We start from the raw sequence: 56,287 nt of genomic DNA, 5'->3' as shown, positions 1-56,287 counted from the left end.
GTGCGGCAACCGGCTCTGGCTGGGATTGAACCTGTTCCGGTTCAGCCATTTGTGCCGCTGCGGAGTCCTGTGCAACTGCGGGCTGTTCTGCCGGAGCCTCTGCAACAGGGGCCGGAGCAGGTGTCGGTGCGGGCACGGCAACGTTGATTTCCGCTGCGCTTTGGGCCAGCGGTTCTTTGAGGGTGCGGCGTGGTACGGGGATGTCCCCTGCCCCAACAGCCGCGTCGATGCCTGTGGCAACCACGGAGACGCGCATGACGTCTTCCATGCTCGGGTCCATTGTGGAGCCGACGATGATATTTGCTTCCGGGTCCACTTCTTCGCGGATGCGGTTGGCAGCTTCGTCAAGTTCAAACAGTGTCAGGTCGTTACCACCCGTAATGTTGATCAGAACGCCGCGTGCACCCTGCAAGGAAATCTCGTCCAGCAGGGGGTTCGCTATAGCTTTTTCGGCAGCCTGAATTGCGCGATCTTCGCCAACAGCCTCACCTGTGCCCATCATCGCCTTGCCCATTTCGTCCATCACGGAACGGATGTCGGCAAAGTCGAGGTTGATGATACCCGGACGGACCATCAGATCGGTTACACCTTTCACGCCCTGATACAGAACATCGTCTGCAAGGCTGAAGGCTTCGGTGAAGGTGGTTTGCTCATTCGCAATCCGGAACAGGTTCTGGTTCGGAATGATGATCAGCGTATCCACAACCTTTTGCAGACATTCAACGCCTTCTTCGGCCTGACGCATGCGGCGGGTGCCTTCAAACTGGAACGGTTTGGTGACAACGCCAACGGTCAGGATGCCCAACTCGCGGGCGGCTTGTGCGACGATGGGTGCGCCACCTGTTCCGGTGCCACCGCCCATACCGGCCGTGATAAAGCACATGTGGCTGCCCACCAGATGATCGACGATCTGCTCGATGCTTTCCTCGGCAGCGGCCGCGCCCACGCTGGGACGGGCGCCGGCGCCCAGACCCTCGGTGATTTTCTCACCCAGCTGGATTTTACACGTCGCCTTGGTGGACTGTAGTGCCTGTGCATCCGTGTTCGCGACAACGAAATCAACACCGTCCAGTGCTTTGTCGATCATGTTGTTGACCGCGTTGCCACCGGCCCCACCAATACCGAATACTGTGATCCGTGGTTTCAAATCTACCATCTCTGGCATACGCAAATTCAATGTCATGTTCTATCCGCCTGTAGTTTTTTTGTTTCGCCGTCTGACCAACGGTCGTTTACGCCCTGATTCGGTATGCTAAACGACTGATTCGCTCAGGTCACGAAAAATCGTTGGAATTGCCGCCTATATTGTAACGGATATGGGGGATTCTGCAAGATTTTGCCGGATCAACCATAGCTTGTTTACCAGTTCTCCTTGAACCACCGCATAGCGCGTTTGAGGGGCTGTCTGCCCTGCCCTGCCATTGGCAGGTTAAAATCCCAGCATTCATCCTGAGGATGGGCTGCATGCAGCGCCAACCCGACACTCGCCGCGAAAGCCGGCCCTGTGGCAGCTTGCGGAAGCCCTTGAATCCGCAGCGGTTTCCCCAGACGCACCTGCTGGCCGAGAATGCGGCTTGCCAGTCCTTCGAGACCCGGAATCTGACTGCCTCCGCCGGTCAACACAATACGTTGACTCGGCAGATGGTCAAAACCGGCAGCATCCAGCCGAGCGCGCACCTCTTCGAGAATTTCTTCCACACGGGGCCGCATCACGCCGATTAACTCGGACCGGCTGATCCGGCGGCGGTCGTGGTCAAAATCGCCGGTATCCCCGCCAATTTCGATCATATCGCGGTCATCCATCCCCGTCGCGACAACGCCGCCGTGGAAGGTCTTGATCCGCTCTGCCGTAGGGGTCGCCACCTGTAGCCCCTGACCGATGTCAGAGGTCACAAGGTCACCGCCCATACGCACGGAATCCGCAAAAATCATATGCTTTTTAAGAAAAATCGATACGCTGGTCGCGCCACCGCCAAAGTCGATACAGGCGCCGCCGAGTTCCTGTTCGTCCTCTACCAGCGCCGAGACTCCGGCCACATAGGAAGAGGATGCAAAACCGGCCAGTTCCAGATCACAGCGTTTGATACATTTCAGCAGGTTCTCAATCGCGCCGGTATCAATGGTCAGCAGGTGCATATCCACAGACAGACGGTTGCCGATCTGACCGCGCGGGTCTGACAGGCCGGAGCGATGGTCGAGCGCAAAGTTCACAGGCATGGCGTGGATCGCCTCGCGTCCCATGCCATAATCCGGCACATCACATTCCGCCAGCACCCGCCCGATGTCGTAATCCATCACCGAGCCGTTTTCCAGTTGCACCGCCCCTGTCACCCCGTAGGACCGCGGCTCTGCGCCGGACATACAGGCAATGACATGATCAACGCGGGTGTTCGCCATCTTCTGTGCCGCCTGCACCGCCGTGCGGATTGCCCGCTCGGTCTCTTCCATCGTGCTGACTTCGCCAAAGCGCACACCGCGGGAACGGGTGGTGGCCACGCCAATCACACGGAACGCGCCGTGGTTGGCCATCGCGGTCATACCCTCTTGCGCATTCATCTGCACCGAAGGGTCGAATTGCAGGATCATGCAGGCGATTTTGGACGTCCCCACATCCAGAATAGCCACCACGCCCCGTTGCAGGGCCGCGCGGCGGCGTTGTCTCATAGCGCGTTGTGTTTCGTATAGTTGTGTCATCAGGTTTCACTTTCCCCATCGGCTATGGCCCGCAGCCGGTGCAGTTCTTCGACGGCCGCTGCGGTTAATCTCAGAACCGGGCGGCGCCCGTCTCTCATGTCTACAACTGTTACATCCCGCCCAAGCAGGTCACGCGCCCGTTGCAGCGCGACAACCCGCTCCAAGGCCGCGACCGGACGTTTGACCGGAAGCTGGATAATCTGCCCGCGGTCCAGCATCACATCCCAGCGGCGCTCTCCGACACGGCGCAGCCCGCGAATGCGATCCGATAGTGGGCCGGCCGCCGCGAAAAGCCGCAGCGCCTGCCCCGCGTATTCCTGCGCACCTTTGCCCAGAATTAACGGCAGTCCAAGATAGCCTTCACGGGTTTCAAGCACGCCAGCCCGCGCGCCCACCGCATCCACCAGTTCCAGATGATCGGCACCACGCCAGACCAATGCGGGGACACGCTCGACAATTTGCACATCCAGCACGCCGCTGCGCAAAAAGACATCGGCGCTTTTCACCGCATCAATTGCTTCGATCTTTTCCTTCAGCGCCGCCAGATCCAGTTGCAGGGAACTGACGGGAAACACCATCGGAATAGCCTCGCGCACCTGTTTTGAGACAACGGTGCTGCCCCCCTCGACCTGCATCAGGTTCACAGCAAATTCGGGGCGGTTTTCGATCATGGTGCGGGCGTTGGTCACGCTTTGGGCCAGCCGCGCCTGCACTTTGGGATCGGAGAAATGATTTGCCACCAGTCCGACCACAATCGCAATCGGCAAGCCGGTGCGGATCAGGGAGCGGTAGAGCGGTGTCAGCCAGATCCGCTCCAGCCGGTATTTGATCCGACTCGGGCTTGGATCGGGACGCGCGGCCGGTTGGTGCGCAGAGCGTTCGGTCCGCTCTGTATAGGAGGGTTGCGTGTCGGGATCACGGTAGACCAACCGCTGGCGCGGCATATCTATCGCTGACATGATGCATCCTCCACCAGCCAAGCCACCAGTTGCCCAAAGGAAATGCCGCATTCCGCAGCCTGCTCCGGCGCAAGGGATGTGGGGGTCATACCGGGTTGGGTGTTTGTTTCCAGCAGGATCAACCCGTCCAGACCACGGGACTCATCCCAGCGGAAATCCGTCCGGCTCAGCCCGCGACAGCCCAAGGCATCATGGGCGCGCAGGGCGTAATCGAGACAGGCGTCAAAAATCTCGGCAGGGACATTTGCCGGCACCTCGTGACGGGACCCGCCGGGTTTGTATTTGGCGTCATAGTCATACCAACCATCGGTCAGGATGTCGGTCACGGTCAGCGCCTTATCCCCCATCACCGCGGTCGTCAGCTCCCGGCCCGGAATAAATTTTTCCACCATCAGCACATCGGGCATGTCATCGCTGATCTGCGCCGGACCATTGGCCGCTTCGTTCACGAGGTAAACGCCGACGGAAGACCCTTCGTTGAACGGCTTAACCACATAAGGCGGCGCAATCGGGTGGCCTTTGCTCACGTCCTCGCGGGAGACAAGCCGGTGCTCGGCAACGGGCAGTCCGGCGGCGGCGAAAACCTCTTTGGATTTCTCCTTATCCATCGCAAGGGCAGAGGCAAACACGCCGGAATGGGTATAGGGAATCCGCATCCATTCAAGCACACCCTGAACGCAACCGTCCTCACCCCAGCGCCCGTGAAGCGCGTTGAACACAACATCAGGATTGGTTGCACGTAAATCCGCCATCAGATCCGGACCCGCGTCCAGTTCAGTGACTTCATAACCTTCCGTGCGCAACGCCTTTGCGACCTCGTGACCGGAGGATAGAGACACCTCACGTTCAGCCGAAGGGCCGCCTTTTAGAACTGTTACGCGGTGAAATGCCCTGCTCGACATGACCGCCTCGTCTTTTGCCCCGGCCTTTTTCGGCTCTCACGGGCTACCGCTTATTGTGCCGCCGGTTTGCCGACGCGCATGATTTCCCATACTAGGGTTATTCCACTGTTTTCGGAAACCCTTTTTCGCACCAATTCCCCTAAATTTTCCAAATCTGCGGCAGAAGCGCCACCTTTGTTGATCAGGAAATTGGAATGCATCTCGCTCATCTGGGCGCCGCCGATGCTGGCACCGCGCATTCCCGCGTCGTCAATGACCTTCCACGCCTTCAGATCATGGGTATCATCCGCCTGCCCTGTGGAAGAATAACCTGCGGGATTGCGAAAGGTCGACCCGCAGGAACGCTCCTTGGTGGGCTGGGTCGCTTCGCGCTTGGCAAGCGCCTCTGCCATTTTCGCTTCAATCGCCTCCGGCTCACCCGCACGCCCCTGCAATACAACAGATGTCAGGATCATCCCTTCGGGCAATGTGGTGGAACGATAGGCAAACCCCATATCCTCCGGTGTCAGCGTCACCACTTCACCTGTGCGGGTCAGCGCCTCTGCCTGCACAAATACATCCGCCAGATAGGTACCATAGCACCCCGCATTCATCTTTGCCGCCCCGCCGATTGCCCCCGGTATCGTGCGCAGAAAGGCCAGATCAATCCCCACCTGTGCGGCTTTGCGGGCGACGTGGGCGTCAAGCGCACCGACACCGGCACGGATGCGGTTGCCCTCCAGAACCTCTATCCCATTGAAACCACGACCAAAACGCACCACCACCCCGTCCAGACCACCATCGCGGATGATCAGATTGGAACAGACCCCAATGGGAAAGACCGGCACAGACGGATCAAGCGCGGCCAGAAAATCCTGCAAATCCGCCAGATCTGCCGGTTGGAAAAGAACCTCTGCAGGGCCACCCACCCTCAGCCAGCTTAGCGTGTCCATCGGACGGTTTGGCGTCAGCGTACCGCGTACCGGCGGCAGGGTCTCAATATTCAGGCTCATTCGGGTTTCTTTCGCCGTCTTCAAGTTTATGTTCCTCCAGCCAGGTGAACGGCTGTCCGGTGATCCGCGCCCATGTAAACCGCCCGATATAGTAAAGCGGCCAGCGCATGATCGAACCGACACCTGCCACAAACATCAGGGCGATGAAAGGGTTTCCGGCGATCCACAAGTAAGGGATCAACGGAACAAGAAGCAACAGAAGCAGGAATGCACCGGGGGGATGGTAGGGTCTGGGGCACAGGGCGACTACGGTTCCCATGCCGACCCAGCAGGCAGCAAAGACAATGGCCGAATTCAACCCGATTTCAATCACACGCTTTCCTGACCCCGCTAATAGAAATCAAACTTCGGGCCCTGAAAATCCTCTCCGGTGAACTTGGACCGGATATAGCGCCCCAGATAAACAATCGGCCAACGCAACAGCGACCCGACCGCCGCCAGAAACAGAACCGCCAGAAACGGATTTCCTGCAATCCACAAATAGGGCAATAACGGCACCAGCAACAGCATTAGCAAGAAGGCTCCGGGTGGAATGTAACGGGCGGGCAAAAGGGCCACAACGGTGCCAATCCCGACCCAAGCGGCCGCAAACACAATCGCGGAATGCAGCCCGACCCCGAACACTACCCCAAAGCTTTCGGCAGATTGTTGGCCCAAGCGCTGATCGTCCCTGCCCCGAGGCAGACCAGAAGATCCCCCTCTTCGCAATTTTCCGCCACAAAAGCCTGCAAAGCGGCCTCATCCGGTACAGCAACCGCCTTACGATGGCCGTGGGCGGTCAGCCCTGCCACCAACCCGTCCCGATCCGCCCCCGCAATCGGGTCTTCTCCGGCGGCGTAGACATCGGAAATGCCGACAACATCCGCATCGTTAAAACAGGAACAGAAATCCTCAAACAGATCGTTCAGACGGGAATAGCGGTGGGGTTGATGCACTGCCACAACCCGTCCTTTAGTGGCTTGTTTCGCCGCCGACAGAACGGCGGTGATCTCTACAGGATGGTGGGCGTAATCGTCGATCACGGTCACACCATTCACCACACCCACACGGGTAAAGCGGCGGTTAACGCCCTTGAAATTCTTCAGCGCCTCGCGGATTTCAGCCCGCTTCAGCCCCAGATGACGGGCAACCGCAATCGACGCCAGCGCGTTGGAAACGTTGTGATCGCCGGGCATCGGCAGAACCACATTCTGGATATAGGAATCCTCGGATTGCAGATACACGTCGAAATAGGCCTGCCCGTTTTCGTACCGCAGGTTATCGGCACGCACATCGGCCTGTTTGTTAAACCCGTAGGTCACAACGCGCCGGTCCCCGAGCCGCCCGACCAGCGCCTGAACCTCGGGATGGTCGGTGTTGCAAATGGCCACACCGTAAAACGGGATGTTTGAGACAAATGTATGGAACGCCTCGCGCAGATTTTCAAAGCTGCCGTAATGCTCCATATGTTCGGGGTCGATATTGGTGACAACCGCAATCGTTGCGGGCAGACGGTTAAAGGTGCCGTCACTTTCATCCGCTTCCACGACCATCCACTCTCCGTCGCCCATCCGCGCGTTGGAGCCATAGGCATGGATGATCCCGCCGTTAACCACCGTCGGATCAAGCCCACCGGCATCAAGCAGGGTCGCAACCATCGTCGTCGTGGTGGTTTTGCCATGTGTGCCCGCAATGGCCACGTTGGATTTGAGACGCATCAGCTCGGCCAGCATTTCCGCGCGGCGTACAACCGGCAAGCCGCGGGCGCGCGCACTGTCCAGTTCCGGATTGCCCGGTTTGATGGCGCTTGAAATCACAACAACTTCGGCATCTTCCAGATTTTCTGCCATCTGCGGAAAGCAGATCCGCGCCCCCATATCTGCCAGACGATCGGTGATTTTAGAGGGTCGTAAATCCGATCCTTGCACCGTGTAGCCGTGGTTGATCAAAACTTCGGCTATGCCTGACATGCCAATTCCGCCGATGCCGACGAAATGGATCGGCCCCAGCTTGGTTGGCAATTTGGTTGCTGCGTTCATACTATTCTCCTGCCAGTTGGGCCACCAGATCGCCAAGTTCTCTGGCGGCATCCGGTTTGCCCTGTGTCAAAGCGGCGTTTGCCATATGCAAGGCGCCCTCACCATCACTCAGGACGGTTTCAATGTTCTGTGCCAGAACTTCGGCTGAAAGCTGGGATTCCGGTATCACGATCGCAGCCCCTGCGCTGGCCAGTCCTCTGGCATTGGCGCTCTGCTCGTCCCGAATTGCTATGGCCAGCGGGATCAGGATAGAGGGACGCCCGATGATGGAAATATCCGCCACACTGGACGCACCGGACCGGCTGATCACCAATTGGCATTCGGACATCCGCGCCGGAATATCGTCAAAAAACGGGGATACATCGGCGTCCACGCCTGCTGCGGCATAAGCGGCAACCGTGTCGTCATGGTCCTCGGCGCGGGCCTGTTGGGAAATCCGCACGCGGCGCTTCAGATCCTCGGGCAGCAATGCAATCGCTGCGGGAACCGTTTGGGACAAGATGCGGCTGCCCTGACTGCCACCGATGGCCAGAACGGACATGGGCCAGTCGCCCGGTGCAATATAGCCTGCACCGGCCCGCTCCAAAACGGCACTGCGCACCGGATTGCCGGTAAAGACGCCGTCCACCCCATCGGGCAGCTCGGTCGGCCAGGTGCCACAAGCAACCGTGTTCACCCGTTTGGCAAAGGCCTGATTGACCCGCCCCAGCACGCCGTTCTGTTCGTGGATCAGTCGCGGCGTTTTGGTCAGGATCGCAGCAATCATCGCAGGCAGGGCCGGATAGCCGCCAAAGCCTGCCACCACCGCCGGAGGGTCCTGCCGCATCCGCCGCCACGCCGACAGCGCACCGCCCGCAATCCGCAGCGGCACGCCCAGTTTCGCCTTCAGACCACCCCGCGCAAAGGTGCCGGAATTCACGACTTCGACCTCTACCGCGTCGGGAAAGCCCCCTGTGTAGCGGGCGCCTCTTGGATCGGTGCTCAGCCGCACCCGCCAGCCGCGGGACAGCATTTCTTCTGCAAGCGCTTGGGCCGGAAACATATGTCCGCCAGTGCCGCCTGCTGCGATGACCAGTAATTTATCTGCCATGATACCCCTTATCCGCCACGGTTTTCATTCCCGAAAACGTCGCTGATATCCCCTTGGGGACGGGTGCGTGTAAAGGCCAAAAGGAAGCCGAGGCCAATTCCCGCCGCAACCAGCGAGGAACCGCCGTAAGAGACAAAAGGCAGGGTCATTCCCTTGGCGGGTAACAGCCGGACCGCAACCCCCATGTTGATCAGGGCTTGCATTCCAAACAGCGCCGCAAGGCCGGTTCCGGCAAAGCGGATGAAGGGGTCCCGCTCGTGGATCAGGCGCAGGAAAGAGCGCACGGTGATAATCATGAACAGGGCAATGATCGCCAGAACAAGGATCAGACCATATTCTTCTGCCGCCACTGCGATGATGAAATCCGTGTGGGCATCCGGCAGGGACCATTTCACGCGGCCCTCACCGACGCCAACCCCGAAAAAGCCGCCTTCCTGAATGGCATTGGTGGCATAGCCGATCTGGGTGCGCGGATCCACTTCGGGGTTGAGATAACCGTCGATCCGGCGGGCAAAGTGTTCAGAGGAATTATAGGCGATGAAACCGGCTCCGACCACTCCGCCAGCCAGTCCAGCCAGCAACAGCATCGGCGCACCGGCCACGAAATACATCAGCGTCCAGCTTGCAAGAACCAGACAGGCCTGTCCGAAATCCGGCTGCAGCGCCAGCAGAAAGGCAATCAGTACCGTCACCGCAAAGGACATACGCTTACCGGGCGGGCCACCGACCTCAAAGCTGGCGGCCATCAGCCATGCGGAAAACACCACAAAGCCGGGTTTAAGAAACTCGGACGGCTGCACAGAGGCAAAACCGAGCGAGATCCAGCGGGTTGCCCCCTTGCCGAAATCCGTACCGATAAACGGCAAGGCACAGATCGCCAACAGGCAGCACACAAAGCCGAAAACCCCGAGGCGACGGACGTGTTTGGGCGACAGCATTGACACAAGGATCATTGTAATCAGGGCGATAGAGCCGAAGAACAACTGCTTGTAGACATAGTAGAACTGCGTCAGCCCGTTCCGTTCGGCCAGCGGCACCGAGGCCGCAAGCCCCAGCAGAATACCGATAAGAAACAGCATCATGATCGCAGAAAGCGCCCATTTATCCACCGTCCGCCACCATTTGGGCAACACGGGTTCACCGGGCTTTGAAGCCACAGTGCCAAACACCATTTCCGTCATCGTAAACGCCTGTCCTTGCCTATGCTCTGCCAGATCCCGCCGCCTCTTTAACGGGCTGGCTGGGACATCTGCCAAGTTTAGTCACGATCCGCGCAAAAAGCTAGGGGTGATTCGGTGCTGTTTGAAAACCTGTTAAAGCCTGTGGCGCTGGCCGTGCCCACCGCCCGCTTGCACAACAAAAGGCCGCCGGTGTTTCCACCGACGGCCCTTTGATCCGACAGGATCACACCTTATGCAGCAGCAGCCGCACGGCTGGACAGAACCTCGTCAATGCGGGTCTGCGCCTTCATTTCGTCGTCACCGTCAACCGCGGCCACTTCACGGGTCAACCGCTCCAGCGCGGCTTCGTAAAGCTGACGCTCTGAATAGGACTGCTCGCGCTGGTCGTCGCTGCGGTGCAGGTCGCGCACCACTTCCGCGATAGAGATCAGATCACCGGAGTTGATCTTTTGCTCGTATTCCTGCGCGCGGCGGGACCACATGGCACGCTTCACACGGGCACGCCCCTTCAGCGTGGTCATGGCCTTGGCCACAACCTCGGGGCTGGACAGGCCGCGCATACCAACAGCGGTTGCCTTGGCGGTCGGAACCCGCAGGGTCATTTTGTCTTTTTCAAAGGCAATCACGAACAGTTCCATATGGATGCCGGCGATTTCCTGTTCTTCGATATTGACGATCTTGCCAACACCGTGGGAGGGATAGACGACAAAATCGTCCGGATTGAAGTCCAAATTCTTTTTCTTAGCCATAGAGTCCATGGTCCTTTTATAGCAGCCCTATCAAAGCACCCCGATCCGCGGGGGCCAGTTTTTGAAACAGCGAAAACCGCTACCTTGGCTGAACGGGATCGCCAAAGCACCGAGTTTCCAGAGTGGCAAAAAAACGGGAGCGAGCAGCCTCCGCCGATAGTCGGGCCTATTTCCAATCATCATCATACCACAAAACCGGCCCCTTTCCTAGAGGCCGGTAAAATTGCAGATATTGCGGTGGATTATTCGCCTTTGCCAGGGTTGGGCGAGAAGTATTTCTCCATCTTGCCCTCTTCCCCGTCGCGCTCCTCGGCGTTGGGCAATGCGTCGATCTTGGTGATCAGCACCGGCCATTTTTCCGAATACTCGCGGTTGAACTCGACCCATTTTTCCATATCCGGCTCGGTGTCCGGACGGATCGCATCTACAGGGCATTCCGGCTCGCATACACCGCAGTCGATACATTCATCGGGATGAATGACCAGCATGTTTTCACCCTCGTAGAAGCAATCTACGGGGCAGACTTCCACGCAATCGGTGTGTTTGCAGGCGATGCAGTTCTCGATAACCACATAAGTCATTAGTATACTCTCAAACTCTAGGTGTTATTCGCGTTATAGGCTTGTTTTACAGTCGCGGCCAGAGCGAATTTTGTCCTGCCAAATCACAGTTTCGCAGGTCAAACGCACCGGAGTTGCCGCCCTAATCCGCACTCTTGTCCTTGAACCGCTCCATCGCGGCCCGTTCCTGCCGGTTGGGACGGCCGCTGCGGTCGGCTTCGGGATTCGGTGGATGGTAGGGTCGGTCCTGTTTTTGGGGTGGCGACAGATCACTATAAAGCGACTGCGCCTCCGGTGCGGGGCCGCGCCGCTCCCCGAGCGCCACGACCTCTATCACCCGCACATAATCCCCCTGAGGAAAGGTCAGCACATCTCCGGCCCCCACGCCGAAACTGCCCTTGGAAACCCGTTCAGAGTTCACCCGCATATGACCGCCCGCAACCAGTTTGGCGCTCAGGCTGCGCGATTTGAAAAACCGCGCAAACCACAGCCATTTGTCGATCCGTATTGTCGGGCGGGCCGTATTCAACTCTGCCTGCTCAGGATTTGTTCTTAAGCGCCATCAGGGCTGCAAACGGGTTGTCAGGGTCAATCGGTTTGTCCCTGTTCGGGGCCGGTTTGCCGCTGCGTGGCTTGCCTTTATGCTCCGGCTTCTTAGCATTACCACGGGGCTGACCCTTGCCCTGCCCTTTGCCTTTGGGCCCGGCGTTACGCGCACGGCCCTGATCGGCGGGGCGTTTTTTGGGCACCCAGCGGAAGGTGTAGAACACCTCCATCTCTGCGGCTTCTGCCTCTGCACTAGCGTCCGCGCTGGCGTCAGTGCTGGTTTCAGGCTCAGCCTCAGCCGTTTCGCCCGACGCGGCAGGCGCGACCTCGGCCGCTGCTTCGGGGGCAACCTCTGTCGCTGTGGACTCTGCCACATCCGCAGGTGCAGTTTCCGGCGCTGCCTCCGCAGGTGCAGCGGCCTCTTGTGCTGCCTCCGCAGGTGCAGCAGCTTTTTGCGCCGGCTCGACAGCTTTCACCTTGGCCCGCTCGCCCCGCTCTCCTGCGTAGCCGAGACCACCCATAAGATCCGCGAATTGTTCCAGCGTCATGCCGGTGATCGACAACATATCCGCTGTCGCCTCAAACCCGCCACGGGTGTCCACAGCCCGCAGCATATCCGCCAGACGCTCCAGCATATCAATGCGAATCGCCCGTTCGCCCGCAAGACGATAGCCCGCACGGGGATAATAGCCCTTCGGCGCATCCGGAACGGCCGGAATTGTCACCAGACCGGGGGGCGGTGCCTCCGGAAATTCGGACAGGCCTTCCTGCAAGGACCACAACACCAGACGCAGACGGGTCGGCGCGGGTTTCAGCATCAGGTGCTGAAAGATGGTAAACTGGCCAAAACGGATACCGTGTTTGCGCAGCAGGCCCCGTGCGTCCTGATCCAGTGCCTTCACATCGTCCGCAATCACCGAACGGGGGATAACCCCGAGCGATTCCACCAGACGGAAGGCAACCCCGCGGGCCAGCCCTGTGACGGTCTCATCGTTCTTCAATGCGATCAGCGGCTCGAAAACCGCCTCGATCTTGCGGTTGATAAAGTGGCTCAACCGGCGGCGCAGCTTTTCTGCAACTTCCGCACCGGCTTCTTCATCTACAAAGGGTTCGACAATCGGGGACAGCGCATCGCCGCCGGCAACCAGTTTGCCCACCGCGTATTCGCCCCACATCAGGCCGCCTTGCTCGGTAAAGTCGAACTCTGTGTCCGGCGCATTGTAAAACCGGTCTGACATCAGCTTGAATTGTGGCTGCAATGCCTGCAATGCCGCAGAGCGCAGTGTCTTTGCCTCTTCACCGGTTGCTTTGGGGTCCAGTTGGAACCTGAAACCTGTCAATTTACCGGCAAACTGCCCCTCTACGGTCACTTCACCCTTGTCGTTCACTTCAGCCACAAGGCTCTCCTTCTGCTTCAACCGCCGCATCAAAACGCTGGTGCGCCGGTCGACAAATCTCTGTGTTAACGCGCCATGCAGCGCATCTGATAGGCGATCTTCTACTGCACGGGTTTCGCCGCGCCAATAGTTTTCATCCTGAACCCAGCCCTTTCGTTGGGCTACATAGGTCCATGTGCGGATATATGCCAGTCTTTTGGACAGGGCATCAATGTCTCCGGCGGGTTTGTCGATCCGAGCAACGCGGTCCTGCAACCACCCCTGGCTAATCTGCCCGTCCTGATGCAGGAACTCGAAAATCCGCTGCACGATGGCGTTGTGCTCGTTGAAAGAGACCTGCCGGAAGTCCGGTATCTGGCAGACATCCCACAACAGGCGCACAGCCGCAGGGGTACGCGCGCGTGCCGCCACCTCCGGTATCTGACTCAATGCCTGCAGGGTGCGGTGATCGTCCGCGTCCCGCGTGCGGGCCAGTTGCATTTCGCCCGACGGGGCAGATAGCGAGTTCAACAAGGCGTCAAGCGTACCGAACTCCAGCCGGTTGTTGCGCCATTGCAGCTTTTTGATCGGGGTAAAGCGGTGGCTTTCAATCGCTTCAACCACCTCGGGGTCCAGCGGCGGCGCCTCCCCTGTAACACCAAACGTCCCGTTGTTCGTGTGACGCCCTGCCCGTCCCGCGATCTGGCTTAACTCGTTTGGCATCAGGTGACGCATCTTGCGCCCGTCAAATTTGGTCAGGCTGGAAAACGCCACATGGTTCACATCCAGATTAAGCCCCATGCCAATAGCATCTGTGGCCACCAGATATTCAACGTCACCATTCTGGTACATCTCTACCTGTGCATTCCGCGTCCGTGGCGAAAGCGCCCCCATCACCACAGCCGCCCCCCCTTTCTGGCGGCGCAGCAGTTCGGCAATGGCATAGACATTGTCAACCGAAAACCCGACGATTGCAGAGCGTTCGGGCATCCGGCTTGTCTTTTTCGGACCTGTGTAGCTCAGCTGGGAAAACCGCTCACGACGCATGAACTCCGCTTTGGGCACCAGTTGCGCGATCACACCGCGCATGGTTTCCGCCCCCAGAAACAACGTCTCGCGACCGCCCCGCATATGCAGCAGGCGGTCGGTAAACACATGCCCCCGTTCCGGATCGGCACACAGTTGCACTTCGTCAATTGCAACGAAATCTGGACCGATCCCCTGCGGCATTGCCTCGACCGTGCAGACCCAATAGGCGGCACGGGGCGGCACGATCCGCTCTTCCCCTGTCACCAGCGCCACCACAGACGGACCGCGCAGCGCGACGATCTTGTCGTAAACCTCTCGCGCCAGCAGACGCAAAGGCAGGCCGATTACACCCGTTCGATGCGCCAGCATACGCTCGATCGCGTAATGGGTCTTTCCGGTGTTGGTGGGCCCCAGAACCGCACAAACGCGCGCAGGCAAATTGGTCATGATAAACGGCTTCCAGCTTCTCGAGAGGCACCTCTACACCGAAACACGCTCCCGCCTCAACCACAGAGCAATAGCGAGCCCAAACCGGCTTCAATGTTCCAAAAATACTCAGATGGCATTGCGGGCTACAGCGGCACCCCTTCCAACTCGGCGCTCAGCCGCTCGATGGCCAGCTTCACTTCGGGGCGGTGGGGGTGGATCTCTTCAACCTGCTGGTAAACCTGCAAAGCATCTTCGGGACGTTCCAGCCGCTCTAAGATCAGCGCGAGTCCGGTCAGGGCGCGAAAATGGCGGGGTTCAAGCAACAGGGTCTGGCGGATGTCCACAATCGACAGGCCGTAGCGGTCTTTGGCAAACCACGCCGTGGCCCGCGCATTCCAGCCCTCTGCGAAATCGGGCGCATGGTCAATCAGCGCCGAGAAATGCATGATCGCCGCATCAAAATTGCCCTCCCGGAGCTCTGACCGGCCCCGCTCCAGCAGCAGGTCCATCGCGGCGGAGCCTGATTTCGACCACGCCTGAAAGATCTGCCTCTCAATGGCAGGCACTTCCTCTGGCTCGGCGGTCTTTAGCTGTTGAAACAAACCGTCTAAAGTTTCGGTTTGCGCTATCGTTAAAGTTGCGGCAAATTGCAGTCCAAAGGCAATTGGGATCGCATAGATTAACGCCACGGCACGGTTTGCAGTTTTCATAAAAAGTCACCATGTTTGGTTCTGCAGATTAATCTAGGTCAAAACCTGAAAATTGGAACCCGAAAGGATCAAACATGAGCGATGTAATCAACCAGGCGGTCGAAGCGCTGAACGCGAAACTTGGCGATGACGGCTTTGACGGATCGGTCAAAGTGGAAATCACCGGCGAAGGCTCGCTGGTTGTGGACTCAAATGGCGCACGGGCCGGAGATGAAGAAACAGACTGCACCCTGACCGCTGACGCTGAAACCTTCGTCGGCATGATGGACGGTGATGTGAACCCGACCTCTGCTTTCATGACCGGCAAACTGGCGGTGGATGGAGACATGGGCGTTGCCATGAAACTGGGCGCTTTGCTGGCGTGATCCGGTAGGGTCGCCATCCCTGTGGCGACCCTTTCCAGCCGACCGGTACGCCGAATTGCCCCATGACGAGGATATTGCACCTATGGACACCGCAGAGCTGCACACCGATCTGGAGCGCATGCCCGAAGGCGGCAAAGCCTATTGGCGAAGCTGCGCGGACGGAACCCGCATCCGCGTCGCGGTCTGGCAGGGCAGCGGCGACAAAACGGTTCTGGTGTTTCCGGGCCGCACGGAATTTATCGAAAAATATGGCGATGTGACGGACCGCCTGCTGGATCGCGGCTATAGTGTGGCTGTGGTGGACTGGCGCGGTCAGGGCCTGTCGGACCGCCACCCCGTGCACCCGCCTATGGGTTGGGTGAAGGAATTCAGCGACTACCAGCTTGATGTGGCCGAAGTTCTCGCCACGGTGCGCGATACGGGCCTGCCCGATCCTTATGCGATGATTGCCCACTCTATGGGCGGGGCCATCGGCCTGCGTGCCCTGCTGGACGGACTGCCTGTCGAAAAGGCGATCTTCAGTGCGCCAATGTGGGACATTTATGTTGCCTCCCACATGCGGGTGCCGGCGTGGATCGTTTCCACCTTCGGGCCGGGCATTGGATTGGGACAGCGCTTTGTGCCCACAGGCGGGCCGACGAATTACGTGCAGGAGCAACCGTTTGAGGGCAACGCCCTGACCAATGACGAAGCCAGCTACAAAGTCATGCAAAGTCACATCGCGCAGCATCCCGAAATGGGTCTCGGGGGACCGTCCGTTCACTGGCTGAACCGCGCCAAACGGGAAACCCGCGCCCTGATCGCAGCCGCACCGCCCCCCCATGACTGTCTGTGTTTTCTGGGCAGCAAGGAATCCATCGTATCCAAAGACGCGATCCGCAAGGTCATGGGCAAATGGCCCAACGGCCAACTGGTGGAACTGGAAGGCGCACAACATGAAGTTCTGATGGAAGAACCCCATGTATTAAAGCAGGTCTGGCTGGAAATTGATGCCCATCTGGACGAATAACCCTTTCCAAGACGCCGGTTTCCCACTACAGCGGCGTCTTGAACTTTGCTGATCCAAGGAGCGATCTGTTATGCCTACTCTGAAACCCGGCGATTTGGCCGCACTTATTTCCGGCTCCCCCCGTATGGCGGTGGAAGCTGTGGACGGGGATGCCGTCTCACTCGTCTGGTGTAACGAAGGTGTGATCCATCGCGATACCTTTGACAACATCCTGCTGAAAAAATGGGAAACCCGCGAGGGCGACGACCGTGGCGGCAAACGTCCCTTCGACAAGGGTGGCCGCGGTGGTGATCGTGGTGGGGATCGTGGCGGCGACCGCGGTGGTGATCGGGGTGCTGATCGCGGGAAAACCGGCTGGCACGGCAAACCCCGTGAAAAATCCCACTTCCGCAAGGACTAAGACCTTAGATCCTCTGTCGGGGCGCTGTAAAAGTTTTACAGCCTCCGGCGGGGATATTTTACGCCAGAAGAAAGCCGGACTGTTCAAGGTCCGGCTTTTTGCGTTTCAGAGCACCGGTTTGCCGGTTTTATTGACCCTGTGGAACAGATGGGTAAAGGTGGCGACCCCCAGAACCGGAATGACCAGATTGACAATCGGCACGGTCAGGGGAATGGCCATCAGCGCTCCGGCCAGCCAGATCTGCCCGCGATGGCGCGCCCGCAGTTGTTTGGCCCCTGCCCGCCCGAGCCGTCGCATGGCGACCATCTGGAAATACTCCCGCCCCAGCATCACGCCGTTCACCGCCCAGAACACCAGCGGAGCGGCCAGCGTGGACAGCAGGTAAATGACCAGCGCCAGCAGGTTCACAACCACCAGCAAGCCGAAAAAGCCGAGCGCATCCATCAAAGTTTCCGTAAAAGAGACGGAACTGGCGGGTTCCAGTGCGGGAAAATGTTTAGCCTCCACGGCATCCATCACCTGATCGAGAAAGAAGCCGGTGAACAAAGAGGCGACCGGCACCATCAGGATGACCGACAGGCCGATCATTGCCACCAGCACAAAGCCGGACAGCAAGGTAGACAGCCAGCCGATTTCACCAAACCACGGCAGGCTGACGCTCTCTGGCAACAGGAATTGCACACCCGTTGTCACACCGGCCAGCAGCAAAACCGTCAGACCGATGCCGCGCAGCAGGACGCTGCGAAATTTCGGGTCCCCGATCTGCCCCAGCGCCTTGGCGAAATCGTCGAAAATCATGTCTCTACCCAAGTTGTGATCGCATCGAGATCCGGGCGTTTGCGGTCGCTTGGTTCGGATTTCGGTGTTCCGATGAAGATAAATCCGGCGACGTATTCTCCGGTGTCCAACCCCATGTTGGCCTGAAGGAACGGGTGATCGAACGCTGCCCAGCCGGTGATCCAGTTCGCGCCCCAACCGCTGGCAAGTGCTGCGTTCAGCACGCTGAGACAGCAGGCGCCGACGGCAAGGGTTTGCTCCACTTCGGGGATCGCTTCATTCGGCTTCAGGCTCGCCACCACCGCAATGCCAAAAGGCGCATTGGCAAAGTTGAACACGGCCTTGTCGATCTTGTCCTGAGGGATGCCTGTGGTTTCACCATACCCCTGCACTGCTGCTCCAAGACGGCTCAGGGCGGCATCCTGCAACACCACAAAGCGGAAAGGCTCCAGCATTTTGTGATCGGGCACGCGGGCGCCTGCGGTAAGGATGGTTTCCACCTCATCGCGGTCGGGTACCGGATGGGTCAGGGTTTTATGAGAGGTCGAGCGGCGCGACAGCATGAACTGCAACGCCTGTACATTTTTCTTAGGCATATTAAGGCTCCAGTGTTGGATCGGAGGCGACACGCACAAGGGCGGTAAGATTGCCGAGCGAGTCGATCTGCCGCCCCTCTGCGGTAAAATTGGACGGGTCGAGCCATGCCTGAAACGCCGCTTCCAGTGCGGGCCATTCCTTGTCAATGGCTGCGAACCATGCGGTGTCGCGGTTGCGGCCCTTATACATGGTGGCCTGACGGAACACACCTTCGTAGGACAGCCCCAGACGCTGGGCGGCGCGGCGGGAACCGCTGTTCAGCGCATCGCATTTCCATTCATAGCGGCGATACCCCGCTTCAAAGGCCCATTTCATCATCAGATACATCGCTTCGGTCGCAGCACGGGTCCGTTGCAGGGCGGGGGCAAAATTGATGTGGCCAACCTCGATCGAACCGGCCGTCGGGTCAATGCGCAGGTAAGAGGCTACACCGCAGAAACGGCCCAGTTCCTTATTCTTAATGGCAAAAAAACAGGGATCATCCTGTTGCGCCATGTCGCGCAGCCATTTGTGATAGGTGGCCTGCGCGTGATACGGACCATAGGGCAAATAATCCCAGATCCCGTCCGAAGCGTCTTCGGAATTGGCTTTGAACAGATCACCGCTATGGGCTTCGGCGTTGATACGTTCCAGACGGGCATAGCGCCCTTCCATCGGTGCATCCTGCGGACGGGGCGGCGCGACCCAGTCTTTGACCTCAAAACCCACAGGTTTGCCCATGCCCCGTCACCTTTTCCCAAGTAAATCCTGACAATTCACATAAACACGCCTGCGGAAATGTCCATATGGGCCGGTGATTTTGCTGGTTAGCGCAGGAAGCCGGGGTTCTGGAACATGTCCACGCCGGGGAAGACAGTGCTTTCGATTTGCGCCACAGAGAGGCCGAACAGGTCATGGGCAGCCCATCCGGCGTAGCGGCGCAGGTCGGCGGTGGGCATCAGGTCGCGCTGCTCGTACAGGGCGGCATCCTCCAGCCCCGGCCAGTCGCCGTAGACCTTGCGTCCCTTGATCGCGCCACCCGCCATAATCATCGCTCCGCCTGTGCCGTGATCGGTCCCGCCTGAGCCGTTTTCCCGCACGGTGCGGCCAAACTCAGTCAGGCACAGCACGCAGGTTTTGTCCCAAACCGGACCGAGCTGTTCATGCAGGGTCAGCAATGCGGCCTGTAACTCCTTGGACGCATTGCGGATCGAACGATCCTGCCGCAAATGGGTATCCCAGCCACCGATGGAAAACGTTGCAAAACGGGTGTCCTCTTTCAGACGTTCTGCTGCGAAGGCCGCGAGACCGCTGGCCTGTTGTGCCGCCTGTGAGGATTTCATGCTCTTGAGCATTTCGGCCATCATCTCGCCGTCCTCGTCCTCTGCATCGCCTTCCATCTGCGCCATCGACAATTGTGCCGCCAGTGTCAGCGCCGTCTGTCCGGCCTGTGCGAACAACGGGTCTTTGGCATAGATGGCATCAAGCAACAGCTGCCCGTGGGGGGACATATCCACACGGCTTTCCGGTGCCCAGCTTGTTACCGGAAAATCGCCCCGCAGGATCAGCATGCTTTCGCGCCCGACAGAAAAGGCGCTGTCCTGTTCCGCGCCCGGAATAAGCGAGAGCATCCGGTTGATCCAGCCACTTTCCCGCACATTGCCGCCTGTTTCCGCCAGTCCCGCCTCTAGCAGGTCCTGCCCGTCAAAATGGCTGCGCTTGTCGCGGTAAGGCGTTGACACGGCCTGCACAAAGCCCAGTTCCCCCGCTTTCCAAAGCGGCATCAGATCGGCAAGGTTTTCATTCAGCGCGAAATACCCGTCCAGATCGCGGAACTCTCGCTTGGTCAGGCCGGGGCGGTACTGTGTGAACAGGGGATCGCCAAGGGGCGCACAGATGTCGAGCCCGTCCATCGCCCCGCGCAGCACGATGACTACCAGTCGGTTGTCAGACGGAATCGAAGCGAAGGTCACAGGCGTAACCAGCGGGCTGGCCGCAGCCGAACACCCAAGGGCGAGGGTTTGTGCCAGAAACTTGCGTCTTGAAGCGTCCATCGGCCTATCTCCTGTTAAATTCGGGCGAGGCGAGCACAAGCGTCAGCCCCTCAACGCGCCGTTCCGCGCCGGCTACGGCAAATTTGAGCGTGCCACCGGGCAGTTCGCGCAGGGCGGTGTTGATAAATTCGCGCGGGTCCAGATCCTGCCCCCAGCGGGTGGTGGTGGACAAAGACCATTGCAGCCGCCCTGCCAGCCCTTGCGGGGTGATCCAGGCTTCGGCCTCTTCCGGCCAGCCGTTGGGACCGGGGGCTTTTCGCAGGGGTTGACCCATAAACTGCATCGGCAGCATCAGCCGTTTGTTGATCTGCCCATTAGAGGGTTTGTTGTAATCCTGCGGTGTGACGCCAAGCGCCCGATAGCTTGACACCATGAAATCAAACGGTTGCTTGGTTTTCTGGCCCAAGGGGGCCCATGCGGACGGATGGTCGAGCATGGCACCGTAAACGCTGGGCAGATCTCCGTCGGTTTGCAAGAAAGCCTGTTCGATATGGTCGATCAGCGATTGTTCCGGCGTGTCAGAGACAAAATGCACCGCCAGCTTGCGGGCAATATGGCGGGCTGTGTCGGGATGGCGGGCCACATCGCGCAAGAAGGCCTCGATGTGACTACGCTGCGCCGGATCGCCGCCATAGGTTTTGCCAAGCACGGTTTCCGCCCCCGGCTCTGCCTTGCGTTTGTTGAATTTCGCACCGTTCTTGTCAAAGTCGAGCCCCGTCAGCAGTTCGGCCAACTGGCGCACATCGCTTTGGGTATAGGCGCCGCCAACGCCCATTGTGTGCAGTTCCAGCACCTCACGGGCGAGGTTTTCATTCAACCCCTGTTTCTTGCGTTTGCCCACTGCGGAGTTCGGTCCGGTAGAGCGCACCTGATCAAGATAAATCAGCATCGAAGGATGGGTTACAGCGGACACCAGCAGATCCCCGAAACTGGCGGTGATATGGGGGCGCAATCCTTCTTCGATGTAATTCCCCCAAAGCGCATTGCCCGCACGCCCCTTGGGGATCACTGTAAAGTGGTCCATCCAGAAGAAGGCGATCCTCTCGCGAAAGCCCTGTCCGTCCATCATCGCGCGCTGGAACAAGTGGCGGGTGTCATCACCGCGCATCCGGTTGCGCAGGCGGGTGGCCTTTTTCAGTTCTGGTTTGACGGAGTCATCGCCTTTTTTCATCGTGTTGCGCAATTGCTGGTAGGCCCGTTGGATCGCCAGCCGTTCTTCCAGCATCGGTCCGGCAAACTGTGCCACGCCGAGATCAGGGCCGCGTAGTTGCGCCAGCAGGTCGTCAACGCCCGCGACATCCCGATCCGTTGGCGAAAACCCGTAGCCAAAGCGAAACGCCGACTTGGTAGCAAAGCTCTGTTCCATGAAAGACCCGTATCCTTACCCTGCACAGCGCGCGTTCGTGCACCCTGTGCCTGTCTGATATCTATGCTTATAATCCGGATATACAAACCTTTGATATTAATTCTCTGCCGCTCTGGTTTTTGCGCGAAAACCGACGCATGGTGCCGGAAAATGACTGAAGGATACCCGATGGAACTGTTCTATGCCCCCGGCACTGTTGCTCTCGCCAGCCTGATTGCCCTGCATGAAGCCGAGCTGCCCTTCACCGCGACTCTGGTGGATTTCGAAACGACGCAGCAGCGCTCCGCGGACTACCTGAAAACCAACCCCAAGGGCCGCGTGCCTGCGCTGGTGAGCGATGCGGGTATTCTGACCGAGACACCTGCCATTCTCGCCTATATCGCGGCTTTGGTGCCAGAGCGTGATCTTGCGCCGCGCGATCCATTTGCTTTTGCCAAATGGCAGGAGTTTAACAGCTATCTCGCCTCCACCGTGCACGTGAACCATGCCCACCGCAAACGGGGCCACCGCTGGGCAACACAGCCGTCCAGCCTAGAGGATATGGCCGCCCATGTGAAAACCACGATGTTTGAGAGTTTCGCGCTGATCGAGGACCATTACCTGCAAGGGCCTTGGGTGATGGGGGAACAATACACACTGGCGGACGGCTATCTGTTTAAAACCGCCAGTTGGTTGAAAGGGGACGGGGTGGACATCACCACCCTGCCCCGTGTTGCGACCCATTACGAGTCGATGAAACAGCGTCCGGCCGTGCAAAAGGCGCTGTCTTATTAAGGTGTGACACCGTGGACTAGCGCAGGGCGATCCCGTTCTGCGCCAACCACATCCGCCAGAGCGCAGGCGTCCCGTCAAACACGTTCAGATCAATGTCGCCGGGCGATCCGGGAACACGGCCTGTACCGCTGTACTGCCAGAAAACCCAGCGTTCTCCCGGATAGACTTTGGAGGGGTGATCCGCGACCGACCGCAGCCAGTAAGGATAGCCGTTCAACCGCCCCAGATCGTTTTCCTTGTAGAAATCCGGCGTGGTGTAGATCACCGGACGCTTGCCGTAATGGGCTTCAATGATCCGAAGGAAGGTCCGCATGTCATCGCGCACGGTTTCCCCGTCAGGACGCAAACGGCAGGTGCGCGACTGGTGGTTCCATTCGATATCGAGAACCGGCGGCAAGGCACCGGGATCTTTGGGCACATGCTGGATAAACCAGCGGGCCTGTTCTTCGGGTGTGCGGCAGAAATAATAGAAATGATATGCGCCGCGGGGAATGCCCACGCGGGCCGCCTCGCGCCAGTGGTGGTAGAACTGGGGATCAGTGTGATCGCCCCCTTCCGTCGCCTTGATAAAGCCAAAGGATATGTGGTTGGCCCGCAACTGGTCCCAGTCCAACCCGATCTGATAACGCGAGACATCCACCCCGTGCACCGGATAGTGCCACGGCTTTGATCCGGTCCACTCCACCGGATCGCTGTCGGCAAATTTGGGATTACCGGATACCATTTCGGGTGGCGGTTGAACCTTGGTTGTCTTTGGCACCTGTTGCTGTCGGTTGTTCCCGCAACTGACCAGTCCAATGACCATTAAACACAATATAAGATACCGCACGCTGCCCCCTACGTTTCCGGTTGGATTTTTCTGCTCGTTTTTCTTTTTCAATCTAGCGCATCGGGCGCAAAGACCACATGAAAATTCCGTTGAATTTACCGTATCGGCAAAAATCCCCCATAGGGTCGCTGCGCGCGGGGTTACGGTTCGTCGGGAACGGGTTTTGGCGGAGCCGAGGGTTTCTCGATGGCATCCTGCGCGGCGCCAGCCACAGCCTTTTGCGCCTCGGGATCAAGATGTTCGCCCCCTGCGATCTCGACCTTCACGTTACGCTCTGCCATGCGGATGCCATTGGCCTCGAATATGTCGCGCACCTTCTGATAGGCATCACGGCGCACCAGCCATTGTTCGCCCGGTTTGGTCATGAATTTGACGCCCACCACCATGTTGAACTCCTCCATGCGACGCACGCCTTGGGATTTCAGCGTGGACAGGATGCTTGGCCCGTAGTGTTCGTTTGCCTTCAGTTCTGCGCCCACCTTCTTAATCAGCTTTTTCACCAGCATCAGGTCGGTGTCAAAGGGCACGCGGAATTCCAGCTTCATGATCACCCAGTCGCGGGAATGGTTGGTCAGGGACTTCAGTTCGCCATAAGGCACGGTATGAACCTTGCCGCGATGGTGGCGGATGCGCATGGACCGGATCGAGATGCTCTCTACGGTTCCTACCAGATCCCCCACCTCGATATATTCCCCCAGACGGAAGGCATCGTCGATAAGAAAGAAAATTCCCGCCACAATATCGCGCACCAGCGACTGCGTGCCAAAACCGATGGCGATGCCAAGGATCCCCGCCCCCGCAAGGATCGGCGCAATGTTCACGCCCAGCGCGGTCAGCACGCTCAGGCTGACCATCGTCAGCAATGTCACCAGCAGGATCGTGCGGAGCAAAGGCAGCAACGTAATCATCCGCGCCTCCGGTCCGGGGGCCTGCCCGTCTACCGGAGGCTCGTAATCCGCGATCCGCTTGTCGATCAGGGTCTTGGCCCAAGTCCAGACCAGATCGGCAAAGAGCAAGGCCACAAAACTGTCCACCAATACCTCAAGCGCACGCCCCGCCACGCTGCGATCCTGCGAGAGTGCAAAGATATTAATGCCCCATGCAGACGCCAATGCGAAAACCGCTGCAATCAAAAGCACGAAACGGGCGGCCCGTTTCACGATAGGCCGCGTCGAAATATAGGGATCGTGAAATTCCGGCATGTCGGGCGGGGCCACGGGCGGTGCGGGGTCCGTTGTTTCCGTCGCGTCCTCTGCCCCTGCTGCTGCCTCTGGTGCCTCTGCCTGTCGCGCAGCCTCGGCAGCTTCAAAAGCGGCCAGTTCCGCCGCTGCTTCGGTCTTGTGCTCTTCATAAAGGGCGGCGGTGGACTGGTCAAAGAAATGGTCAATCCACGCTGCCAGCAGCTTTAGCGCCGGCACTACAAACCCGACAATCACCACGCTCCACATCAGTGCAAACGCCCCGACCAGCCAGCAGCCGAAGACAGCGCCAACCCAGACAATCGCGTAATTGCGCCAGAAACGGGTCACAGCAGGGTCGCAGGCCGCTGCCGTCAGTCGGGGCACACGGCGGAACCCGACCCAGATACAGCCCCAAGCCGCCAGCAACACCAGTCCGGCCAGTGCCACGCTCTGGGCGAGTACCACCGCCTGCAAATCCGCCGCATCGTCCTGAAACGCAGACATCCGCGCCAGCACAAGGCTCAGCACCACCGCCAGCCCCACCGTCACCGACAACACCCAAAGCAAACGGTGCAGATGTTTTGCAACCGGCGTGCCATAGGGCACCAGACGCAACTCCGGTGCGAAAGGTGCCTGAAAGAACAGCGACAGGGTCAGCGCAACCCGCACCACCAGCACCAGTGTCAGAAAATCCAGCACCACGGATTGCACCAGCGGATGCCAGTCGAACATCTCAAACGCGCCGATACTGCCAATGGCAAAGACCAGCAAACCGCCCGAAATGATCGCCGCACGCGACACAGCCCCTGCCAGCTTTTGCAGCGGTGCTTCTTTCGGGGCCAGTTCAATCCGCAGCAGCACCAAATTCATATAACGGCGGTAAAGCCATTCCAGTCCGAAACCAATCACAAGAAAGGTCAGGATATAGGTCAGCGAGCGCACCTTCTGGGCGTGGGACAGTTGCCGTTCCCATTGCGACGCAAGCACTTCGGGAATGCGCGGCACGATCTGCCATGCAAGCCCGAGCGCCTGCACGCGATCCCCGAAGGCCGCAAGCCGTGCTTCTATCTTCTGGCGCAGGCTTGTCCTGGCGGCCTGTGCCGCCGCTCCCTCTGCGGGGTTTGCCGCCTCTTGCAGCCAGTCCTGTATCTGCGGATCGGCCAGCAGACGCATCAACTCTCGTATGTCATTGGGAGAGGCTTGCGCCGGCGCCGCGGGTGTTTGCGCGTCCCCTTGCGTTGCGGGCAACATTTGCGCCAATGCAGGTGGCGCTAGCAGGCCCAAGCTTATCGCAACACCGAACAGCAGGACACGCAGCACCACTGGCAGCCCGCTCATGGGGTGTTACCTTGCGGCAGGGTGGATTTCGTGCGGGCTGCGGAATAATCCAGATCGGAGTAATCGGGCTGCACCACGCGCTCTACCTCCAGAAACCCGTGATCGGGCAAAAGCTGACAAGCCAGCCGCTCGTTCGGGGCGGCGTTCCAGTGGTCGAGCACCTTTTGCTCCCGCGCGTCCGGAGGAGGTAGCTGTTGCGCCCCTTGCAACACCCGCACACGGCAGGTGCCACAGCGCCCCCGCCCGCGACAGACATTGGCATGGGGCACGTCATTCAGTCGCGCCATCTCTAGCAGGGTCAGACCGGATTGCGCGGCAAAGCTAGCCTTGCGCCGCCCCAGATATGTCACCTGCACCTGACCCTGTTTTTGTGCCGCAATCCGCAACGCCCGCGCCGCAAAGGCCAGCGCCACCAACACCAGAGCCACCTCTCCGGTCAGGATGCCGTTCCGCTTGGCCTGTGCAACGATCTGCGCGGCCTCTTGCGGTGCGACCTGTATGCCAGCCGCATTGGGGTCTTGTGCCATCACATAACCGCCGCCCCCTTCTGCAACAGGAATAATCTGCCGTCCGGCCTCAACATAGCCAAGCAGCGCAAGCACGGGCACGATGACAACAAAGGGATAGAAAACCCGCAAGCTGCGCGCCGATCCGTCGCGTGACCGCAGCCACGTATAAACCCCGATCGTTCCGTGCAGCCACGCCACCACCAGCATCACGACCTGTCGCAACCCGTCAAAGGGCGACAGGGTCCAGAAATACCGCAAAACCAGATCATAGGTCGGGACAAGGCCCAACGGGTGATAGGCCATGATTCCGAATACATGGGGCGCCAGCAGCGGCACGATCAGCACTCCGGCCACAAGCTGGGCCATATCATAAGACGGCAGTCGCAGAGTATTGCGACAGTAAATCGTCACCAGCGCCATCGAAAAATGCAACACCAGCGCCGTGCCCAGCACGACCCGCATCACAGGTCCCGTCCAAAGCCCGCTCAGCGCCCAGCGCCAACTGTCCATCAATGCAACCGAATGCAGCCCCAGCGCAAGATTGGTCAGATGGCAGGTCAGAAAGGCAAACATCACCAGCCCGCTGCCAATCATCAAACCACGGCGCAGTCCGGCCAGTTGAACAGGGTCCGGCGGCGCGTCAGGCATCGGGCGAAATCCATATTTAAAGCCGCCCCCTGCTCGGGCGGGCGCGGCAGATTGAAATTACTCTGCCTCGATCCAACCCCAAACAGGCACAAGAAACAAGGTTTTCCTGCCCCTGCCGCCCTAGTCCTTGAAGGCGCGCGCAGCAGCGCGCAAACCGTTCGACAGTGTGATCGCATCCACCGCCACGGCTGCAAAATTCACGCCCCAACCAATCGCCTGCCGCGCAAATTCGGGATCGGTGCACATGATGCCAGCGGATTTTCCCGCAGCGCGGATGCGCAGCACCGCATCCTCCATCGCGGCCATCACTTCGGGCGCGTCCAGCTGCCCGAGATAGCCCATATCCGCCGCCAGATCCGCAGGCCCGATGAAGACCGCGTCCACACCCTCAACCGCAAGAATATCGTCAAGATTGTCGATCCCGCGCTGCGCCTCTACCTGTACAATCAGACAGATTTGCGCATTGGCCGTGGTCGAATAATCGGCAATGCCGGTCCAGTGGGACGCCCGCCCCACCGAAGCCCCGACACCGCGCACCCCATCGGGCGCATAGCGCGTTGCACGCACCATTGCCTGCGCCTGTGCGCCGGTCTCAACCATTGGCACCATCACGGTCTGCGCCCCTGCGTCCAGCACCTGTTTAATGATCCAGTCCTCACCCACAGGCACCCGCACGGCAATGGCTGAATCCGATCCCTGCAACGCCCCGATCTGGCTGGAAATCTGGCCGATCCCGTTTGGGGCGTGTTCCCCGTCAATCAGCACCCAGTCAAATCCCGCCGTGCCCGCAATCTCGCTGACATAGGGCGCCACAAGCCCGAGCCAGCAGCCCGTCTGCAACTGCCCCGCCGCGAGGTTTTCCTTCAGTCTGTTCACTGGCGCTGCCATCGTCCTTGCCTCCCTCTTAAATCGCAATAACCGCCAGAAACCATATCCCCTGACAAAACACCACTCCGGCGCGAAGGGTATTTCCATTATCGGCCCGCTTGGGTTAGGAACAGCGCGACACATCCCAAGCAGGAAAACCCGATGCAAACCGCAGAGATTCTCAAGAAACTGATCGCTTTTGACACAACCTCGGCCAATCCGAACATGGACCTGATCGAATGGTGCGCGGGCCTGTTGCGGGATGCGGGCGCAGAGGTCACGCTGCTGCCCGATGACAGCGGCAAGAAGGCCAATCTTTTCGCCACCATCGGCCCGACCGACCGTCCCGGCGTGCTGCTGTCCGGTCATACAGATGTGGTGCCCGTGGCTGGCCAGAACTGGAGCAAACCGCCCTTTGAGCTGACTTTTGAGGACGGGCTATATTACGGGCGCGGCACCTGTGACATGAAAGGTTTCGTGGCCAGTGCGCTTTCTGCGGCTCTTGGCGCCAGCACATTGGACCTGCAAACCCCTTTGCATCTGGCCTTTTCCTATGACGAGGAAATCGGCTGCATTGGTGTACGCAGCCTGATCGACATGCTGGAAACCGCGCCGTTCAAACCGGCCATGTGTATCGTAGGGGAGCCGACCTCTATGCAGGTCGCTGTGGGTCACAAAGGCAAGACCGCCGCCAAAGCCACCTGCATCGGGCGCGAGGGTCATTCCGCGCTTGCCCCGCAAGCGGTGAATGCGATCTACCTCGCCACGGATCTGATTGGCGAAATCCGCCGTATTCAGGAACGGCTTGCAGCGACTGGTGCGCAGGATTTTGACTATGACGTGCCCTATACCACGCTGCATGTGGGGCTGATCAACGCAGGTGTGGCCCTGAACATCGTGCCCAACCGCTGTGAAGTCACCTTTGAAATTCGCAATCTGGCCGAAAACGATCCCGAAGCGCTGATGCAGGAAATTAAGGACCGCGCCGAGGAAATCGCCAACCGCGCCCGCGTCATTGCCCCCGAAGCCGCCATCAACATCGAGATGACCGCCAACACCTATCCCGGTCTGGCAACGCCCGAAGACGGCGCGGTAGTGGCCTTTGTGAAATCCCTTCTCGGCGCGAATGACACAATGAAAGTGGCCTTTGGCACCGAGGGCGGGCTGTTCTCCAGCCGCGTTGGTATTCCTACGGTGGTTTGCGGGCCGGGCAGCATGGCGCAGGGCCATAAACCCGATGAGTTTGTCAGCGCCGACCAGCTTGAAAAATGCGACCGGATGCTTGCCGCCCTGACAGAGCGGCTGGTCGAAGGACTGCCGCTAAAGGATTAAACCCGCTCGATCGGTGACGTGAACAGATCCTTGCAAAGTTCCATAAACGGTTGCGCCGCAGGGGGCAGCTCCGCGTCCCGCCGGTAGGCCAGAACGGTGGGACAGTGACGGGTGTCCGCTGGCAAGGGGCGCGTCACCAGTGAATGACCGTCATAGCTCAGATTGCTGGCCGGTTTGCTGGCCAGCAACGAATAGCCAAGCCCCTCCCCCACCATTGCGCGCACCATCTCATAGGACGGGCAGTGGTATTTGACCTGCGGCGCCAGATGCTGTGCGGCGAAAATCGACAGGGCATATTCTGCTGAAGGCTCGGAATCCAGCAGTACCATCGGATGTTTGGTCAGTGTCTCAAGCGTCAGGTTCGGTTCTGCCGCCAGCGGATGATCTTCGGCCAGCAGAATATAGGGTGCCAAACTGGCAAGCGGCACGGTCTCAATATCGTCCGGCAGGTCAAGATCGAACATCAACGCCAGATCGACCTCACCGGCCCGCAAGCCTTCAATCAGGCGGCGGTGATCCCCGTCCATCAGACGCAAATCGGTGCTGTCGTCCTTGGTGAATTCGCCAATGATACGGGGCACAACAAAGGGGCCTATGGTGTGAAAACACCCGACCCGCAGGGCCGTGTCGGACTGGGAGGTTGCAAAGGTCGTCACCGGATCAATTCGCACCGTGCGCCCGTAGGCACGGTTGGCATAAATCAGCGGCGTCCCACGGTTCGCGGTGAAAATATCCTGCACTTCACCGACAAATACGTGATGGGTGCCGATCCGCTCGGCGCTGACCAATGTACAATCAAAAGCCACCAGCGGGTCCACCACACGGGGCGCACCTGTGGCCATTGGCGCCCACTCAGCGCAGTCGAATTTATCTGCAAATTCCTCTTTGAACCGCCCCGCAAACGTATCGGAAATAAACGACTGGTCGTCCCGCAGCAGGTTCACACAAAAATTGCCGTTCTCAAGGATCAACGGTGCAGCACTTGCCTCGTGGTGGACACAAACCAGCAAGGTCGGTTTGGGGGAATCCGCCGACACCGATGTCATGGCCGAAACCGTCACACCGCCGCGCCCTGCAACACCGTCTGTGGTTACGATATTCACCGTACAGGCCGCATGGGACATGCCGCCCAGAAACGCCGCGCGCAGTTGTGGATCCGGTGTGTATTCTGTCACGATTGCCCTGCCTGTGATGCTCTTTGATGCCAGAGTGACATCAGCGCCAGTGCCGGTAAAGTCAAGCCAACAACAAAAAATCCGCCGCCAGCAAAAAAGCAACAGACTGTTCCAGCTCCATTTTCAACAAATATCCCCGCCGGAGGCTCCGCCCCTATGCTGTTCTGACCCAATCAAGGATGAATATCTTTGGGCGTGCAACTCGATGCCAACACGACACCGATCCAGTTCACATTCAGGCTGAGACCACGTTCTTCCAACCATGCTCTCTGCGTTTTATAGGCTGCGAACTCCTTGGCCGCTTCGCAATAATAGTGCATATTGTTTTGCCGGTGATGCACAAGTTCATGCAGCAGCACTGCAACATCCTGCGGGTTCTTTGCATCCCAAGGTCGGACAAGCGTAATTGTGGCGGTTTGTGGGTCTTAAAAACCGCGCTGCGTACTGCCGATGATCGAGGCCATGTCGTCCGTCTTGGCCAGTTTCTGAGCTTTGACAAAGATAATTGTTGCAGGCGTCGCCAGAGGCGTAAATCCGGTGTTTTGATCTATCCAGCGGTGAAGGTTTTCAACCAGTGCATTCGGAACCGATAGGGTTTCGGCTTTGCCATCTGTCACAAGGTAAGCGATCATGGGCGCAGCTAAAACAGCCGCATTGCATAATAGGGAAAGCATGGGAACCTCCTTCAGCCGCGTTGATTTGCAATAAGGATACCCAACAGGTATGTTTGTCTGCAAAAGGTGGTATTTCATCACCTGATGAGGAGAAATCACTCGTGAAGCGGCGTCGGCTCCCTCCGTTCTCTGCTGTGAAAGCCTTTGAAGCGGCGGCTAGGCACCTTAGCTTTAAGGCCGCTGCGGAGGAGCTCTGCTTGTCTCCCTCTGCGATCTCCCATCAGATTCGTGCATTGGAAGACTACCTCGCAACCGCCTTGTTCCGCCGACAAAGCAACCGGATCAGTCTGACAGCCACGGGGCGCAGCTACGCCGGTCACCTGTCGCAATTGCTTGACCATTTGGATGACAGCACGCGACAGGCGCTCGGCTATAAGACGGGCTCAAATTTGCGGGTGCTGTCCACGCCGGGTTTTGCCGCCCGCTGGCTTTTGCCTCGTTTAGCGGGTTTCGCCCACGCAGACTTGATCCGTCTTCACATTGCCGAGGCGGCGCCCTCGACGGATTTTACCACGAATGATGCAGACGTGGTGATCAAATGGCGTGATCAGGCAGAGTCTGGCTTGGATGTTGTGCCCTTCCTGCGTTCCGCCCGCTATCCGGTTGCGTCACCGGAACTACTGAAGCGGACAGCTATCTCCCACCCTCGGGAGCTACTCCGTCAAACACTGTTCAGAGACGAAGTAGACGACCAATGGTCAGAGTGGTTTCGCGCCGCAGGTGTGGTAGCTGAATTGCCCAAAGGTGATCCCATCTACCCTAACTGCGAATACGCGGCCACCGCAGCGGAGGCCGGTTTGGGCATATCGCTCGCCTATGAGGCGGTTGTCGAGTCGACGGTTGCGAACGGATCGCTTGTTCGGTTGTTCGAACCGACAACGTTGCCGTTTACCATATACGCCATCGCAACCGAAAAGACCCGACGGAACGACCCTCTGATCCGCGCGTTTCGGGATTGGTTGCTGGCCGAGGCTGCCGGGCAGGCCGGTGCTGTGGCTCCCCCGCCGGAGCAACGGCAATCGCGATATTATCGGTAGAAAAGCTGACAGGGAAAAAAACGGGCATGACGAATTATCGCAAAAGACCACTATCAAATGCGATTATTCAATATGTCACCATAACCGTAACGCCCTGTCCGGAACTCTTACTCCGAAACGGTTTTCTCTGACAGCACGGTCCCAATCTGGTTGCCCACATCGGTGGTCCCGTCCACGGTCAGGGCGACAATCACACCGCCGATCACGGTCATGGTTGCCGTCAGAACAACCCAGTCCACAGTGACAGCGCCATCTTCGGACTGCCCCCACTGACGGGCACGGTTTCTGATTTGCGCACCGACAGAGCGGACGCAGGTTTCGTAGCGGTTCTTCATTTTTGCCTCTCAAACTTGCCCGGGAAAGCTCGTCCCAATCCCGAACATCTCCCTCGGTATCCGCTCACTACGGTATTAGTTGGGCAAATTAAGGCGAAACTAAGGCAATTATCGCATCGCAGGGTTTAGAGCACTGTGCGCACTGACCAGAGTTCGGGGAATAACTCCACCTTCAGCATGCTTTGCAGATAGCTCACGCCTCCGGTGCCGCCTGTCCCTTTCTTGTTACCGATGATCCGCTCTACGGTTGTGACATGGTTAAAGCGCCAGCGGCGGAAGTAGTCTTCGAAATCCACCAGTTTCTCCGCCAGTTCATAAGCCAGCCAGTGATCCTGCGGGTTTTGATAGACCTGTTTCCAAACCGCTTGCACCCCGTCGTTATGGGGCAGCTTCACAGAAACATCCCGCGTCAGAACCTCCTGAGGCACAGGGAACCCCTGCTCTGCCAGATGGCGTAAAACCACGTCGTACAGGCTCGGTTTGCCCAGTTCCTCCACCAATGCCTGATGCAGGTCGTTGCGGTGTTCGTGGGGTTTCAACATGGTGTGGTTGCGATTGCCCACAAGAAATTCGACCAGCCGGTATTGATGGGACTGGAACCCCGAGGAATGGCCGAGCGCATCGCGGAACTGGGTGTATTCGGACGGGGTCATGGTGCGCAACACATCCCAGGCAGAATTAAGCTGCTCGAATATCCGCGCCACCCGTGTCAGCATCTTGAACGCAGGCCGTATTTCATTCCGCGCAATCAGATCCCGCGCCGCGTTCAGTTCGTAAATAGCCAGCCGCAACCAAACCTCTGAGGCTTGATGCTGCACGATGAACAGCATTTCGTCATGGGCATCAGACAGGGGGTGCTGCGCCGTCAGAATCGCATCAAGCCCCAGATAATCCGTGTAGGACATCTTGTCCTTGAACGAGAGTGTCGCGTCCTCGGCGGGGTTTTTCGCATTATTGGCCATAGTAAAACCTTACAATTTGTCTAAAAACGTTTGTATCTGCTCCGCCCTGCTTTGCAACAAGAAGCGCGGTTCCGCCGCTTTCGACGGCCTGCAGCGACAGACCAGAGCCTGCCGCTTTATCCGCGCAGGCGCAGTGTTGCGGCGCAAAAACGCAAGTTAAACCTAGCCAAGTCCCCACAAACCCTGTAAGGCCGCGCCAAACCCCTTATTTTCCGACACAGGCACTTCTTTATGGAACTCAGAAATATCGCCATCATCGCACACGTTGACCATGGCAAAACCACACTGGTTGACGAGCTGCTCAAACAGTCCGGCGCCTTTCGCGCGAACCAGGCTGTTGCCGAACGGGCGATGGACAGCAACGATCTGGAACGCGAACGCGGCATTACAATTCTGGCGAAAGCCACTTCGGTGGAATGGAACGACACGCGGATCAACATCGTTGACACCCCCGGCCACGCCGATTTCGGCGGCGAGGTGGAGCGTATCCTCTCTATGGTAGACGGTGTTGTTCTGCTGGTGGACGCGGCCGAAGGCCCGATGCCCCAAACAAAATTCGTGACCTCCAAGGCACTGGCCTTGGGCCTGCGTCCGATTGTGGTGCTGAACAAAGTAGACAAACCTGACGCGGAACCGGATCGCGCGCTGGACGAATGTTTCGACCTTTTCGCCAATCTGGGCGCGGATGACGATCAGCTCGATTTCCCGTCCATGTATGCCTCCGGTCGCTCCGGCTGGGCCGATATGGAACTGGACGGCCCCCGTCAGGATCTGTCGGCGCTGTTCGATCTGATCGTCAAACACGTCCCTGCGCCAAAACAGCTCGCCAAAAAAGACGAGCCGTTCAAAATGCTGGCCGTGACACTGGGCGCCGATCCGTTCATCGGCCGCATCCTGACCGGTCGCGTCGAAAGCGGCACACTGAAAACCGGCGAGAGCCTGAAAGCGCTGAGCCGTGACGGGGAACTGGTTGAAAACTTCCGCGCAACAAAAATCCTCGCCTTCCGCGGTCTGGCGCAACAACCCATCGACGTTGCCGAAGCCGGTGACATCGTGACCATCGCCGGTATGACGAATGCAACTGTGGCTGATACATTGTGCAACCCTTCGGTCACGGAACCGATTGCGGCACAGCCGATCGACCCGCCGACGATTTCTGTAACTTTTGGCATCAACGACAGCCCTCTGGCCGGTCGTGATGGCAAGAAAGTGCAATCCCGTGTGATCCGCGACCGCCTGATGAAAGAGGCTGAAACAAACGTTGCGATCCGCGTGACCGACACACCGGGCGGCGAAGCCTTTGATGTGGCAGGTCGTGGCGAATTGCAGATGGGCGTTCTGATCGAGAACATGCGCCGCGAGGGTTTTGAACTGTCGATCTCCCGTCCGAAGGTTCTGTTCCAAGAGGTTGACGGCGTCCGCTGTGAGCCGATTGAAGAAGTCACCATCGACGTGGATGACGAATACTCCGGTGTTGTGATCGAAAAGCTGACCGGCGCCCGCAAGGGTGATCTGGCCGAGATGAAACAGGCCGGTGCCGGCAAAACCCGTATCATCGCCCATGTTCCGTCCCGTGGTCTGATCGGGTATCACGGCGAATTTCTGACAGACACCCGCGGCACAGGCGTTCTGAACCGAGTGTTCCACGAATGGGCGCCCCACAAAGGGCCAATTCCGGGCCGTCGTGCGGGTGTTCTGATCTCTATGGAGAACGGCACCTCTGTTGCTTATGCGTTGTGGAACCTCGAAGATCGCGGCAAGATGTTTATCGGTGCGCAGGAACCTGTTTACACCGGCATGATCATCGGTGAGCATTCCCGCGAAAACGATCTGGAAGTGAACCCGCTGAAGGGCAAGAAACTGACCAACGTACGGGCTTCGGGCACTGACGAGGCGGTTCGCCTGACAACACCTGTCACGCTCTCGCTGGAACAGGCTATCGCCTATATCGACACCGATGAACTCGTCGAAGTGACCCCGAACGCGATCCGTCTGCGCAAGGTTCATCTTGACCCGCACGAGCGGAAACGCGCTGCGAAATCCGGCGATAACTGATCCGGACGGACACAGATCGAATGCATTCAAGAGGCGGGTTTTCCCGCCTCTTTTTCGTTTATTCCCAAGGCTTAAGGCAAGCGGGCGAACGGTATACAAAGGCATTCTGAAATTGCCTAAAAATTCGGCAAATTGCTGTTGCCCTTTGTGTTACATTCTGCCCTTATGGCCCTTGTAACCCAGCGTCATAAAACGGGTTACACCGAAACTGTCGCAATTATTTACAGAGGCGTACATGACACGCAAAGCCGAGCCGAGTTTCCGCGAATCCACCAATATCATGTTCAACCGCGCAGTGCGGTTAATGGATTTGCCGCCGGGACTGGTGGAAAAAATCAAGGTTTGCAATGCGACCTACACCGTGCGTTTCGGTGTCCGCCTGCGCGGTGATATTCAGACCTTCACCGGATACCGTTCCGTCCATTCCGAACATATGGAACCTGTGAAGGGGGGCATCCGCTATGCCATGTCTGTCAATCAGGACGAGGTCGAGGCGCTCGCCGCGCTGATGACTTATAAATGTGCGCTGGTCGATGCGCCTTTTGGCGGGTCCAAGGGCGGGTTGTGTATTGATCCGAAAGAATGGGACGAGGATGAGCTGGAGCGCATTACCCGCCGCTTTGCCTATGAACTGGCCAAGCGCGACCTGATCCACCCCTCCCAGAACGTGCCCGCCCCTGATATGGGGACCGGCGAACGGGAAATGGCGTGGATTGCAGACCAATATGCCCGCATGAACACCACCGACATCAACTCTCGCGCCTGTGTGACCGGCAAACCGATCAGCGGCGGCGGCATTCAGGGCCGTACCGAGGCAACAGGGCGCGGCGTGCAATACGCCTTGCAGGAATTCTTCCGCCATCCGGAGGACGTGAAGGCCGCCGGACTGGAAGGAACACTCGACGGCAAGCGGATTCTTGTGCAGGGCTTGGGGAACGTGGGCTATCACGCGGCCAAATTCCTGTCCGAAGAAGACGGCGCCAAGATTACCGGCGTGCTGGAGTTCGACGGCTGTATCACCAATGATGACGGCATCGACATCGAAAAGTTGAAACAGCATCTTTTAGCCACCGGATCGACCAAGGATTTCTCGGGCGGGGACTGGCATGAGCCGGGCGCGCCGATCATGGAGAAGGACGCCGACATCCTGATCCCTGCTGCGATGGAAGGGGTGATTAACCTGTCCAACGCCAAACGGATCAAGGTTCCGCTAATTATTGAGGCCGCCAACGGTCCCGTGACCTCGGGAGCGGATAAAATCCTGCGAGACAAGGGCTGTATCATCATTCCGGACATGTATGCCAACGCAGGTGGTGTGACTGTGTCCTACTTTGAATGGGTCAAAAACCTCAGCCATATCCGGTTCGGGCGGATGCAGCGCCGTCAGGAAGAAGAACGTCATCGCCTGCTTATCAACGAACTGGAATCCGTCACCGGACACCAGCTCTCGGAAACCTTCAAACAGCGTTATCTGAATGGTGCGGGGGAATTGGAACTGGTGCGCTCCGGTCTGGAGGACACCATGCGCGGGGCTTATCAGTCCATGCGCGAGGTCTGGCACGCGCGTTCCGATGTAAGCGACCTGCGCACCGCCGCCTATCTGGTGTCCATCGGCAAAGTTGCCAGCAGCTACCGCGCCAAAGGGTTGTAAGACCGCATGAACCAATAAAAAAGGGGCTGTGCCTGATCTGGCGCAGCCCCTTTTTCCTGTCTGGAACGTCAGGTCAGGCCAGTTCCGGCCCCAACACCCGTTCCATAATCAGCATTTCGATCGCCTCGGCCATTGCCTTGTTTTGCGCAGGGTTGGTTGCGCCGCCGATCCCCAAACGCTTACCCAGACGCCAGTACAGGCCCGGTGCCCAGCCTTTGGGCTCCGGTTCAACCAGACGCACCAGAAATCCGTTGGAAGGTTTGAAGGCAAAGACGCCGCGGTCCACTTCGCGCATGTTGTAAAGTGCGCAAATCTGGTTGCCCGCATCGTCAAACAGCCCCTGCCGCGTCAGGTACAGAGCGCTTGATGTGACCCGCAGGTTCCATTGCGCCTGCCAGATAAACAACGCCCCCACCAGCGGCATGATGATCCGCAGCGCAAAGATTTCCGGCGGGTTGTAAAACACCGCCAGTATCAACACCAGCCCGAGCACCCCGAGCGAGAGCGCCCCGAACCAGCGCCGCCCCATAGAGGGTTTCAGCGTTGCAATGACATCTTCTGTATCCATACCCCGTTTTACGACGAAGCCATCCCACTTGCCAGCGTGAAGTTCAGTCAGACCGTGCCACTGCGCCCTTTGGGAATAACCTCATAGCCCCGCTCTTCCGGCTCGTCGTCGGTCATTTCCGGCGGGAAACCGGGGGCGAGAATATCAAGTCCTGTGGCCTCCTCCAGACGTTTGATGATGTTGGGGGACAATTCGCGCATTCCGTAGCGGGCGATCCCGTCGTCAAAAATCCCGCACAGCAGGGGCGAGATTTCCAGCGGCACCTTGTTGCGCTCTGCGATCTGCTGGAACAGGCCGATGTCCTTTTTCACAAGGTCCATCGTAAAGGAAATATCGCGCGAGCCGTTCAGGATCACCTGACTTTCGGTTTCATGGGAGAAGGAATTGCCCGAACTGATGCGGATGGCTTCAAAGGTGGTGTTCAGATCCATTCCGGCAGCTTTGGCTGTCACCAGCGCCTCGGCATTGGCCACCAGATGCACGGTCGCCAGATAGTTGGTCAGCACCTTCAGCATCGACGCAGTCCCAAGCGGACCCGTATGCAAAATGCGCCGCCCCATGAGGGTCAGCACCGGCAAAACGGTTTCAAAGGTCTGCCGGTCACAGCCCGCAAAAATCGCGATGTTCCCCGTATCCGCGCGGTGGCAGCCACCGGACACCGGACAATCCACAGCCCCGCCTCCCGCTTCAATCACCAAAGCCCCCAGACGCTCCACCTCGGCCTGATCGGTGGTGGACATTTCCAGCCAGATCTTGCCCTGTCGCACATAGGGCAGCATCTCTGTCAGAACCTGATTACAGGCCGCAGGGGACGGCAGGCAGGTGATCACCACGTCACAATTCTGCATCATCTCGGCTGCGGAGCCGACTGAACCGGCCCCTTTCGCCGCCATCGCAGCCACCAGATCGGGGTTGAGGTCCAATACCGTCAGCGCCACCCCGTTGCGCAACAAGCTACCTGCCAGCTTGTGCCCCACATTTCCAAGTCCGATAAATCCGATTTTCATCTGCCGCCCTGCCCTGTTCCAACATCACCCCCCCATAAAGCGCAGTATGTGACGGTCGAAATTGTAGTTTCCCGACACATAGCGCCGTAAACAGGTCTGTATCTGGTTGAGCCGCGCAAATATTCCAACATTGTTCGCAACCAGCGAACACTGCTTTGCTATCGCCCGTCTTGGCGAACGGTGCGGCGCTCCCTAAATTGGGGGCAACACAGTTTGAAAAGGAGACATCCTATGTCTATCCGTCCCGTAAAATCGACCAGCCAGGCCCAACCCACCCTCGAAGGGGCCGGCGTCCACCTGCACCGCGCTTTTGGCTTTGCCGACCCGACAGAGCTGGACCCGTTTCTGTTGCTTGACGATTTCCGCAACGAGGATCCGGCCCATTATGCCAACGGGTTTCCGTGGCATCCACATCGGGGAATCGAAACCATCACTTACGTTCTGTCAGGCGAAGTGGACCATGCGGACAGCCTGGGCAATCAAGGCCGCCTGAAAGCGGGCGATGTGCAATGGATGACTTCGGGTCGTGGTATCTTGCATCAGGAGATGCCCAAAGGGAACGCCGCAGGTCAGATGCACGGGTTCCAGTTGTGGGCCAACCTACCGCGCGATCTGAAAATGACCGATCCGCGTTATCAGGATGTAGAGGCGAAGGAAATTCCGGTGATCGAGGAAGACGACGGCACCCGTGTCAAAGTCATCGTCGGTGATTTCTGGGGTCAGACCGGCCCTGTTGACGGTATCGCCGCCGATCCGCAATATCTGGACGTCTACGTGCCACCCGGTGTGAAGAAAACCCTTCCGGTGGACACCTACCGCCGCGCGTTTGCCTATGTCTTTGAGGGCGCAGGCGCTTTTGCCGGCGCATCCGATCCGACCGGCGTTCTGCTGGAAAAAGAGGTCATGGGCGAGGAGGTCAACATCCGCGATATGTCCGGCAACCGCACGCTGGTGCGCTTTGACACCGGTGACAGCATCACCGTTCAGGCCGGAGAGGAAGGCATCCGCTTTTTGCTGATTTCAGGCAGGCCGATTGAGGAACCTGTCGCATGGCACGGGCCTGTGGTGATGAACACGCAAGCAGAACTGCAACAGGCGTTCAAGGAACTGCGAAACGGCACGTTCATTCGCCCTGCGCATTAACGACGTTAACACGCCAGCCGCTGGCAGCCCCCATCACCTATCGGTGGTGGGGGCTGTCTGTTTGGATACGCACCTGAACTACGGTTTAGATCGCACCCAGCCATTTCAGCAGGGCATAATAGACCACGCCGAACAGCATCAGGTTCAACACAAGCATACCCAGCCAGTTGATCCGTTCACGGGATTTGTCCCGTGCCACATCAACCCGTCCCAAGGTCCGGCGCTGGTTGCTTACAATTGTATCAACCCGTTTGGCGTCAACCAGACCACGACGGCGCGGATGCGCGGTGCGGCGGCGGGCATCTTCCAGATAGGCAACATCCTCGACCACACTACGGGGCAACCGGCGCCCGACGCGGCGCAGTTTGTCCCGTAGCGTCCCTCGGTGAATGCGATAGGTATCAGTGACCAGAGATTCAATTTCGGCTTCCGCCGTTTCAATTACATTTACACTCATTAAAATATCCCCCCAAAGGATAGGTTCACAGTACAGTCGGCTTTTGCGCCGATCAATGAGTCGCTAATGGCGATCCGGTCAAAACCGCCGTTTCACGAAATTCTCACGTGGTTAACGTGCGACTGGGGAAATTGTTCCGCACATTGTGATGAAAATTGCATGGCCGCAGGCGGTACGCGCATCACCCACGGGCGCGCACGCCTTACCATTGCGCCGGTAGCAGCAACGTTACTTCTTCTTCACAAACTCGGTCAGGATCACGATCCGCTGGCCTTCCACGCGGCCCTCAATATGGGCAGGGTTGTCGGGCACGATTGAAATCCCCCGCACCGCCGTGCCCCGTTTTGCCGTGAACCCTGCACCTTTGACCGGCAGATCCTTGATCAGCACCACATTATCCCCCGTAGCAAGCGGAACGCCGTTGCTGTCACGGTGGCCGGTTTCCCGCGCGATTCCGGCTTCGGCCCAGGCCAATGTATCTTCATCAAGGTAGAGCATGTCTTTCAGGTCACGCGCCCAGCCCTCCCCCTCCAGACGACAGAGCATCCGATAGGCAAGAACCTGTGTCGCGGGATCTTCGGACCACATGGCAGACGACAGACAGCGCCAGTGGGTTGCAACCGGCGTACCGCTTTGTTGCGCAGTGCAGATTTCGCAGAGATCAACGCTATGGGCTATGCCATCACGGGGCACCTCAAAAGGCGCGACAGCATCTGCGGATTGACATAAGGCACAAGACATCGACGGGTACTTTCTGACAAGGATAGCGCCGCCATATCAAAGCCCGCGCAAGAGGGACAGGACAATCACACCACGCCGGCCCCTGATCCGCATCAGATCAGGCTGAAACTGCAAATAATAGATAAAAATATCTTGCGAATTCATCTGGCACTGCCAATGATACCGCCCATTGAACACCACATTTAAAAGGGACGAATTGGAATGTTTCTCACTGACACGAAAGACCTTGAAAGCTGGGCCAACTACATCAGCAGTCTTGTTGCTTTTACCGGCAGGCCTGACCTGACAGGCGGGTTTGACTGGACCGCGATCAGCAAGATGACTGTGGGCGCCTATCTTGACCTGCTGGACACCGTGGAAACCGCGCTGGCAGCATTTGACTGGTCTTTCCTGAACAGCCTGCTTCCCACGATCCGCACCAATCTGGCAACGGCCGGACTCAGCGGTGCAGAGATCGACGCCGCATTGGGCGTGTTAGAGGATTTCATCAGCGGCGACACCTCGCTAATCTCTGAAGGCTTTGATTTCGTGCGCGAAGCGCTTGCCGGTTACGCTGACGAGACCGATCTGATAACGGCCCTCTCCGGTGGACCCGTGGACAGCGGCATACGTCTGGACGGGGATGGCGGCGCGGATGATTTCACCGGCACGGCCTTTGACGATTTCCTCTCCGGTGCAGGTGGCAATGACAAATTGGTCGGACTTGGCGGCAAGGATTATCTGCTTGGCGGTGGCGGCAACGACAAATTGCGCGGCGGGGCAGGCAAAGACAAACTCGACGGTGGCAAAGGGCGGGACAAGCTGGAGGGCGGTTCGGGCAATGACACGCTCAAAGGCGGCGGCGGCGCGGATGTTCTCAAAGGTGGCGGCGGCAAGGATAAGATCATCGGCGGTCCGGGCAATGACAAACTTTGGGGCAACCGCGGCGCAGATGACTTCATCTTCAAATCTGGTGATGGCAAGGACACCATCAAGGATTTCAAAGTCGGTCAGGACGAAATTAACCTCGCCGGTGCGGATGTAGATGACATCACCTTCATCAAAAAGGGCGAGGATGTTCTGCTGCGCTATGATGACATCAAAGTGCTGGTCGAAAACGTGACCCGCGCTGAAATGATGGATGACGACAACTTTATCTGATTTTCCTTAGGCTGACACTTGCTGAACTGACGCAAGGAAGTTGCTTGTAAACGGACAATCAGGGGGCGCCGGTATCCGGTGCCCCCTTACCTTTTCCGTACTGCTGACATAATAAACGGGAACCAAACGCCCGCTGGCTGGTTAGCCGTGCGGGGGGCGGCAGAAATAATTGAATTACGGATAAAATGACACAGGTCAGAACCCACGCGCTCAGCGAAGTCCTGGACGAACTTGAAAACTCGGCCACGGGCGAAACCACTGCTGTCTCCGAAGTGATTGACAGTCTGGGGCGACGCTCCTTCGCGTCCCTTATGCTGATCTTTTCGCTGGTGTCCTCTTCGCCGGTCAGCGCCATTCCCGGCATGACTGCGTTTGTCGGAACGGTGATTTTCTTTATTGTGGTTCAAATGCTGGCAGGACGCAAAGCCGTCTGGCTGCCAAAATTCATTACACGGCGAACCATCTCGACCGAAAAGCTGCGTAAGGCGATCAGATGGTTGCGCAAGCCGGTCCGGTTTGTGGAGCGTTTTCTCAAAGCCCGCCTGACCTTTCTGTTCAATCGCGCATGGCTAAGCCTGCCGCTGCTGTTAATACTGGCGTTAACACTTTGCATGCCGTTTCTGGAGTTCATTCCCGGCTCCGGCTCTATCGCTTCGATCGTGATCGCCCTGTTCGCCGCAGGTTTGCTAACCCGCGATGGCGCCCTGCTTATCGTGTCGCTTGTCGCCCTGCTGATCGTCCCCATCGCCATTTGGCAAATCGGGTTTTAAGGGGCGATAACGAAAAACGCCGGTTCCGAAATATCGCAACCGGCGTGTGATTGTATCATATCAGGGGGAAACGGCCCCTAGCTGTCCATCTTCAACGCGCTGATGAAGGCTTCCTGCGGGATGTCCACCTTTCCGAACTGGCGCATCTTCTTTTTGCCCGCTTTCTGCTTGTCCAGCAGCTTGCGTTTCCGGCTGACGTCGCCGCCGTAACATTTCGCGGTCACGTCCTTGCGCAGGGCCGACAGGGTTTCGCGGGCAATGATCCGCCCGCCGATCGCCGCCTGAATCGGAATTTTGAACATGTGCTGGGGGATCAGATCCTTCAGCTTTTCAACCATCGCGCGGCCACGGGCTTCGGCGCGGTCGGCATGTACCATGGTAGACAGCGCATCAACCGGCTCTTCGTTGACAAGGATCTGCATCTTGACCAGCTTGTCTTCGCGGTAGTCTTCCATCTGGTAGTCAAAGCTGGCGTAGCCTTTGGTGACGGATTTCAGACGGTCGTAAAAGTCAAACACCACCTCGTTCAGCGGCAAATCGTAAACAACCATCGCGCGGGTGCCCGCATAGGTCAGATCCAGCTGGATACCGCGGCGGTCCTGACACAGCTTCAGCACATCCCCGAGGTATTCATCCGGCACAAGGATCGTCGCCTTGATGCGTGGTTCCTCAATGTGGTCCACATGGGTCAGATCGGGCATATCGGCGGGGTTGTGCAGCTCCTGCATGGTGCCGTCGCGCATGTGGATATGGTAGATCACGCTTGGTGCTGTGGTGATCAGTTCAATATCGTATTCCCGCTCCAGTCGGTCGCGGATCACCTCTAGGTGCAACAGGCCAAGGAAGCCGCAGCGGAACCCGAAACCAAGCGCGGCAGAAGTTTCCATTTCCGTGCTGAAGGACGCATCGTTCAGCGAAAGTTTGGAAATCGCTTCGCGCAGGTCTTCAAATTGGGCGTTATCCACGGGGAACAGGCCACAGAACACCACAGGCTGGCTGGGCGCAAAACCGGGCAGCGGCGTGTCACAGCCTTTCTTCTCGGTGGTGATCGTGTCGCCCACTTTGGTATCGCGCACCTGTTTGATGGATGCGGTCATAAAGCCCATTTCACCGGGGCCGAGCACGTCAATATTGTCCATCTGCGGGCGGAACACGCCGACACGGTCCACCGGATAAACGGCATTGGTTGCCATCATGCGGATGCGGTCGCCCTTGCGCAGATAACCGTCGATCACCCGCACCAGAACCACAACGCCGAGATAGGCATCATACCAGCTGTCCACCAGCATCGCCTTCAGCGGCGCATCTGCATTGCCTGTCGGGGCGGGCAAACGGGTGACGATGGCTTCCAGCACATCGGGGATGCCGATACCGGTTTTGGCCGAAACCATAATCGCATCCGTTGCGTCAATGCCGATCACATCTTCGATCTGTTCGCACACCCGCTCCGGCTCTGACGCGGGCAGGTCGATCTTGTTGAGAACCGGCACAATGTCATGATCCGCATCAATCGCCTGATAGACGTTGGCCAGTGTCTGTGCCTCAACGCCTTGGGTGCTGTCCACCACCAGCAAAGAGCCTTCAACCGCACGCATGGAGCGGGAGACTTCATAGGCAAAATCCACGTGACCGGGGGTGTCGATCAGGTTGAGGACGTAATCTTCCCCATCCTTGGCGCGATATTCGATCCGCACAGAGTTCGCCTTGATGGTGATACCCCGTTCCCGCTCGATATCCATCGCGTCGAGCATTTGCTCTTTCATGTCCCGATCGGCCACTGTGCCGGTGGATTGGATCAGCCGGTCCGCCAGCGTTGATTTGCCGTGGTCGATGTGGGCTACAATGGAAAAATTGCGGATTTTGGATAGGTCTGTCATGGCTCTGGATATGGATGGAAAGCAGCATTTGGTCAATGGGGATTGAGCCTGCGCAGGGGGTTTTCGCAACAATTGCGGCCCAGTGGCGCGGCTTTGGTGCCCCTACCCCGATCCGCCTTGCGTGTTGATTGCGTCTTCGCCCGTTTTGTGGCAGAAAGCTTGGCAAAATTGGCGCGTCAAGACGCCGGACCGAGGCAACATATGAGGACGTTATGAAAAAGACAATCGCAGCAACACTGGCCGTTTCCCTGCTGACCGCAGCCGCGCCTGCCCGAGCGTTCAACAAGATCGAGCGGGCCTGTAAATCATCCGAGCGACGCGCCTCGGCCAGCCTGTGCGCCTGCATCCAGAAAGTCGCCAATGTGCAACTGACCAGCTCTGATCAGCGGCTTGCTGCGAAGTTCTTCAAAGACCCTGATCTCGCACAGGAAACCCGCCAGTCCGACGACAAGCGCAAGGAACGTTTCTGGAAACGGTACAAAGCCTTTGGCGCACTGGCCCATAAAACCTGTGGCTGATATCTGTATTCAGGCGCGGTCCGGCGGGCCTGCCTGCATTATACCCCTGCGCTGCGGCGCAGGGCGCTGACCGGAACAGCCGCCCCGATTGCAGACCAACTGGCAGAGGCGCGGGCGATTTTTGTGTCGTCCCATGTCACAAAGCTCAGCACGAAACCCTCACGGGTGACATCCTCGGCGGTGATGTTGAACCGCAGGTTCTGCGCCCGTGACGCATCAATGCCCGAAATTCCGATTGTCACATGGGGCGGGCGCTGGAACGGCGCGGCAAACGCCACCTGAAGCCTGACGGAGCGGTCGCCCTCTCCGGCCCACATCGGTTCGTTTTCGTCCACATGATTGAAAATCTCACCCGTTGCGGTGATGATCTGCATCCCCACCAACGGCGATGTGGTTTGCTGAGAAAATTTCTGCGCCAGTGTGCCTGTCCCGTCCATATTTCCCGCCTTCTGCGTGTTTTTTGCAATGATAGGCGTTCAGGACAAAAAGGCCAGCAGGATTTCTCCGGAATTTGATAACGATTTTATGAAATTCGGGGTCGTGGCCCCCCCCCCGCAATCTATTGATAAGGTGCAAAAATCGCGGGTTCCCCAGCAGAACCGGTCGCGGTGCGAACCCTAGCCTGCAATGACCCATTGACCGTTTGACAGCGCAATCGGCACTGGCGACAGGGCACAATTCAGGCCGAAGCCGGCCACGCCCTGCCCTGTCTGCGCATCAAACACCGCATCGTGATTGGTACAAATCAACCGCGTTCCATCCGCGCCCAGCACATCGCCGCGACTGTCAAGCGGCAGGAACTGGTGGGGGCAGGCGTTCACAAATGCCCGCGTGCCCCCGCCGTCCTTCACGACAAGGACCGGAAACTCCCCAAGCGCGAGCGCCGTCACCCCCTGCCCCAGCGCGGTGTCGTCGCAGAGGATGGTGCCGCGTTCGGGCGCGTCCGGAAAATCTGTCCAGTCCAGTGTCATGAAACGCTTACTCGGCGGCCTCGATCACGCCACGCTCGATCTGGTCGGCCTCGATGCTTTCAAACAGCGCCTTGAAGTTGCCTTCGCCAAAGCCGTCGTCGCCCTTGCGCTGGATAAATTCAAAGAAGATCGGCCCGATCACCGTCTTGGAGAAGATTTGCAGCAGGATGCGGGTCTCGCCGCCGTCTACAACACCTTCGCCGTCAATCAGGATACCGTGCTTTTCCATCCGCTCGATCGGCTCTTCATGGCCTTGCACGCGCTTGTGGGACATCTTGTAATACATCGGCGGTGGCGGTGGCATGAACTCCAGTCCGCGTTCGCTGATCTCATCCGTTGCGCTGTAAATATCCTTGGCGGCAACCGCGATGTGCTGGATGCCTTCGCCCTTGTATTCGCGCAGGTATTCTTCGATCTGGGATTTATCATCCGCACTTTCGTTGATCGGAATACGGATACGGCCACAGGGCGAGGTCAGCGCACGGGACGTCAGCCCCGTCACCTTGCCGGCAATATCAAAGAAGCGGATTTCGCGGAAGTTGAACGTGTCGCGGTAGAATTTATACCATGTGTCCATGTTGCCGCGGATCACGTTGTGGGTCAGGTGGTCAAGGTAATAGAACCCGACGCCTTCGGGCTTGTCGGTAATGTGGAAGTCATATTCTTCGGCATAGGCATTTTCGCCCTCGCCGTAGGTGTCCACGAAATACAGCAGCGAACCGCCAATGCCGATCACAGCAGGCACGTCGAGACATTTGTCATCGCCGGTATAGGATTCCGCACCCAGCTTCACTGCATGGTCATGGGCATGCTGCGCATCAACAACGCGCCACGCCATAGACGGGGCGCAAGGACCGTGATCATCCACAAACCGCATCCCGAAAGAGCCGGGTTCGGCGTTCAAAACATAGGTAATATCGCCCTGCTGCCACAGTTCAATCACTTTGGTCTTGTGGGTCGCAGTGTGTTCGTAGCCCATTTTCGTGAACAGCTTGCGCAGCTCTTCCGGGTCACTGTGGGCGAACTCGACAAACTCAAAGCCGTCGGTGCCTGCGGGGTTTATCTCGGAAATTGTAGATTTTGGTGCATCATGTGGAAACGGGCCCATTGGAAACCTCCGGTTGGTGTTACGTGTTTCCAGCATGTTACGTCATAGGGAATGCAATTGGTGCGCAAAACACCCCCCATCGGGCGCGATAATTGACAATAAACCGCGTATATGGTAACCTTGATGCACGATTTCTGCACATGGAAATAACATCATGCTCGATTCCGTCGATGAACGCCTGCTGCGTGCATTGCAGGACAATGCCACTGCCACCGCGCAGGAACTCTCTGAACGGCTGAATATGTCCGCCAGCCAGATCGGCCGGCGGCGTCAGCGGCTGGAGTCGGAGGGGTATATCACCGGCTATCACGCACGGCTTGATGCAGCGGCGCTGGGGTTGTCGGTGCAGGCGTTCGTGCAGGTCTCTATGTCCGGCCACACCCCTGCAAACGCACAGATGTTTCAGAAACTAGCGCAAGACCGCCCCGAGGTTGTCAGCCTCTGGACCCTTACTGGTGAGGCGGATTACATGCTGCGGGTCTATTGCCCCTCGCTGGCGGCGTTAAATGCGCTGGTCCGTGATGTGTTCCTCCCCCACGAGGCCGTCGCCCGTGTGCAGACCAAGATCGTGATGGAACAGCTTAAACAGGATGCCGGTCTGCCGGTCACTGCGGCAGCGGTGCGAAAGACCCGCTGATCCTGCGCCGGTTCAAACCGGACGGGCCGCCCGTTTGCGCGCCAGCCCCAAATGCACGGCAATCCCCGCCCCATAGGCCAGCAGCGCGAACAGGATCAGACCGGAAAAGCCTAACAGCCCGATCATAACCAGCACCACCGGTGTTCCAAGTGTATTGCCCAGATTGCCCATCTGCGCCACCGCCCCCTGCGCATGGGCGCGGGCCTCAGCGGTGGGGTTCAAATCGGGGATGGCCGAGAAATTGGCCCCCTGCACAAAACCGAGCGCAGCAAAGATCAACACGGCAAACAGCGGCGCCCCCGCCGAGAGCGCAAAGCCGAGCGTTGCCAGACCCGCACAAGCAAAGCCCAGCACCACAACAGAGACCGGCGAGAACCAGCGTTGCAGGATCACACCCAAGGTCATCGACACAAGGATCCCCGCCAGCGGCATGATCCCAAGCACGGCTGCACGGCTGTCATCCGGCAGGAAGGGCGGGATCACCGTCAGGATCGCCACAAAGGTCAGCGTATAACAAAGCCACGCAAGGCCGGGTGCAGCGCGGGCCGGATCGGTGTAAATTTCGATATGCTGGCGGAGCAGTCCAAGGGATGTTACCGGCGCCCCGGCTTGATCCTGTGGCAGCACCGCCCACAGGGCTGCGGCCATTGCGAACATCCACAGGGCGTGAACGTAAAACAGGCTCGGCAGACCAAAGGCCGCCACCAGCGGCGTTCCCAGCCACGCTGTCAGCGCATAGGCCACACCGAAAAACGTGCTCCAGAGGCTCATGGCGAGCGGTTGAAAGCGCGGCAGGGTGATCTGGGAAATCAGGGTTGGCGCGGCCACCACCACAACCAGATGGGACAGACCCTCTATCATCCGAACCGCCAGCATCCACCCCAAAGGCGGCAGAGCGGCCTGTACCAAAGAGGCCACCGCCCCGAGCAGCATCCCCGCAATCAACAGGCGCCGCACCCCGAAACGGGCCACAACCACGCCCGCTGTCAGGCCAAAGACAATCCCGAGCAAGCTGATGCCGGACACCAGAAACCCCAGCAACGGCCCTGCGCCGCTATCGGCGTAATGTGCTGAAAGATCAGCAAAAATCAGCGAGAACTTGGCGAATTGCGCGGCGGCACCCAATCCTGCGAACCACAAGAGGATAACTGTCATTACGGTTTTTTGTGCGCCGGTCATAGGCGCGTTTCTGACTCCGCGCGTGCATAAGCGCAAGCGGGAAACCGACCCGCCTGCGCCCCTGTTACGGGGTGTCAGGTGCCAAAAGCACGGACCTCGGCAAAGCTGTTTTCAGCCGCCTGCATCAACGCTTGTGCAACGGCGTCCACTTCTGTCTCGCTCAGGCGGGCGGGCAGACGCACATCACAGGCCCGCATCAACATGGCGCGGGTCGCAGGCAGTTCGCGCTGTTCTGGCAGAAATTCCCAGTTCCAAAAGGCCCGCGCGTTGTCTTTTGACATGCCGAACAATTGCACAGTTACGCCAAGCTGCGCGGCGTCTGTCACAAAGGCCTGCGCCTGCGCATCGCTCACACCGCACAGGTTGAACTGGATGCTGTCAGGGGCGCGTTCCTCTCCGTCCAGCGCGTCTGGCACCTTTAACCAGAGGGTCTGGTTCAGTGCCGCGGCCAGCCGGTCATAATTGCGCCGCCCGTCTGCCACACGGCGCGGGATTTCGCCAATCTGGGGCCGGATAATCGCGGCGGACAGATTTGACAGCCGCAGATTATACAGTGGTAGTTTGTTCTGCCAGCGGGCGAATTGGTTGGTCAGATGGCCGTGCTTCTTCCAGTTGTGTTCATACGCACCGGACATGATCACCGCACGGGCCACCAGTTCTGCGTCATCGGTGACAAGAATGCCGCCCTCTCCTGCGTTGATCAGCTTGTAGCTTTGGAAAGAAAAACAGCCCACGCGCCCGATCGTGCCGATCTTGCGTCCCTTCCACGTGGTTCCTAGAGAATGGGCGGCATCCTCGACCACCGGAATATCCCGTGCCTCACACAGGGACATGATCGCATCCATATCCGATGTGTGACCCCGCATATGGCTGACAATGACCGCCGCGATATTTTCGTCGAGACGCGCCTCGAAATCCGCCAGATCAATACGGTAGTTCTGAGCGACCTCGCACAGAACCGGCACACAATCCGCGTGGATCACGGCAGAAGGCACCGCAGCAAAGGTAAATCCCGGAATGAGAACCCGCGCATCCCGTGGCAGGCCCAGCGCCTTGAGGCTGAGAAACAAGGCAGCCGAACAGCTTGACACCGCCAGAGCATATTTCACCCCCATCTCGGCCGCAAACTCCTGCTCCAGCAGCGTCACCGGCGCGTCCTGCGCAGCGGTATAGCGGAACAGGTCGCCGGTTTGCAAAATCCGTTCGATCTCGGCTTTGGCAGAAGCGGGAATGGGTTCGGCGTCATGCATATTGGGAAGGGTCATAGGTTCCGATTTCCTGAAAGTAACTTTCAGGTTTGATAAAGAAACTTTGTCACAAACCCAAGACGTTTGTTCGACAACCGGCTGACATCTGCCGGTGAATGGCAGGTATTTTTGATAAATAACGGCGGATCGCAAAGAAACTCCGGTATTACTACTTGTCAGGCGGGGCAATCCGCATACCCTAGACAAGTTGCTCTAAACCACAGGAATTTTATGGAAAGTTTTCTCCTTCAGGCCTCGATCTATCTGGCCGCTGCTGTCATCGCTGTGCCGGTGGCAAAACGGGCCGGTCTCGGCTCTATTCTCGGCTATCTGGTGGCCGGTGTATTGATCGGGCCGGTTTTCGGACTGGTGGGAAACGAAACCAAAGACCTGCAACATTTTGCCGAATTCGGCGTGGTGATGATGCTGTTCATCGTCGGGCTGGAACTGGAGCCAAAGGCGCTCTGGGAGATGCGCCACCGGCTGATCGGGCTGGGCGGCTTGCAGGTGGTGTTAACCACACTTGCGGTCAGTGCCGCGTTTATCACCTTTGGCCAGCCGTGGAATATCTCTGTTGCAATCGGCCTGATTTTCGCCCTGTCCTCGACCGCGATCGTGGTGCAGACGCTTAACGAAAAGCGTCTTATGCAAACTCACGGCGGGCGTTCGGCGTTTTCGGTGCTGCTGACACAGGATATTGCCGTGATCCCGATGCTGGCGCTGATTCCGCTGCTGGCTGTGGGCGATTTCAGCAACTTTAACCACGGCGGGGATGATCATTCCGATATGTCCCTGATCGCGGGACTTCCGGGTTGGGGGGTGACGCTGGTCACGCTCGGGGCGGTTGGCGCGGTGATCCTGTTCGGGATTTATTGCACCCGCCCGATTTTTCACTTCATCGCCAAGGCCCGCCTGCCAGAGATTTTCACCGCCGTGGCGTTGTTGCTGGTGGTGGGGATTGCCCTGTTGATGACGCTGGTTGGCCTGTCTCCGGCGCTTGGAACTTTTCTGGCCGGGGTGGTTCTGGCGAACTCTGAATACCGGCACGAGCTGGAAACCGACATCCAGCCGTTCAAGGGGCTTTTGCTGGGACTGTTCTTTATTACCGTAGGTGCAGGGATCAACTTTGCCGTGCTGTGGGAGCATCTGGCATGGATACTTGGCATGACGCTTAGCGTGATGCTGATCAAGGGGCTGGTGCTTGCGGGCTTAAGCGTGCTGTTCAAACTGAAGGGGCGGGACCAGTGGCTGTTCATCCTGTCACTGGCCCAAGCGGGGGAGTTCGGCTTTGTCATGCTCTCGACCACCGTGCAAACCAGCGTGATCCCCTTTGCACTGTCCCAACAGTTGCTTCTGATCATCGCCCTTTCCATGCTGCTGACACCTTTGTTGTTCATCCTTTACGACCGTGTTTCGCGCAAACTGGTTGAAACACCGAACACCCGCGAAGAAGACACCATCGACGAAGAAGGCACTGTCATCATCGCTGGCATCGGTCGTTTCGGGCAGATTGTAAACCGGCTTGCGCTGGCAACAGGGATCAAGACGGTTGTGATCGACCATCAGATCGACCAGATCGACGCCATGCGGCGCTTTGGGGTGAAAGGGTATTTCGGTGATCCGACCCGCCCCGACATGATGCATGCGGCCGGATTGATGACCGCGAAAATTCTGGTGGTTGCAGTGGATGACAAGGACGCTGCGGTGAAGCTGGTGGATCACGCCCGCAAGGAGCGGCCGGATCTCTACATAATCGCCCGCGCCTATGATCGGGATCACGTCTATCACCTGTACCGCGCCGGAGCGGACGAAATCATCCGCGAAACCTTTGACAGCGCGATGCGGGCGGGCAAGAAGATGCTGCAAGGCATGGGCTGGCCGGAGTATGAGGCCGAGCGCGCCCACGACCAGTTCTTTGAAGCAGACCGCCACGCGCTGGCTGAACTGGCCGGGCTTTGGGATCCGAATCTTCCAAATGAAAAGAACGACAAATACGTTGCCCGCGCGCGGGAGGTGAACTCCGATCTCTACACCAGTTTTCTGTCCAATCTGACCAAGATCGTGGAAAACGACGAAGAAATCGACTTTCCGCCCACCAATGAGTCTGCGGATCTAATCGTCCGTACAGAAAAGCCCGATCCCTAGCGGGCGATACGGGGGCGGCCTGATGCGGTGGCGGTAAGTTCTGCCTCCACAAACACATCCCGCCCCTCGACCTCGGCGTTGCGCAGGTCTCTTTGCAGATGCAGGCGGATTCCTTGCGCACCGGACTCTCGCGCCGCCGCCATTGCGTCTTCGCCAAGTCGGGTTTCCAGCGCTTTCAGGGCACGGTCGAGATCGTTGAAATCCTGCGGGCCTTCAATGAAATGCACGCGGTAGCGGCGTTCTCCGATACTGGTGATCAGGCCGGATTTGCGCATGGAAACCTGCCCCACCACTGCGCCAATTGCATTGGCAACTCCGGCGTGTTCGGGCAGGATCACAGGTGTCGAAAGCCGTTCTCCAACAGCGCCATAATAGCTGTGCGCCGAGGCGCCAAGCCCGATCACCGGCAGGTTCAGACCCACATTCAACGACACCAAACCGCGGTGCTGCTGCGTGCCAAGCCGTGTCAGCACATGGCGGGCCAACTGGTCCTCTGGCAGTCCGAAATCCGTGTCTTCTTCGGCAAAGGCGGTTTCCAGCAAGACATCGCAGGTCTGTTGGGTCAATTGGTCTATGATCCGCGGGGCGAGCATTGCCCCCTCCGGTGCGATCCGCTGCCCGGCCCCGTTGCGCTGGCGGGAAAACAGCTCCAGCCCGAGAGCGGCGGCCTCTTTGTTCCAACTGTCCAGAACGCCGGTCACATGGGCCGCATCCGAAGGGGTAATCGCGGCGATCATCACCAGCCCCCGCGCCACCAGCCGGTCCAGCGCCGATCCGTCCAGCCGGTTTGACAGAAGACTGCCCATCTCCCACGCCTGTGCGGCGATCCGTTCCAACAGGCGGGTTTCCCGCGCGTCCAACCCCGCAGGCACCTGCCCCGACAGGCGCACCGGCACGACGAAGCGCCCGTCATATTCGCCAACACGATCCTTGGTGCACTGACGCTCCAGCGCGGCGGGCACCACATCGGGATATTGCATCGCCGCCAGCGACAAAGGCAAAACGCGGCGCGGGCCAAGCCGCAAGCCACCCGCCAGCCCGTCCCGCTGCAAATGCACCTCGCTGTCCCCGCCAAGCCCTGTGGTGCGCATGGCCACGGCTTCGACCATCGTGCGCAATCCGCCCACCCGTGCGCCGTGAGGATCGATCATCGGCTGCCGGTCCCGCAGAACTGCGACATCCGTGGTGGTGCCGCCAATATCACTGACCAACGCATCGGATTCCCCAGTCAGCCAGCGGGCCCCGACGATGCTGGCTGCCGGACCGGACAAGATGGTTTCAATCGGCCGCTCCCGCGCCATATCCGCCGAGATCAGCGCCCCGTCGCCGCGCACCACCATCATCGGAGCCGTCACCCCGATCCGGTGCAGATAGTCCTGCGTTGCGCCAATCAGGTGGTCGATCATCCCGATCAATCGTGCATTCAGCACAGCCGTCATTGCCCGCTTCGGCCCGCCGAGCTTGGCCGAAAGTTCGTGAGAACAGGTCACAGGCAATCCGGTGCGGGCGCGGATCAGGTCCCGCGCAGCGATCTCATGGGCGGGGTTTCGGGTGGCAAACTGGCTGGCAATGGCAAATCCGGTGACAGCCCCGTCCAACCCGTCCAGCACCTGTTCCAATGTGGTTTGGTCAAACGGTGCGGCTTCGCTGCCAGAATGACTGTGCCCGCCGTTGATGCGGATGACCGGATCACCGCGCAGCGCGTCCTCCAGCCCCTGACGGGCGATGTCCTTTTCGTCAAATCCGATAAACACCAGCGCGACCCGTGCGCCCTGTCCTTCGACCAGTGCGTTGGTGGCCAGCGTGGTGGACAGGGACGACAGCGCAATCTGGTCCGGTGCCACAGCGGCCGCATCAAGAACCGCCTGCACCGCCTTGCCCACCCCTTCGGAAAGGTCGTGGCGGGTGGTCAGGGATTTGGCAGTGGCGATCACCTCGTCCTCGCCCCGGATCAGAACCGCGTCTGTATAGGTTCCACCTGTATCAACCCCGAGAAGAAGTGCCATCCTGTCCGCTCCTGCTATTCTGCCCCCGGTTCTAGCCCGAAGCTACCGCCGCGTCAGGGCAAAAAGCGACGCAGCTTGCAGGTTTGCGGCACCGGGTCACGCCCTACGCCACGTCACGGTCGGCAGGGCTTCTCTGGGCGACGGATTTGGCGCAAACTGTGCAAAATCCCACAGGAGACCCACCATGTACGAGCGTCTGGACATCACCATCAAGGATCACGTGGCCGAGGTCATGCTGAACCGCCCCGAAAAGAAAAACGCATTGGACACACAGTTTTTCGACGAACTCGCCGCTGCGGGGGAAGAATTACAAGGCAACGCGGATGTGCGGGCGGTGGTGCTTTATGGGGCGGGTGGCTGTTTTTGCGCCGGTATCGACACCAGCGCCCTAATGGAGTTTTCCGCCAATATCGACGAAATCCGCAAGATGCTGGCCACCCCGCCGGAACACGGGCGCGGCAACCGGTTCCAGCGCCCGACCGTGGTCTGGCAGGAACTGAAAGTGCCGGTAATCGCAGCCGTAGAAGGGGTCGCATTCGGTGGCGGCATCCAACTGGCACTGGCAGCGGATTTCCGGTTCATGGCGCCAGATGCAAAGATGTCGATCATGGAAGCGAAATGGGGCCTTGTTCCGGATATGGGGATCACCCAATCCCTGCCCCAGTTGATGCGGGCGGATCAGGCGAAAGAACTGATCATGACGGGCCGTGTGCTCGGGGCAGAGGAGGCACTGTCGCTGGGGCTGGCCACTTGGCTGGCAGATGACCCAGTGAAGAGTGCGCGGACCTTGGCGGCAGAACTGGCGGCGCGCTCCCCCGAGGCGGTACAGGGCAGCAAGGCGCTGGTGGATCAGGTCTGGTCCGCAGGGCGCGAGGGTCTGGCGCTGGAGGGCGAGTTGCAGTCGAAAATCATCGGCTTTCCAAACCAGATGGAAACCGTGATGGCGCAAATGCAAAAGCGTGCGCCGGTCTATAAGTAAGACCGGCAACGCGGATCAGGCGATGATGCACAGCTTTGATCACCCTGCATATATGAAGCGTCTTACAAGACGCGTCATATATCACGCGTCATATATGAAGCTTCATATATGACGCTTCATAATTGCAGGGTCATCGGCAGGCACAAAGACTTGCGCACCACGCCCCCGGCTTAGTCAAACAATTTGCGCAGGGCTCTGCCCACCTCGTCTTCCAGCTTGTCCCGCGCCTGTTCTTCCAGTGACTTCGCCGCTTCGTCTTCCTCAGCGTTGCGCTGTTCCAACTCTTTGCGCAGCTTTGCCTTCAACGCTTCTTCGGGATCTTTCAGCTTTTCCTTGACCTCTTTCAGCTTTTCCTGCGCCCGCTGCACATCGGCATTGTCCTTCAGCTTGCCGTCCAGCAACAGGTTCAGAAGCTTGTCCAGATCGGGGCGGAATTTCAGGTTCTGCCAAGGGCCGGTGATCATCACAGGCACCGAAAACTCTGCATCTTCGGACAGGCGTGTCGGCGTCACCACATAGTTCGTAACCGCCTCATTGGTACCGCCTTCTTGGTGATCAGATAGGATGTTAAGTTCTGTCGTTATTGTCGTCGTTATGGACGTTGTTTAATGCGGAGCGAGATATGCGTCATGAAGTTATTGTCGG

Annotated in this window: 55 protein-coding genes and 1 pseudogene (1 of these 56 cut by a window edge); 15 read left to right on the top strand and 41 right to left on the bottom strand. The window is 58.6% G+C overall.

Annotation, left to right across the window (positions count from 1 at the left end; translation table 11 throughout):
- The 15 genes from ftsZ to BFV97_RS12690 form a co-directional block, all read right to left on the bottom strand.
- Positions 1 to 1,183, bottom strand: the 5' portion of a protein-coding gene (gene ftsZ / locus BFV97_RS12760) for a cell division protein FtsZ (RefSeq protein WP_069300770.1). It extends 512 nt beyond the left edge of the window; 1,183 of the gene's 1,695 nt are visible here — the first part of the coding sequence; its start codon is at positions 1,181 to 1,183; its stop codon lies beyond the left edge, outside the window.
- Positions 1,184 to 1,359: 176 nt separating this feature from the next.
- Positions 1,360 to 2,694 carry a cell division protein FtsA gene (ftsA, locus tag BFV97_RS12755; protein WP_069300769.1) on the bottom strand — a complete coding sequence of 445 codons (1,335 nt, stop codon included), beginning with the start codon at positions 2,692 to 2,694 and terminating at the stop codon, positions 1,360 to 1,362.
- Positions 2,694 to 3,653, bottom strand: a complete 960-nt coding sequence (locus BFV97_RS12750; protein WP_157888323.1) for a cell division protein FtsQ/DivIB — start codon at positions 3,651 to 3,653, stop codon at positions 2,694 to 2,696. The genes ftsA and BFV97_RS12750 overlap by 1 nt, the downstream gene beginning before the upstream one ends.
- Positions 3,641 to 4,555 (bottom strand): D-alanine--D-alanine ligase, encoded by a 915-nt coding sequence (locus BFV97_RS12745; protein ID WP_069300768.1) that lies wholly within the window; start codon positions 4,553 to 4,555, stop codon positions 3,641 to 3,643. The genes BFV97_RS12750 and BFV97_RS12745 overlap by 13 nt, the downstream gene beginning before the upstream one ends.
- A 50-nt stretch (positions 4,556 to 4,605) precedes the next feature.
- Entirely contained in the window at positions 4,606 to 5,547 is a 942-nt protein-coding gene (gene murB / locus BFV97_RS12740) for a UDP-N-acetylmuramate dehydrogenase (RefSeq protein WP_172827918.1), read from the bottom strand.
- Complete coding sequence (locus BFV97_RS12735; protein WP_069300767.1) at positions 5,531 to 5,860, bottom strand: DUF2484 family protein; 330 nt, start codon at positions 5,858 to 5,860, stop codon at positions 5,531 to 5,533. Before BFV97_RS12735 ends, murB begins: the two co-directional genes overlap by 17 nt.
- 17 nt (positions 5,861 to 5,877) lie before the next feature.
- Positions 5,878 to 6,204, bottom strand: coding sequence for a DUF2484 family protein (locus tag BFV97_RS12730; RefSeq protein WP_157888322.1), 327 nt, complete (start codon positions 6,202 to 6,204; stop codon positions 5,878 to 5,880).
- Complete coding sequence (gene murC, locus BFV97_RS12725) at positions 6,171 to 7,565, bottom strand: UDP-N-acetylmuramate--L-alanine ligase (protein WP_069300766.1); 1,395 nt, start codon at positions 7,563 to 7,565, stop codon at positions 6,171 to 6,173. Before murC ends, BFV97_RS12730 begins: the two co-directional genes overlap by 34 nt.
- Before the next feature lies 1 nt (position 7,566).
- Positions 7,567 to 8,655 carry a UDP-N-acetylglucosamine--N-acetylmuramyl-(pentapeptide) pyrophosphoryl-undecaprenol N-acetylglucosamine transferase gene (locus tag BFV97_RS12720; protein ID WP_069300765.1) on the bottom strand — a complete coding sequence of 363 codons (1,089 nt, stop codon included), beginning with the start codon at positions 8,653 to 8,655 and terminating at the stop codon, positions 7,567 to 7,569.
- 8 nt (positions 8,656 to 8,663) lie between these two features.
- Positions 8,664 to 9,836: a putative lipid II flippase FtsW gene (gene ftsW / locus BFV97_RS12715; RefSeq protein WP_069300764.1), complete on the bottom strand. Its 1,173-nt coding sequence runs from the start codon at positions 9,834 to 9,836 to the stop codon at positions 8,664 to 8,666.
- Between the two features lie 230 nt (positions 9,837 to 10,066).
- Positions 10,067 to 10,585 carry a CarD family transcriptional regulator gene (locus BFV97_RS12710; RefSeq protein WP_069300763.1) on the bottom strand — a complete coding sequence of 173 codons (519 nt, stop codon included), beginning with the start codon at positions 10,583 to 10,585 and terminating at the stop codon, positions 10,067 to 10,069.
- 242 nt (positions 10,586 to 10,827) lie between these two features.
- Positions 10,828 to 11,166, bottom strand: coding sequence for a ferredoxin FdxA (gene fdxA, locus BFV97_RS12705; RefSeq protein ID WP_069300762.1), 339 nt, complete (start codon positions 11,164 to 11,166; stop codon positions 10,828 to 10,830).
- Positions 11,167 to 11,287: 121 nt separating this feature from the next.
- Positions 11,288 to 11,674 carry an RNA-binding S4 domain-containing protein gene (locus tag BFV97_RS12700; RefSeq protein ID WP_083225632.1) on the bottom strand — a complete coding sequence of 129 codons (387 nt, stop codon included), beginning with the start codon at positions 11,672 to 11,674 and terminating at the stop codon, positions 11,288 to 11,290.
- Positions 11,675 to 11,684: 10 nt separating this feature from the next.
- A complete protein-coding gene (locus tag BFV97_RS12695; protein ID WP_069300761.1) occupies positions 11,685 to 14,543 on the bottom strand; it encodes a helicase-related protein in 2,859 nt (952 codons plus the stop codon).
- A 125-nt stretch (positions 14,544 to 14,668) separates the two neighbouring features.
- Positions 14,669 to 15,235 carry a tetratricopeptide repeat protein gene (locus BFV97_RS12690; RefSeq protein WP_083225631.1) on the bottom strand — a complete coding sequence of 189 codons (567 nt, stop codon included), beginning with the start codon at positions 15,233 to 15,235 and terminating at the stop codon, positions 14,669 to 14,671.
- 74 nt (positions 15,236 to 15,309) lie between these two features.
- Here BFV97_RS12690 and BFV97_RS12685 point away from each other — a divergent pair, with 74 nt between their 5' ends.
- The 3 genes from BFV97_RS12685 to BFV97_RS12675 all read left to right on the top strand — a co-directional run bounded on the left by BFV97_RS12685 (position 15,310) and on the right by BFV97_RS12675 (position 17,009).
- On the top strand, positions 15,310 to 15,600 hold the full coding sequence (locus BFV97_RS12685) for an SCP2 sterol-binding domain-containing protein (protein ID WP_069300760.1): 291 nt from the start codon (positions 15,310 to 15,312) through the stop codon (positions 15,598 to 15,600).
- A gap of 82 nt (positions 15,601 to 15,682) precedes the next feature.
- Positions 15,683 to 16,609, top strand: coding sequence for an alpha/beta hydrolase (locus tag BFV97_RS12680; RefSeq protein ID WP_069300759.1), 927 nt, complete (start codon positions 15,683 to 15,685; stop codon positions 16,607 to 16,609).
- Positions 16,610 to 16,679: 70 nt separating this feature from the next.
- A complete protein-coding gene (locus BFV97_RS12675; protein WP_069300758.1) occupies positions 16,680 to 17,009 on the top strand; it encodes a hypothetical protein in 330 nt (109 codons plus the stop codon).
- A gap of 105 nt (positions 17,010 to 17,114) precedes the next feature.
- Here BFV97_RS12675 and BFV97_RS12670 read toward each other — a convergent pair whose 3' ends face one another.
- From BFV97_RS12670 to BFV97_RS12650, 5 genes are all read right to left on the bottom strand, one after another.
- Positions 17,115 to 17,804 (bottom strand): EI24 domain-containing protein, encoded by a 690-nt coding sequence (locus BFV97_RS12670; protein WP_108721684.1) that lies wholly within the window; start codon positions 17,802 to 17,804, stop codon positions 17,115 to 17,117.
- Complete coding sequence (locus BFV97_RS12665; RefSeq protein ID WP_069300756.1) at positions 17,804 to 18,382, bottom strand: nitroreductase family protein; 579 nt, start codon at positions 18,380 to 18,382, stop codon at positions 17,804 to 17,806. Before BFV97_RS12665 ends, BFV97_RS12670 begins: the two co-directional genes overlap by 1 nt.
- A gap of 1 nt (position 18,383) precedes the next feature.
- The gene (locus BFV97_RS12660; protein ID WP_069300755.1) at positions 18,384 to 19,103 is read right to left on the bottom strand and encodes a GNAT family N-acetyltransferase; all 720 of its coding nucleotides are present in this window, start codon (positions 19,101 to 19,103) and stop codon (positions 18,384 to 18,386) included.
- 86 nt (positions 19,104 to 19,189) lie between these two features.
- Positions 19,190 to 20,416: a DUF1501 domain-containing protein gene (locus BFV97_RS12655; protein ID WP_069300754.1), complete on the bottom strand. Its 1,227-nt coding sequence runs from the start codon at positions 20,414 to 20,416 to the stop codon at positions 19,190 to 19,192.
- A 4-nt stretch (positions 20,417 to 20,420) separates the two neighbouring features.
- Complete coding sequence (locus BFV97_RS12650; RefSeq protein WP_069300753.1) at positions 20,421 to 21,782, bottom strand: DUF1800 domain-containing protein; 1,362 nt, start codon at positions 21,780 to 21,782, stop codon at positions 20,421 to 20,423.
- Between the two features lie 150 nt (positions 21,783 to 21,932).
- Here BFV97_RS12650 and BFV97_RS12645 point away from each other — a divergent pair, with 150 nt between their 5' ends.
- Positions 21,933 to 22,556, top strand: coding sequence for a glutathione S-transferase family protein (locus tag BFV97_RS12645; protein ID WP_069300752.1), 624 nt, complete (start codon positions 21,933 to 21,935; stop codon positions 22,554 to 22,556).
- A 16-nt stretch (positions 22,557 to 22,572) separates the two neighbouring features.
- On the opposite strand, the gene BFV97_RS12640 is transcribed toward BFV97_RS12645, so the two are convergent.
- From BFV97_RS12640 to BFV97_RS12625, 4 genes are all read right to left on the bottom strand, one after another.
- On the bottom strand, positions 22,573 to 23,361 hold the full coding sequence (locus tag BFV97_RS12640; protein WP_172827919.1) for a glycoside hydrolase family 25 protein: 789 nt from the start codon (positions 23,359 to 23,361) through the stop codon (positions 22,573 to 22,575).
- A 164-nt stretch (positions 23,362 to 23,525) separates the two neighbouring features.
- The gene (locus BFV97_RS12635) at positions 23,526 to 25,904 is read right to left on the bottom strand and encodes a mechanosensitive ion channel family protein (protein ID WP_069300751.1); all 2,379 of its coding nucleotides are present in this window, start codon (positions 25,902 to 25,904) and stop codon (positions 23,526 to 23,528) included.
- Positions 25,901 to 27,061: a 2Fe-2S iron-sulfur cluster-binding protein gene (locus BFV97_RS12630; protein WP_069300750.1), complete on the bottom strand. Its 1,161-nt coding sequence runs from the start codon at positions 27,059 to 27,061 to the stop codon at positions 25,901 to 25,903. The genes BFV97_RS12635 and BFV97_RS12630 overlap by 4 nt, the downstream gene beginning before the upstream one ends.
- Before the next feature lie 120 nt (positions 27,062 to 27,181).
- Positions 27,182 to 27,949, bottom strand: a complete 768-nt coding sequence (locus BFV97_RS12625; RefSeq protein WP_069300749.1) for an HpcH/HpaI aldolase family protein — start codon at positions 27,947 to 27,949, stop codon at positions 27,182 to 27,184.
- 141 nt (positions 27,950 to 28,090) lie between these two features.
- Between BFV97_RS12625 and argE the strand changes: the two genes are divergently transcribed.
- Positions 28,091 to 29,260, top strand: a complete 1,170-nt coding sequence (gene argE, locus BFV97_RS12620) for an acetylornithine deacetylase (RefSeq protein ID WP_069300748.1) — start codon at positions 28,091 to 28,093, stop codon at positions 29,258 to 29,260.
- Here the strand turns inward: argE and BFV97_RS18780 are convergent.
- The 3 genes and pseudogenes from BFV97_RS18780 to BFV97_RS12605 all read right to left on the bottom strand — a co-directional run bounded on the left by BFV97_RS18780 (position 29,257) and on the right by BFV97_RS12605 (position 31,109).
- On the bottom strand, positions 29,257 to 30,435 hold the full coding sequence (locus BFV97_RS18780) for a LysR substrate-binding domain-containing protein (protein WP_069300747.1): 1,179 nt from the start codon (positions 30,433 to 30,435) through the stop codon (positions 29,257 to 29,259). The genes argE and BFV97_RS18780 overlap by 4 nt on opposite strands.
- 173 nt (positions 30,436 to 30,608) lie before the next feature.
- A pseudogene (locus tag BFV97_RS12610) lies at positions 30,609 to 30,848 on the bottom strand (DUF6647 family protein); the annotation flags it as partial.
- A gap of 12 nt (positions 30,849 to 30,860) precedes the next feature.
- On the bottom strand, positions 30,861 to 31,109 hold the full coding sequence (locus BFV97_RS12605; RefSeq protein WP_069300745.1) for a hypothetical protein: 249 nt from the start codon (positions 31,107 to 31,109) through the stop codon (positions 30,861 to 30,863).
- Between the two features lie 101 nt (positions 31,110 to 31,210).
- On the opposite strand from BFV97_RS12605, the gene BFV97_RS12600 reads away from it, so the two are divergent.
- A complete protein-coding gene (locus tag BFV97_RS12600) occupies positions 31,211 to 32,146 on the top strand; it encodes a LysR substrate-binding domain-containing protein (protein ID WP_069300744.1) in 936 nt (311 codons plus the stop codon).
- 107 nt (positions 32,147 to 32,253) lie between these two features.
- On the opposite strand, the gene BFV97_RS12595 is transcribed toward BFV97_RS12600, so the two are convergent.
- On the bottom strand, positions 32,254 to 32,481 hold the full coding sequence (locus tag BFV97_RS12595) for a hypothetical protein (RefSeq protein WP_069300743.1): 228 nt from the start codon (positions 32,479 to 32,481) through the stop codon (positions 32,254 to 32,256).
- A gap of 125 nt (positions 32,482 to 32,606) precedes the next feature.
- Positions 32,607 to 33,443, bottom strand: coding sequence for a tryptophan 2,3-dioxygenase (gene kynA / locus BFV97_RS12590; protein ID WP_069300742.1), 837 nt, complete (start codon positions 33,441 to 33,443; stop codon positions 32,607 to 32,609).
- Positions 33,444 to 33,674: 231 nt separating this feature from the next.
- On the opposite strand from kynA, the gene typA reads away from it, so the two are divergent.
- Entirely contained in the window at positions 33,675 to 35,498 is a 1,824-nt protein-coding gene (gene typA, locus BFV97_RS12585) for a translational GTPase TypA (RefSeq protein WP_069300741.1), read from the top strand.
- A 235-nt stretch (positions 35,499 to 35,733) separates the two neighbouring features.
- Positions 35,734 to 37,149 carry a Glu/Leu/Phe/Val family dehydrogenase gene (locus BFV97_RS12580; protein WP_069300740.1) on the top strand — a complete coding sequence of 472 codons (1,416 nt, stop codon included), beginning with the start codon at positions 35,734 to 35,736 and terminating at the stop codon, positions 37,147 to 37,149.
- Positions 37,150 to 37,222: 73 nt separating this feature from the next.
- Here BFV97_RS12580 and BFV97_RS12575 read toward each other — a convergent pair whose 3' ends face one another.
- Together BFV97_RS12575 and BFV97_RS12570 are read right to left on the bottom strand one after the other, a co-directional pair.
- A complete protein-coding gene (locus tag BFV97_RS12575; RefSeq protein WP_069300739.1) occupies positions 37,223 to 37,717 on the bottom strand; it encodes a hypothetical protein in 495 nt (164 codons plus the stop codon).
- Between the two features lie 47 nt (positions 37,718 to 37,764).
- Entirely contained in the window at positions 37,765 to 38,724 is a 960-nt protein-coding gene (locus tag BFV97_RS12570; protein ID WP_069300738.1) for an NAD(P)-dependent oxidoreductase, read from the bottom strand.
- 231 nt (positions 38,725 to 38,955) lie between these two features.
- Between BFV97_RS12570 and BFV97_RS12565 the strand changes: the two genes are divergently transcribed.
- Positions 38,956 to 39,867 (top strand): pirin family protein, encoded by a 912-nt coding sequence (locus BFV97_RS12565; protein WP_069300737.1) that lies wholly within the window; start codon positions 38,956 to 38,958, stop codon positions 39,865 to 39,867.
- 85 nt (positions 39,868 to 39,952) lie between these two features.
- Here the strand turns inward: BFV97_RS12565 and BFV97_RS12560 are convergent, their stop codons facing one another.
- Both BFV97_RS12560 and BFV97_RS12555 read right to left on the bottom strand, forming a co-directional pair.
- Positions 39,953 to 40,324 carry a hypothetical protein gene (locus tag BFV97_RS12560; RefSeq protein ID WP_069300736.1) on the bottom strand — a complete coding sequence of 124 codons (372 nt, stop codon included), beginning with the start codon at positions 40,322 to 40,324 and terminating at the stop codon, positions 39,953 to 39,955.
- Positions 40,325 to 40,552: 228 nt separating this feature from the next.
- A complete protein-coding gene (locus BFV97_RS12555; protein ID WP_069300735.1) occupies positions 40,553 to 41,065 on the bottom strand; it encodes a PhnA domain-containing protein in 513 nt (170 codons plus the stop codon).
- A 201-nt stretch (positions 41,066 to 41,266) separates the two neighbouring features.
- Here BFV97_RS12555 and BFV97_RS12550 point away from each other — a divergent pair, with 201 nt between their 5' ends.
- Complete coding sequence (locus BFV97_RS12550) at positions 41,267 to 42,205, top strand: calcium-binding protein (RefSeq protein WP_069300734.1); 939 nt, start codon at positions 41,267 to 41,269, stop codon at positions 42,203 to 42,205.
- A gap of 185 nt (positions 42,206 to 42,390) precedes the next feature.
- Complete coding sequence (locus tag BFV97_RS12545) at positions 42,391 to 42,975, top strand: exopolysaccharide biosynthesis protein (protein ID WP_069300733.1); 585 nt, start codon at positions 42,391 to 42,393, stop codon at positions 42,973 to 42,975.
- Between the two features lie 77 nt (positions 42,976 to 43,052).
- On the opposite strand, the gene lepA is transcribed toward BFV97_RS12545, so the two are convergent.
- A complete protein-coding gene (lepA, locus tag BFV97_RS12540; RefSeq protein ID WP_069300732.1) occupies positions 43,053 to 44,852 on the bottom strand; it encodes a translation elongation factor 4 in 1,800 nt (599 codons plus the stop codon).
- A 212-nt stretch (positions 44,853 to 45,064) separates the two neighbouring features.
- Between lepA and BFV97_RS12535 the strand changes: the two genes are divergently transcribed.
- On the top strand, positions 45,065 to 45,370 hold the full coding sequence (locus BFV97_RS12535; RefSeq protein WP_069300731.1) for a hypothetical protein: 306 nt from the start codon (positions 45,065 to 45,067) through the stop codon (positions 45,368 to 45,370).
- Between the two features lie 38 nt (positions 45,371 to 45,408).
- On the opposite strand, the gene BFV97_RS12530 is transcribed toward BFV97_RS12535, so the two are convergent.
- The 3 genes from BFV97_RS12530 to hppD form a co-directional block, all read right to left on the bottom strand.
- Positions 45,409 to 45,807 carry an H-type lectin domain-containing protein gene (locus BFV97_RS12530; RefSeq protein WP_245667742.1) on the bottom strand — a complete coding sequence of 133 codons (399 nt, stop codon included), beginning with the start codon at positions 45,805 to 45,807 and terminating at the stop codon, positions 45,409 to 45,411.
- A 180-nt stretch (positions 45,808 to 45,987) separates the two neighbouring features.
- Positions 45,988 to 46,341, bottom strand: a complete 354-nt coding sequence (locus tag BFV97_RS12525; RefSeq protein WP_069300730.1) for a Rieske (2Fe-2S) protein — start codon at positions 46,339 to 46,341, stop codon at positions 45,988 to 45,990.
- Positions 46,342 to 46,348: 7 nt separating this feature from the next.
- Entirely contained in the window at positions 46,349 to 47,449 is a 1,101-nt protein-coding gene (gene hppD, locus BFV97_RS12520) for a 4-hydroxyphenylpyruvate dioxygenase (RefSeq protein WP_069300729.1), read from the bottom strand.
- 154 nt (positions 47,450 to 47,603) lie between these two features.
- Here hppD and BFV97_RS12515 point away from each other — a divergent pair, with 154 nt between their 5' ends.
- Complete coding sequence (locus tag BFV97_RS12515; protein ID WP_069300728.1) at positions 47,604 to 48,086, top strand: Lrp/AsnC family transcriptional regulator; 483 nt, start codon at positions 47,604 to 47,606, stop codon at positions 48,084 to 48,086.
- A gap of 12 nt (positions 48,087 to 48,098) precedes the next feature.
- Here the strand turns inward: BFV97_RS12515 and BFV97_RS12510 are convergent, their stop codons facing one another.
- Positions 48,099 to 49,265 (bottom strand): MFS transporter, encoded by a 1,167-nt coding sequence (locus BFV97_RS12510; protein ID WP_069300727.1) that lies wholly within the window; start codon positions 49,263 to 49,265, stop codon positions 48,099 to 48,101.
- Positions 49,266 to 49,339: 74 nt separating this feature from the next.
- Positions 49,340 to 50,530, bottom strand: a complete 1,191-nt coding sequence (locus BFV97_RS12505; protein ID WP_069300726.1) for a DegT/DnrJ/EryC1/StrS family aminotransferase — start codon at positions 50,528 to 50,530, stop codon at positions 49,340 to 49,342.
- Between the two features lie 213 nt (positions 50,531 to 50,743).
- Here BFV97_RS12505 and BFV97_RS12500 point away from each other — a divergent pair, with 213 nt between their 5' ends.
- Positions 50,744 to 52,657 (top strand): monovalent cation:proton antiporter-2 (CPA2) family protein, encoded by a 1,914-nt coding sequence (locus BFV97_RS12500; protein WP_069300725.1) that lies wholly within the window; start codon positions 50,744 to 50,746, stop codon positions 52,655 to 52,657.
- Here BFV97_RS12500 and BFV97_RS12495 read toward each other — a convergent pair.
- Entirely contained in the window at positions 52,654 to 54,663 is a 2,010-nt protein-coding gene (locus BFV97_RS12495) for a hydantoinase/oxoprolinase N-terminal domain-containing protein (protein ID WP_069300724.1), read from the bottom strand. The two genes, BFV97_RS12500 and BFV97_RS12495, sit on opposite strands and share 4 nt — an antisense overlap.
- A gap of 184 nt (positions 54,664 to 54,847) precedes the next feature.
- Here BFV97_RS12495 and BFV97_RS12490 point away from each other — a divergent pair, with 184 nt between their 5' ends.
- Positions 54,848 to 55,642 carry a crotonase/enoyl-CoA hydratase family protein gene (locus BFV97_RS12490; RefSeq protein WP_069300723.1) on the top strand — a complete coding sequence of 265 codons (795 nt, stop codon included), beginning with the start codon at positions 54,848 to 54,850 and terminating at the stop codon, positions 55,640 to 55,642.
- Positions 55,643 to 55,812: 170 nt separating this feature from the next.
- Here BFV97_RS12490 and BFV97_RS12485 read toward each other — a convergent pair whose 3' ends face one another.
- Positions 55,813 to 56,154, bottom strand: a complete 342-nt coding sequence (locus BFV97_RS12485; protein WP_157888321.1) for a hypothetical protein — start codon at positions 56,152 to 56,154, stop codon at positions 55,813 to 55,815.
- Positions 56,155 to 56,287 lie beyond the last annotated feature (133 nt).

Source organism: Neptunicoccus sediminis (assembly GCF_001719615.1).
Taxonomy (GTDB): Bacteria; Pseudomonadota; Alphaproteobacteria; order Rhodobacterales; family Rhodobacteraceae; genus Amylibacter; species Amylibacter sediminis.
The sequence above is the reverse complement of the archived record's forward strand: the minus strand, read 5'-3'. Positions and strand labels throughout refer to the sequence as shown.

What these genes read in the sequence shown, in the direction of transcription:
- BFV97_RS12570 (WP_069300738.1), bottom strand. Translation starts at nt 38,724, where the DNA reads ATGAAAATCGGATTTATCGGACTTGGAAATGTGGGGCACAAGCTGGCA.
- murB (WP_172827918.1), bottom strand. Translation starts at nt 5,547, where the DNA reads ATGAGCCTGAATATTGAGACCCTGCCGCCGGTACGCGGTACGCTGACG.
- BFV97_RS12635 (WP_069300751.1), bottom strand. Translation starts at nt 25,904, where the DNA reads ATGAGCGGGCTGCCAGTGGTGCTGCGTGTCCTGCTGTTCGGTGTTGCG.
- BFV97_RS12495 (WP_069300724.1), bottom strand. Translation starts at nt 54,663, where the DNA reads ATGGCACTTCTTCTCGGGGTTGATACAGGTGGAACCTATACAGACGCG.
- ftsA (WP_069300769.1), bottom strand. Translation starts at nt 2,694, where the DNA reads ATGACACAACTATACGAAACACAACGCGCTATGAGACAACGCCGCCGC.
- BFV97_RS12560 (WP_069300736.1), bottom strand. Translation starts at nt 40,324, where the DNA reads ATGAGTGTAAATGTAATTGAAACGGCGGAAGCCGAAATTGAATCTCTG.
- murC (WP_069300766.1), bottom strand. Translation starts at nt 7,565, where the DNA reads ATGAACGCAGCAACCAAATTGCCAACCAAGCTGGGGCCGATCCATTTC.
- BFV97_RS12530 (WP_245667742.1), bottom strand. Translation starts at nt 45,807, where the DNA reads ATGGACGGGACAGGCACACTGGCGCAGAAATTTTCTCAGCAAACCACA.
- BFV97_RS12650 (WP_069300753.1), bottom strand. Translation starts at nt 21,782, where the DNA reads ATGGAACAGAGCTTTGCTACCAAGTCGGCGTTTCGCTTTGGCTACGGG.
- BFV97_RS12510 (WP_069300727.1), bottom strand. Translation starts at nt 49,265, where the DNA reads ATGACCGGCGCACAAAAAACCGTAATGACAGTTATCCTCTTGTGGTTC.
- BFV97_RS12565 (WP_069300737.1), top strand. Translation starts at nt 38,956, where the DNA reads ATGTCTATCCGTCCCGTAAAATCGACCAGCCAGGCCCAACCCACCCTC.
- BFV97_RS12630 (WP_069300750.1), bottom strand. Translation starts at nt 27,061, where the DNA reads ATGCCTGACGCGCCGCCGGACCCTGTTCAACTGGCCGGACTGCGCCGT.
- BFV97_RS12710 (WP_069300763.1), bottom strand. Translation starts at nt 10,585, where the DNA reads ATGGCTAAGAAAAAGAATTTGGACTTCAATCCGGACGATTTTGTCGTC.
- BFV97_RS12505 (WP_069300726.1), bottom strand. Translation starts at nt 50,530, where the DNA reads ATGACCCTTCCCAATATGCATGACGCCGAACCCATTCCCGCTTCTGCC.
- BFV97_RS12605 (WP_069300745.1), bottom strand. Translation starts at nt 31,109, where the DNA reads ATGCTTTCCCTATTATGCAATGCGGCTGTTTTAGCTGCGCCCATGATC.
- typA (WP_069300741.1), top strand. Translation starts at nt 33,675, where the DNA reads ATGGAACTCAGAAATATCGCCATCATCGCACACGTTGACCATGGCAAA.
- BFV97_RS12525 (WP_069300730.1), bottom strand. Translation starts at nt 46,341, where the DNA reads ATGACACTGGACTGGACAGATTTTCCGGACGCGCCCGAACGCGGCACC.
- BFV97_RS12575 (WP_069300739.1), bottom strand. Translation starts at nt 37,717, where the DNA reads ATGGATACAGAAGATGTCATTGCAACGCTGAAACCCTCTATGGGGCGG.
- BFV97_RS12515 (WP_069300728.1), top strand. Translation starts at nt 47,604, where the DNA reads ATGCTCGATTCCGTCGATGAACGCCTGCTGCGTGCATTGCAGGACAAT.
- argE (WP_069300748.1), top strand. Translation starts at nt 28,091, where the DNA reads ATGCAAACCGCAGAGATTCTCAAGAAACTGATCGCTTTTGACACAACC.
- hppD (WP_069300729.1), bottom strand. Translation starts at nt 47,449, where the DNA reads ATGGGCCCGTTTCCACATGATGCACCAAAATCTACAATTTCCGAGATA.
- BFV97_RS12660 (WP_069300755.1), bottom strand. Translation starts at nt 19,103, where the DNA reads ATGGGCAAACCTGTGGGTTTTGAGGTCAAAGACTGGGTCGCGCCGCCC.
- BFV97_RS12675 (WP_069300758.1), top strand. Translation starts at nt 16,680, where the DNA reads ATGCCTACTCTGAAACCCGGCGATTTGGCCGCACTTATTTCCGGCTCC.
- fdxA (WP_069300762.1), bottom strand. Translation starts at nt 11,166, where the DNA reads ATGACTTATGTGGTTATCGAGAACTGCATCGCCTGCAAACACACCGAT.
- BFV97_RS12625 (WP_069300749.1), bottom strand. Translation starts at nt 27,949, where the DNA reads ATGGCAGCGCCAGTGAACAGACTGAAGGAAAACCTCGCGGCGGGGCAG.
- lepA (WP_069300732.1), bottom strand. Translation starts at nt 44,852, where the DNA reads ATGACAGACCTATCCAAAATCCGCAATTTTTCCATTGTAGCCCACATC.
- BFV97_RS12645 (WP_069300752.1), top strand. Translation starts at nt 21,933, where the DNA reads ATGACTGAAGGATACCCGATGGAACTGTTCTATGCCCCCGGCACTGTT.
- BFV97_RS12680 (WP_069300759.1), top strand. Translation starts at nt 15,683, where the DNA reads ATGGACACCGCAGAGCTGCACACCGATCTGGAGCGCATGCCCGAAGGC.
- BFV97_RS12655 (WP_069300754.1), bottom strand. Translation starts at nt 20,416, where the DNA reads ATGGACGCTTCAAGACGCAAGTTTCTGGCACAAACCCTCGCCCTTGGG.
- BFV97_RS12665 (WP_069300756.1), bottom strand. Translation starts at nt 18,382, where the DNA reads ATGCCTAAGAAAAATGTACAGGCGTTGCAGTTCATGCTGTCGCGCCGC.
- BFV97_RS12720 (WP_069300765.1), bottom strand. Translation starts at nt 8,655, where the DNA reads ATGGCAGATAAATTACTGGTCATCGCAGCAGGCGGCACTGGCGGACAT.
- BFV97_RS12555 (WP_069300735.1), bottom strand. Translation starts at nt 41,065, where the DNA reads ATGTCTTGTGCCTTATGTCAATCCGCAGATGCTGTCGCGCCTTTTGAG.
- BFV97_RS12500 (WP_069300725.1), top strand. Translation starts at nt 50,744, where the DNA reads ATGGAAAGTTTTCTCCTTCAGGCCTCGATCTATCTGGCCGCTGCTGTC.
- BFV97_RS12580 (WP_069300740.1), top strand. Translation starts at nt 35,734, where the DNA reads ATGACACGCAAAGCCGAGCCGAGTTTCCGCGAATCCACCAATATCATG.
- ftsW (WP_069300764.1), bottom strand. Translation starts at nt 9,836, where the DNA reads ATGACGGAAATGGTGTTTGGCACTGTGGCTTCAAAGCCCGGTGAACCC.
- BFV97_RS12490 (WP_069300723.1), top strand. Translation starts at nt 54,848, where the DNA reads ATGTACGAGCGTCTGGACATCACCATCAAGGATCACGTGGCCGAGGTC.
- kynA (WP_069300742.1), bottom strand. Translation starts at nt 33,443, where the DNA reads ATGGCCAATAATGCGAAAAACCCCGCCGAGGACGCGACACTCTCGTTC.
- BFV97_RS12745 (WP_069300768.1), bottom strand. Translation starts at nt 4,555, where the DNA reads ATGTCGAGCAGGGCATTTCACCGCGTAACAGTTCTAAAAGGCGGCCCT.
- BFV97_RS12640 (WP_172827919.1), bottom strand. Translation starts at nt 23,361, where the DNA reads ATGGTCATTGGACTGGTCAGTTGCGGGAACAACCGACAGCAACAGGTG.
- BFV97_RS12690 (WP_083225631.1), bottom strand. Translation starts at nt 15,235, where the DNA reads ATGAAAACTGCAAACCGTGCCGTGGCGTTAATCTATGCGATCCCAATT.
- BFV97_RS12550 (WP_069300734.1), top strand. Translation starts at nt 41,267, where the DNA reads ATGTTTCTCACTGACACGAAAGACCTTGAAAGCTGGGCCAACTACATC.
- BFV97_RS12695 (WP_069300761.1), bottom strand. Translation starts at nt 14,543, where the DNA reads ATGACCAATTTGCCTGCGCGCGTTTGTGCGGTTCTGGGGCCCACCAAC.
- BFV97_RS12545 (WP_069300733.1), top strand. Translation starts at nt 42,391, where the DNA reads ATGACACAGGTCAGAACCCACGCGCTCAGCGAAGTCCTGGACGAACTT.
- BFV97_RS12685 (WP_069300760.1), top strand. Translation starts at nt 15,310, where the DNA reads ATGAGCGATGTAATCAACCAGGCGGTCGAAGCGCTGAACGCGAAACTT.
- BFV97_RS12750 (WP_157888323.1), bottom strand. Translation starts at nt 3,653, where the DNA reads ATGTCAGCGATAGATATGCCGCGCCAGCGGTTGGTCTACCGTGATCCC.
- BFV97_RS12535 (WP_069300731.1), top strand. Translation starts at nt 45,065, where the DNA reads ATGAAAAAGACAATCGCAGCAACACTGGCCGTTTCCCTGCTGACCGCA.
- BFV97_RS12595 (WP_069300743.1), bottom strand. Translation starts at nt 32,481, where the DNA reads ATGAAGAACCGCTACGAAACCTGCGTCCGCTCTGTCGGTGCGCAAATC.